General features: G+C 70.8%; 52 protein-coding genes (2 of these 52 cut by a window edge). 37 read left to right on the plus strand and 15 right to left on the minus strand.

The window, feature by feature from the left end; translation table 11 throughout:
- Positions 1–115: the end of an NAD-dependent succinate-semialdehyde dehydrogenase gene (locus tag CK206_RS16675; RefSeq protein WP_067716599.1), read on the plus strand. The gene continues 1,244 nt to the left of window position 1, outside the view; 115 of the gene's 1,359 nt are visible here — the last part of the coding sequence; the start codon falls outside the window, past its left edge; the stop codon is at positions 113–115.
- 84 nt (positions 116–199) lie between these two features.
- Here the strand turns inward: CK206_RS16675 and CK206_RS16680 are convergent, their stop codons facing one another.
- Together CK206_RS16680 and CK206_RS16685 are read right to left on the minus strand one after the other, a co-directional pair.
- Positions 200–1,021, minus strand: coding sequence for a CoA ester lyase (locus tag CK206_RS16680; protein WP_082923926.1), 822 nt, complete (start codon positions 1,019–1,021; stop codon positions 200–202).
- A 109-nt stretch (positions 1,022–1,130) separates the two neighbouring features.
- Entirely contained in the window at positions 1,131–1,526 is a 396-nt protein-coding gene (locus CK206_RS16685) for a VOC family protein (protein WP_069390275.1), read from the minus strand.
- A gap of 134 nt (positions 1,527–1,660) precedes the next feature.
- On the opposite strand from CK206_RS16685, the gene CK206_RS16690 reads away from it, so the two are divergent.
- Positions 1,661–2,653, plus strand: a complete 993-nt coding sequence (locus tag CK206_RS16690) for an ATP-binding cassette domain-containing protein (RefSeq protein WP_069390276.1) — start codon at positions 1,661–1,663, stop codon at positions 2,651–2,653.
- The gene (locus CK206_RS16695) at positions 2,650–3,516 is read left to right on the plus strand and encodes an ABC transporter permease (RefSeq protein ID WP_069390277.1); all 867 of its coding nucleotides are present in this window, start codon (positions 2,650–2,652) and stop codon (positions 3,514–3,516) included. The genes CK206_RS16690 and CK206_RS16695 overlap by 4 nt, the downstream gene beginning before the upstream one ends.
- A gap of 51 nt (positions 3,517–3,567) precedes the next feature.
- Here CK206_RS16695 and CK206_RS16700 read toward each other — a convergent pair whose 3' ends face one another.
- Together CK206_RS16700 and mftR are read right to left on the minus strand one after the other, a co-directional pair.
- Positions 3,568–4,080, minus strand: coding sequence for a hotdog fold domain-containing protein (locus tag CK206_RS16700; RefSeq protein WP_096907072.1), 513 nt, complete (start codon positions 4,078–4,080; stop codon positions 3,568–3,570).
- Between the two features lie 26 nt (positions 4,081–4,106).
- Positions 4,107–4,745: a mycofactocin system transcriptional regulator gene (gene mftR / locus CK206_RS16705; RefSeq protein ID WP_067716583.1), complete on the minus strand. Its 639-nt coding sequence runs from the start codon at positions 4,743–4,745 to the stop codon at positions 4,107–4,109.
- A gap of 113 nt (positions 4,746–4,858) precedes the next feature.
- Between mftR and mftA the strand changes: the two genes are divergently transcribed.
- From mftA to CK206_RS16775, 14 genes are all read left to right on the plus strand, one after another.
- Positions 4,859–4,945, plus strand: coding sequence for a mycofactocin precursor MftA (gene mftA, locus CK206_RS19730; RefSeq protein WP_067716580.1), 87 nt, complete (start codon positions 4,859–4,861; stop codon positions 4,943–4,945).
- Between the two features lies 1 nt (position 4,946).
- Positions 4,947–5,273, plus strand: a complete 327-nt coding sequence (gene mftB / locus CK206_RS16715) for a mycofactocin biosynthesis chaperone MftB (RefSeq protein ID WP_067716578.1) — start codon at positions 4,947–4,949, stop codon at positions 5,271–5,273.
- Positions 5,270–6,499, plus strand: coding sequence for a mycofactocin radical SAM maturase (mftC, locus tag CK206_RS16720; RefSeq protein WP_067716575.1), 1,230 nt, complete (start codon positions 5,270–5,272; stop codon positions 6,497–6,499). The genes mftB and mftC overlap by 4 nt, the downstream gene beginning before the upstream one ends.
- A gap of 83 nt (positions 6,500–6,582) precedes the next feature.
- Positions 6,583–7,806 (plus strand): pre-mycofactocin synthase MftD, encoded by a 1,224-nt coding sequence (mftD, locus tag CK206_RS16725; RefSeq protein ID WP_067716572.1) that lies wholly within the window; start codon positions 6,583–6,585, stop codon positions 7,804–7,806.
- Between the two features lie 35 nt (positions 7,807–7,841).
- Positions 7,842–8,657 carry a mycofactocin-coupled SDR family oxidoreductase gene (locus CK206_RS16730; protein ID WP_096907074.1) on the plus strand — a complete coding sequence of 272 codons (816 nt, stop codon included), beginning with the start codon at positions 7,842–7,844 and terminating at the stop codon, positions 8,655–8,657.
- A gap of 6 nt (positions 8,658–8,663) precedes the next feature.
- Complete coding sequence (gene mftE, locus CK206_RS16735) at positions 8,664–9,353, plus strand: mycofactocin biosynthesis peptidyl-dipeptidase MftE (RefSeq protein ID WP_007633256.1); 690 nt, start codon at positions 8,664–8,666, stop codon at positions 9,351–9,353.
- On the plus strand, positions 9,350–10,837 hold the full coding sequence (gene mftF, locus CK206_RS16740) for a mycofactocin biosynthesis glycosyltransferase MftF (protein ID WP_096907075.1): 1,488 nt from the start codon (positions 9,350–9,352) through the stop codon (positions 10,835–10,837). The genes mftE and mftF overlap by 4 nt, the downstream gene beginning before the upstream one ends.
- Positions 10,834–12,105 carry a mycofactocin system GMC family oxidoreductase MftG gene (gene mftG, locus CK206_RS16745; RefSeq protein ID WP_269529482.1) on the plus strand — a complete coding sequence of 424 codons (1,272 nt, stop codon included), beginning with the start codon at positions 10,834–10,836 and terminating at the stop codon, positions 12,103–12,105. The genes mftF and mftG overlap by 4 nt, the downstream gene beginning before the upstream one ends.
- Positions 12,106–12,162: 57 nt before the next feature.
- Positions 12,163–13,092: an alpha/beta fold hydrolase gene (locus CK206_RS16750; protein WP_050797185.1), complete on the plus strand. Its 930-nt coding sequence runs from the start codon at positions 12,163–12,165 to the stop codon at positions 13,090–13,092.
- Positions 13,093–13,273: 181 nt separating this feature from the next.
- Positions 13,274–13,657, plus strand: coding sequence for a thioredoxin (gene trxA / locus CK206_RS16755; protein WP_007631129.1), 384 nt, complete (start codon positions 13,274–13,276; stop codon positions 13,655–13,657).
- 159 nt (positions 13,658–13,816) lie between these two features.
- Entirely contained in the window at positions 13,817–14,938 is a 1,122-nt protein-coding gene (locus CK206_RS16760) for an NDMA-dependent alcohol dehydrogenase (RefSeq protein ID WP_007631130.1), read from the plus strand.
- Positions 14,939–15,081: 143 nt separating this feature from the next.
- Positions 15,082–15,408, plus strand: a complete 327-nt coding sequence (locus tag CK206_RS16765) for a metal-sensitive transcriptional regulator (RefSeq protein ID WP_235027768.1) — start codon at positions 15,082–15,084, stop codon at positions 15,406–15,408.
- Between the two features lie 88 nt (positions 15,409–15,496).
- The gene (locus tag CK206_RS16770; protein WP_007631133.1) at positions 15,497–15,883 is read left to right on the plus strand and encodes a DUF302 domain-containing protein; all 387 of its coding nucleotides are present in this window, start codon (positions 15,497–15,499) and stop codon (positions 15,881–15,883) included.
- 13 nt (positions 15,884–15,896) lie between these two features.
- Complete coding sequence (locus tag CK206_RS16775) at positions 15,897–16,535, plus strand: DUF1707 domain-containing protein (protein WP_067716564.1); 639 nt, start codon at positions 15,897–15,899, stop codon at positions 16,533–16,535.
- Here the strand turns inward: CK206_RS16775 and CK206_RS16780 are convergent.
- Genes CK206_RS16780 through CK206_RS16790 form a run of 3 tightly spaced genes read right to left on the minus strand, consistent with a single transcriptional unit; the run spans position 16,532 to position 18,643 of the window.
- The gene (locus CK206_RS16780; protein WP_096907076.1) at positions 16,532–17,047 is read right to left on the minus strand and encodes a dihydrofolate reductase; all 516 of its coding nucleotides are present in this window, start codon (positions 17,045–17,047) and stop codon (positions 16,532–16,534) included. The genes CK206_RS16775 and CK206_RS16780 overlap by 4 nt on opposite strands.
- Before the next feature lie 17 nt (positions 17,048–17,064).
- Entirely contained in the window at positions 17,065–17,865 is an 801-nt protein-coding gene (locus CK206_RS16785; protein ID WP_067716561.1) for a thymidylate synthase, read from the minus strand.
- A 28-nt stretch (positions 17,866–17,893) separates the two neighbouring features.
- Positions 17,894–18,643, minus strand: a complete 750-nt coding sequence (locus CK206_RS16790; protein WP_096907528.1) for a 3'(2'),5'-bisphosphate nucleotidase CysQ — start codon at positions 18,641–18,643, stop codon at positions 17,894–17,896.
- Positions 18,644–18,709: 66 nt separating this feature from the next.
- On the opposite strand from CK206_RS16790, the gene CK206_RS16795 reads away from it, so the two are divergent.
- The 4 genes from CK206_RS16795 (at position 18,710) to CK206_RS16810 (ending at position 26,097) form a co-directional block, all read left to right on the plus strand.
- Positions 18,710–23,476 carry an ATP-dependent helicase gene (locus CK206_RS16795; RefSeq protein WP_096907077.1) on the plus strand — a complete coding sequence of 1,589 codons (4,767 nt, stop codon included), beginning with the start codon at positions 18,710–18,712 and terminating at the stop codon, positions 23,474–23,476.
- 78 nt (positions 23,477–23,554) lie between these two features.
- On the plus strand, positions 23,555–24,466 hold the full coding sequence (locus CK206_RS16800; RefSeq protein ID WP_096907078.1) for a cation diffusion facilitator family transporter: 912 nt from the start codon (positions 23,555–23,557) through the stop codon (positions 24,464–24,466).
- Positions 24,467–24,469: 3 nt separating this feature from the next.
- On the plus strand, positions 24,470–25,345 hold the full coding sequence (locus tag CK206_RS16805) for a DNA-formamidopyrimidine glycosylase family protein (protein WP_096907079.1): 876 nt from the start codon (positions 24,470–24,472) through the stop codon (positions 25,343–25,345).
- Entirely contained in the window at positions 25,342–26,097 is a 756-nt protein-coding gene (locus tag CK206_RS16810) for an SDR family oxidoreductase (RefSeq protein ID WP_096907080.1), read from the plus strand. Before CK206_RS16805 ends, CK206_RS16810 begins: the two co-directional genes overlap by 4 nt.
- Before the next feature lie 69 nt (positions 26,098–26,166).
- Here the strand turns inward: CK206_RS16810 and CK206_RS16815 are convergent, their stop codons facing one another.
- The 3 genes from CK206_RS16815 to pgi all read right to left on the minus strand — a co-directional run bounded on the left by CK206_RS16815 (position 26,167) and on the right by pgi (position 30,579).
- A complete protein-coding gene (locus tag CK206_RS16815; RefSeq protein WP_096907081.1) occupies positions 26,167–28,089 on the minus strand; it encodes an HNH endonuclease signature motif containing protein in 1,923 nt (640 codons plus the stop codon).
- A gap of 136 nt (positions 28,090–28,225) precedes the next feature.
- Complete coding sequence (locus CK206_RS16820) at positions 28,226–28,816, minus strand: dihydrofolate reductase family protein (RefSeq protein ID WP_096907082.1); 591 nt, start codon at positions 28,814–28,816, stop codon at positions 28,226–28,228.
- Between the two features lie 104 nt (positions 28,817–28,920).
- Positions 28,921–30,579 carry a glucose-6-phosphate isomerase gene (gene pgi, locus CK206_RS16825; protein WP_069388782.1) on the minus strand — a complete coding sequence of 553 codons (1,659 nt, stop codon included), beginning with the start codon at positions 30,577–30,579 and terminating at the stop codon, positions 28,921–28,923.
- Between the two features lie 51 nt (positions 30,580–30,630).
- Here pgi and CK206_RS16830 point away from each other — a divergent pair, with 51 nt between their 5' ends.
- The gene (locus CK206_RS16830; protein WP_096907083.1) at positions 30,631–31,302 is read left to right on the plus strand and encodes a DUF5701 family protein; all 672 of its coding nucleotides are present in this window, start codon (positions 30,631–30,633) and stop codon (positions 31,300–31,302) included.
- Positions 31,303–31,326: 24 nt separating this feature from the next.
- Here the strand turns inward: CK206_RS16830 and CK206_RS16835 are convergent, their stop codons facing one another.
- Complete coding sequence (locus CK206_RS16835) at positions 31,327–31,608, minus strand: chorismate mutase (RefSeq protein WP_069388780.1); 282 nt, start codon at positions 31,606–31,608, stop codon at positions 31,327–31,329.
- A gap of 46 nt (positions 31,609–31,654) precedes the next feature.
- Between CK206_RS16835 and CK206_RS16840 the strand changes: the two genes are divergently transcribed.
- Positions 31,655–33,091, plus strand: a complete 1,437-nt coding sequence (locus tag CK206_RS16840; protein WP_096907084.1) for a sodium:alanine symporter family protein — start codon at positions 31,655–31,657, stop codon at positions 33,089–33,091.
- A gap of 39 nt (positions 33,092–33,130) precedes the next feature.
- Positions 33,131–35,629: a UvrD-helicase domain-containing protein gene (locus CK206_RS16845; protein WP_096907085.1), complete on the plus strand. Its 2,499-nt coding sequence runs from the start codon at positions 33,131–33,133 to the stop codon at positions 35,627–35,629.
- A 76-nt stretch (positions 35,630–35,705) separates the two neighbouring features.
- On the opposite strand, the gene CK206_RS16850 is transcribed toward CK206_RS16845, so the two are convergent.
- Positions 35,706–36,554 (minus strand): M23 family metallopeptidase, encoded by an 849-nt coding sequence (locus tag CK206_RS16850; RefSeq protein ID WP_227022049.1) that lies wholly within the window; start codon positions 36,552–36,554, stop codon positions 35,706–35,708.
- 318 nt (positions 36,555–36,872) lie between these two features.
- On the opposite strand from CK206_RS16850, the gene sucC reads away from it, so the two are divergent.
- The 6 genes from sucC (at position 36,873) to CK206_RS16880 (ending at position 43,740) form a co-directional block, all read left to right on the plus strand.
- Entirely contained in the window at positions 36,873–38,039 is a 1,167-nt protein-coding gene (gene sucC, locus CK206_RS16855) for an ADP-forming succinate--CoA ligase subunit beta (RefSeq protein WP_067717323.1), read from the plus strand.
- A gap of 22 nt (positions 38,040–38,061) precedes the next feature.
- Positions 38,062–38,964, plus strand: coding sequence for a succinate--CoA ligase subunit alpha (gene sucD / locus CK206_RS16860; RefSeq protein WP_067717326.1), 903 nt, complete (start codon positions 38,062–38,064; stop codon positions 38,962–38,964).
- 127 nt (positions 38,965–39,091) lie between these two features.
- Positions 39,092–40,777 (plus strand): DUF6350 family protein, encoded by a 1,686-nt coding sequence (locus CK206_RS16865; protein ID WP_067717329.1) that lies wholly within the window; start codon positions 39,092–39,094, stop codon positions 40,775–40,777.
- A gap of 148 nt (positions 40,778–40,925) precedes the next feature.
- A complete protein-coding gene (gene purN / locus CK206_RS16870; protein ID WP_067717350.1) occupies positions 40,926–41,507 on the plus strand; it encodes a phosphoribosylglycinamide formyltransferase in 582 nt (193 codons plus the stop codon).
- A complete protein-coding gene (gene purH, locus CK206_RS16875; RefSeq protein WP_096907086.1) occupies positions 41,504–43,084 on the plus strand; it encodes a bifunctional phosphoribosylaminoimidazolecarboxamide formyltransferase/IMP cyclohydrolase in 1,581 nt (526 codons plus the stop codon). The genes purN and purH overlap by 4 nt, the downstream gene beginning before the upstream one ends.
- A gap of 26 nt (positions 43,085–43,110) precedes the next feature.
- Complete coding sequence (locus tag CK206_RS16880) at positions 43,111–43,740, plus strand: TetR/AcrR family transcriptional regulator (RefSeq protein WP_096907087.1); 630 nt, start codon at positions 43,111–43,113, stop codon at positions 43,738–43,740.
- A gap of 23 nt (positions 43,741–43,763) precedes the next feature.
- Here the strand turns inward: CK206_RS16880 and CK206_RS16885 are convergent, their stop codons facing one another.
- Entirely contained in the window at positions 43,764–47,381 is a 3,618-nt protein-coding gene (locus CK206_RS16885; protein WP_096907088.1) for an indolepyruvate ferredoxin oxidoreductase family protein, read from the minus strand.
- 167 nt (positions 47,382–47,548) lie between these two features.
- On the opposite strand from CK206_RS16885, the gene CK206_RS16890 reads away from it, so the two are divergent.
- Positions 47,549–48,016 (plus strand): Lrp/AsnC family transcriptional regulator, encoded by a 468-nt coding sequence (locus tag CK206_RS16890; protein WP_067717341.1) that lies wholly within the window; start codon positions 47,549–47,551, stop codon positions 48,014–48,016.
- Positions 48,017–48,019: 3 nt separating this feature from the next.
- Here the strand turns inward: CK206_RS16890 and CK206_RS16895 are convergent, their stop codons facing one another.
- Entirely contained in the window at positions 48,020–49,510 is a 1,491-nt protein-coding gene (locus tag CK206_RS16895; RefSeq protein WP_096907089.1) for an amidase, read from the minus strand.
- Positions 49,511–49,651: 141 nt separating this feature from the next.
- Here CK206_RS16895 and CK206_RS16900 point away from each other — a divergent pair, with 141 nt between their 5' ends.
- Complete coding sequence (locus tag CK206_RS16900; RefSeq protein WP_096907090.1) at positions 49,652–50,329, plus strand: hypothetical protein; 678 nt, start codon at positions 49,652–49,654, stop codon at positions 50,327–50,329.
- Between the two features lie 28 nt (positions 50,330–50,357).
- Here the strand turns inward: CK206_RS16900 and CK206_RS16905 are convergent, their stop codons facing one another.
- Entirely contained in the window at positions 50,358–50,648 is a 291-nt protein-coding gene (locus CK206_RS16905) for a DUF1540 domain-containing protein (protein WP_067713210.1), read from the minus strand.
- 356 nt (positions 50,649–51,004) lie between these two features.
- Between CK206_RS16905 and CK206_RS16910 the strand changes: the two genes are divergently transcribed.
- The 5 genes in view from CK206_RS16910 to CK206_RS16930 are tightly spaced (at most 8 nt apart) and all read left to right on the plus strand, a layout consistent with a single transcriptional unit that may run on beyond the window.
- Entirely contained in the window at positions 51,005–52,579 is a 1,575-nt protein-coding gene (locus CK206_RS16910; protein WP_096907091.1) for a carboxyl transferase domain-containing protein, read from the plus strand.
- A gap of 8 nt (positions 52,580–52,587) precedes the next feature.
- Positions 52,588–54,675 carry a biotin carboxylase N-terminal domain-containing protein gene (locus CK206_RS16915; protein ID WP_096907092.1) on the plus strand — a complete coding sequence of 696 codons (2,088 nt, stop codon included), beginning with the start codon at positions 52,588–52,590 and terminating at the stop codon, positions 54,673–54,675.
- Entirely contained in the window at positions 54,668–55,825 is a 1,158-nt protein-coding gene (locus CK206_RS16920) for an acyl-CoA dehydrogenase family protein (RefSeq protein ID WP_096907093.1), read from the plus strand. The genes CK206_RS16915 and CK206_RS16920 overlap by 8 nt, the downstream gene beginning before the upstream one ends.
- Positions 55,826–55,828: 3 nt before the next feature.
- On the plus strand, positions 55,829–56,344 hold the full coding sequence (locus CK206_RS16925; protein WP_096907094.1) for a MaoC family dehydratase: 516 nt from the start codon (positions 55,829–55,831) through the stop codon (positions 56,342–56,344).
- Positions 56,341–56,625: the start of a CoA ester lyase gene (locus CK206_RS16930; RefSeq protein ID WP_096907095.1), read on the plus strand. It continues 582 nt past the right edge of the window; only the first 285 of its 867 coding nucleotides appear in the window; the start codon lies at positions 56,341–56,343; its stop codon lies beyond the right edge, outside the window. Before CK206_RS16925 ends, CK206_RS16930 begins: the two co-directional genes overlap by 4 nt.

Raw genomic sequence — 56,625 nt, forward strand, 5'->3', positions numbered from 1 at the left:
CACGACGATGCCCGGCCTGCCGTTCGGCGGCGTCAAGCGTTCGGGCTACGGCCGCGAGCTCGGCCGCTGGGGACTGACCGAGTTCGCCAACGTCCGGCTCCAGCGGGTGCACTGACCCGGCAACACGCCCACCCCGCGAACGACGACAGGGCCCCGGCTGCACAACGCAGCCGGGGCCCTGTTCGCGCGCGAGGTCGCGTCAGCGAGCCCCGGCGTACGCCTGCGCGAGTCGCGCGATCTTCTGGGCCCGGGCCAGGCGCGGCAGGTCGGCGCCGTCGCGGGCGCGCTCACCGCCGGGACCGAGCTCATCGATCACGGACTCGGCCCACGAGACGTCGGCCGCGGAGGGGGAGAGAACCTCGTTGATGTAGGGCGCCTGGTCCACGCGGAGGCACAGCTTGCCGGTCATGCCCATCTCGACCGCGTGCTCGGCGGCGTCCTTGAGGACCTGCGTGTCATTGGAGATGGTCGGCCCGTCGATGGGCGGGGCCACGCGCGCGATCCGGCTGGCCACCACGAACTGCGAGCGCGTGTACGCCAGTGCGATCTGCGACGACCCGATGCCCGTGTCGCGACGGAAGTCACCGACGCCGAACGCCAGCCGCACCACCTGCTCGGACTTGGCGATCTCGGCGGCCTGGGCGAGACCGTCGGCCGACTCCACCAGCGCGACGATCGGGGTGTTCTCGGCCAGACGCGCGGCAGTGAGGGAGACGTGCTCGGCGTTCTCGGTCTTGGCCAGCATCACGCCGTCCAGCCCGGGGCAGTGCCCGAGCGCCATGAGGTCCTTCTCCCATTCGGGGGACCGGACGTCGTTGATGCGGATCCACGCGTGGTTCCCGGCCTCGAGCCACTGACGGACCTCACGACGGGCCCGTTCCTTCTCGGACTGCCGACACCCGTCTTCCACGTCGAGGACCACCACGTCCATCTCCGAGTTGACGGCGGCGTCGAAGCGCTCAGACTTGTCCGCGGGCAGCAGCAGCCACGAACGGGCGATGGTCGGTGGGATGGTCGACATGGGGCTCATGGGTTCCGGTCATCCTTTGGTCGTGAGGCGGCGACGATCGCGCTGGCAACCTCCCCACGATACGCCGGGCGCCCCCGGCGGGCGCATGCGGGAACGACTCTCACATCGCGGGTGCGGTGACCAGCTGGATCAGGTTGCCGCAGGTGTCGTCGAGGACCAGTGCCCACACCGGGCCCATCTCGGTGGGGGGTTGCACGATCCGGGCGCCCCGCTCCTTCAGTTCGTCGTGGGCCCGGTGGATGTCGTCCACCTCGAACTGCGCGGCCGGGATGCCGTCGGCGTGCAGGGCGGTGGCGTACGCGCGCGCCGCCGGGTGCTGGTCGGGCTCGAGCAGCAGCTGCGTGCCACCCGGGTCGCCCGGGTCCACCACCGTCAGCCAGCGGAAGTCCCCGGCCGGGAGATCGTGCTTGATCACGAAGCCCAGGACCTCTGTGTAGAAGGCCAGTGCGCGGGTCTGGTCGTCGACGTGGACGGAGGTCACTGTGATGCGCGGCATACTCCCCACGGTAGGTCGGCAGGCGTCCGTCGGCATCCGCTCCGGGGCCCGCCGGAGCCCATTGCTGACAGGAACTGTCCGCAAAGCGAGCGGTGAGTGTTGACTCGGACGCGGGCGGGGGACACCCTTTCTAGGTGAGCACCCGATCCTCCTCCGCGCCTGCGATAGAAGCAGAGCACCTCGTGAAGCGCTTCGGTGATTTCACCGCCGTGGACGACATCTCGTTCACGGTCCCCACCGGAACCGTCCTCGGGCTGCTCGGCCCCAACGGCTCCGGCAAGACGACCACCATCCGGATGATGACCACGCTGAGCCCGCCGACCTCGGGAACCGCCCGGGTCGCCGGGCACGATGTGCTGCGTGAGCCGGCGCAGGTCCGCAAGGCGATGGGGCTGACGGCCCAGTCGGCGACGGTGGACGAGTTGCTCACCGGGCGCGAGAACCTCCGCCTCATCGGCGACCTCTACGGCCTGCCCAAGAGGGCGGTCAAGGCGCGCGCGGACGAACTGCTCGAGAAGTTCTCCCTGGCCGACGCCGCCACCAGGGTCGCGAAGAGCTACTCCGGCGGAATGCGGCGTCGGCTCGACCTCGCGGCGAGCCTCGTCGCCGCCCCGCCCGTGTTGTTCCTGGACGAGCCGACCACGGGGCTCGACCCGCGGTCGCGCAATGAACTATGGGACGTCCTGCGGGGCCTCGTGCGGGACGGCACGACGTTGCTGCTGACCACGCAGTACCTCGACGAGGCCGACCAGCTGGCCGACCGGGTGATCGTCATCGACCACGGCAGCGTCATCGCCGACGGGACGCCGTTGCAGCTCAAGGACCGTTCGGGCGCGGCGAGCCTGGTGGTCACGGTGTCCCGACCGGACGACGTGGACGAGGCCGCCCGCGTCCTGGCGGGGCGCATCGAGGATCTGCACGTCGACCGGGACGCGCGCCGTCTCACCGCGCCGTCGGAGGGGGTCTCGGCCCTGGCCGCGATCGCGGCGGACTTCACCGAGGCGGGTATCGAGCTCGACGACATCGGCCTGCAACGGCCGAGCCTCGACGACGTCTTCCTCTCCCTCACGGGCCGCAAAGCGGAGGACCCGCAGACCGACACCACCGATCAGGAGACCCGGGTATGAGCACCGTCGCCGACCCCGCCACCACGTCCCCCGAGCGGGAGCACTTCTCCGTCCCGGTCCGTCCCGACGGGCCCTCGTTCGGCCGGCAGATCTCCGCGCTGGTGCGCCGCAACCTCTTCCACATCAGGCGCCAGCCGGAGAACCTCGCCGACGTCACCATCCAGCCGGTGATGTTCGTCCTGCTGTTCGCGTTCGTCTTCGGCGGTGCGATCGCCGTGGCGGGCAGCGGGGACTACCGGGAGTGGCTGCTGCCGGGGATCATGGCGCAGACCATGGCGTTCTCGTCGTTCGTCGTGGCCTCCGGGCTGTGCAACGACCTCAACAAGGGGATCATCGACCGCTTCCGGACGCTGCCCATCCAGCGATCGTCGATCCTCATCGCGCGCAGTGCGTCCAGCCTCATCCACTCCTCGATCGGCGTGGTCGTCATGTCGCTGACGGGCCTCATCGTGGGGTGGAGGATCCGCAGCGGGCTCCTCGACGCGCTGCTGGGGTACCTCATCCTGCTGGGCTTCGGCTTCGTCATGATCTGGATCGGCATCGTCGTGGGCTCGAGGCTCAAGACGATCGAGGCGGTGAACGGCGTCATGTTCACCACGACGTTCCCCATCACGTTCGTCGCCAACACCTTCGCCCCGCCGGAGTCGATGCCCGTGTGGTTGCGGGCGATCGCGGAGTGGAACCCGCTCTCCTCGGTCGTGCAGGCGATGCGTGAGCTCTGGGGGAACGCTCCGGCGGTCGGTCCGGACGCCGCCCTGCCGTTGCAGCACCCGGTGCTGGCGTCACTGTTGTGGATCGTCGGCCTGACGGTGGTGATCGCCCCGATAGCGATCAAGGCCTTCGACGCCCGCACCCGCGATTAGCGCGCCGGTCAGCCCGCCGACGAGCCCGCCGACGGGAGAGCCGGTACCGTCTCAGCGCTTCTTCCCGGGCGAGACGCGGATGGTGATCGAGCCGGTGATGGGCTCGACCCCGGCGTCGTCGACGAACGTCAGCGGGACCTCGACGTCCTGTCCGCTGGTGAAAGTCGAGAAGTCCGGCATGTCCGTCCACTCGGCGGTGACGGTCATGCCGCCGGTCGACATGGCGGGGTAGCGCACGTTCATCCCGACGGGGATCCATCGGTGGGTGGTGGGAACCGTGGCCTCGGCGAGCATGCCCATGGCCATCTCGGCGAGGTTGCACGCCGCGATCACGTGGAAGGTGCCGATGTGGTTGCGGTTGCCCCACCAGCCGGGTCCGCGGACGACGCAGCGGCCCGGTCGGAGTTCGACGACGTGCGGGTACGCCGTGCGGAAGTACGGGGCCTTGAGGCTCACCGCCGCGCTGAACAGGCGGGAGCCGAACGGGAGCCGGGTGGCGGTCTTCCACAGCCGGTAGGTGGAGGTGTCGGCGTGGTGGGTGGGGGAGGTGTCGGAGTCGGTCACGACGACGAGGTTACCCGCCGGTAAGTTCAGCGCGGTCGCCCACTGGGCTCGAACGCGTCCTCTCGGGCGAGGATCTGTGTCCCGTGACGCAGGAGCTCGTGGAGGCGATCCTGGTCGGCTCCGGGCTCGGCCACCCACAGGCGGTAGGCCGACAGCCCGATCCCCAGCGCGGCGTGCGCGGTCGCGGCGGGCACGAGATCGTCCACCGCCTGGCCGAGCCTGGCGGCGACGAACCCGGCCACGGCCCGGCGCCAGTCGGCGTACACGAGGGTCGAGTGCGCCTGCAGTTCGTCCACGCCGAGCAGGAGGCGCATCCGTAGTCGGTGCGCCTCCGTCTGCTCGCGGGGGAACGTGTTGAACGCGATGAGTGCGTCGGCGAGGGCGTCGCGCAGTGGCGTCTGCTCGGGCACGTCGGCGAGGTACTCCAGCATGAGGTCGATCTGCTCGTCGAACTCGCCCCAGGCGATGGCGGCCTTGCCGGGGAAATAGCGGAACAGCGTGCGGCGGGAGATGTGCGCGGCCTCGGCGATCTGGTCGACGCTGGTCGCGTCGTAGCCCTGCCGGGCGAACAGGTCGAGGGCCACGTCGACGATGGAGGCGCGCGTGGTCGACGGCCGACGTCCCGGGGGCCGTGTCCCGGTTCCGGGCAGTTCCGGCATTCCCATGACACGAGAGCCTAGATGAGTGACCCTTGCCACTGGCACTAAGTGCCAATATGATGCAGATCTCACCGGAAACCGGTGGGATGTCGCCGGAGTGCCAGACGAGAGGACACGTCATGGAGAACACGCAGAACACCGAGGTCGTGCTGGAGGAGGCCCTCATCGAGGAGGTCTCCATCGACGGCATGTGTGGGGTCTACTGAGATGACCTCCGCAGCAGCGCCGGCCGACGCCGAGCAGTCAGCCGCCCCGGCGGAATTCGACCTCGACGCCGGCTGGCGCCTGCACCCCGGGGTGGCGCTCCGGCCCGAGCCGTTCGGGGCACTGCTCTACCACTTCCACACCCGCAAGCTCAGCTTCCTCAAGTCGCCGACTATCGTCGAGGTGGTCCGCACCCTCGCCGACCACCCCACTGCGCGCGCCGCCTGTGCCGCCGCCGGGGTGTCGATCGATGATCCGGCGACAGCGCGGCTGTACCTGCACGCGCTCGGCCAGCTCGCCGCCTCGCGCATGATCGAGGAGACCTCATGACCAGCATGCTCGACCGTCCCGTCCCGGCGCCCGTCGGCCGCCTCGTCGACCAGTTCGAGCGCGGGCTCGACGCGCCGATCTGCCTGACCTGGGAACTCACCTACGCCTGCAACCTCGCCTGCGTGCACTGCCTGAGCTCCTCCGGTCGCCGTGACCCGCGCGAGCTCAGCACCGAGCAGTGCAAGGCGATCATCGACGAGCTGCAGAAGATGCAGGTCTTCTACGTCAACATCGGCGGAGGCGAGCCCACGGTCCGCTCCGATTTCTGGGAGCTGGTCGACTACGCCACCAGCCACCAGGTGGGCGTGAAGTTCTCCACCAACGGTGTCCGTATCGACGAGAAGGTCGCCAGGCGCCTGGCCGCGAGCGACTACGTGGACGTCCAGATCTCCATCGACGGTGCGACCGCGGAGGTCAACGACGCGGTCCGCGGCCCGGGGTCCTTCGACATGGCCTGCCGTGCGCTGCAGAACCTCAAGGACGCCGGCTTCACCGACGCCAAGATCTCGGTGGTGGTGACGCGCGAGAACGTCACCCAGCTGGACGAGTTCAAGGCGCTGGCCGACAAGTACGACGCGACCCTGCGCATCACCCGCCTGCGCCCGTCGGGCCGCGGCGCCGACGTGTGGGACGACCTGCACCCGCTGCCCGAGCAGCAGAGGGACCTGTACGACTGGCTGGTCGCGAACGGCTCCGACGTGCTCACGGGTGACAGCTTCTTCCACCTCTCGGCGTTCGGTGAAGGCCAGGGCTCGCTTCCCGGGCTCAACCTGTGCGGTGCCGGCCGTGTGGTGTGCCTGATCGACCCGATCGGCGACGTCTACGCCTGTCCGTTCGCCATCCACGAGGAGTTCCTCGCCGGCAACGTCGTCGCCGACGGCGGGTTCGAGACGGTGTGGCAGACCTCGGAGTTGTTCCGTGAGCTGCGCGAGCCGCAGTCGGCCGGGGCGTGTGCGTCCTGCGACTTCTATGACAGTTGCCGGGGTGGCTGCATGGCGGCCAAGTTCTTCACCGGGCTGCCGATGGACGGCCCGGACCCCGAGTGCGTCCAGGGGTACGGAGAGGGACTGCTCGCGGCTGAGCGCAGCATCCCCGACCCGTCGCAGGACCACACCCGGCCCATGGGACTCGCGGCGCGTAAGCAGCCCACCGGCCCGGTGCCGCTGACCCTCGTCACGACACCACCGCGCCGGCCCACCAGCCTGTGCGACGAGTCCCCGATCTGAAACCGGCCCGCCCGGACGAACCCCGCTGGCCCGGACCAACCCCGCAAGACCGGACGAACCCCCTAGAAGGAGCACCCACCACCGTGTCCCGCCTGTCGAAGATCGCCGAGGCCAACCCCTGGCGCCAGAACCCGTGGTTCGAGTCGGTCGCGGAGGCCCAGCGCCGCGCGAAGAAGAAGCTGCCCAAGAGCGTGTACATGGCGCTCGTCGGCGGAAGCGAAGCGGGGGTGACCATCCGCGACAACATGGACGCCTTCACCGAGCTCGAGCCCAAGCCCCACGTGATCGGCGCCAAGCAGGACCGCGAGATGGCCACCACGGTGATGGGCCAGCCCATCAGCCTGCCGGTGATGATCTCGCCGACCGGCGTCCAGGCCGTCACGCCGGACGGCGAGGTGGACGTGGCCCGCGCCGCGGCCGCCCGCGGCACGGCGATGGGACTGAGCTCGTTCGCGTCCAAGCCGATTGAGGAGGTCATCGCGGCCAACCCGCAGACCTTCTTCCAGGTGTACTGGCTCGGCGGCAAGGAGAAGGTGCTGGAGCGGCTGGAGCGCGCCAAGGCCGCCGGGGCGGCGGGCGTCATCCTCACCACCGACTGGTCGTTCTCGATGGGCCGTGACTGGGGCAGCCCGGCCATCCCGGAGAAGCTCGACGCCAGGGCCATGATCACCCTCGCCCCGCAGATCGCCGTGCGTCCCCGCTGGGCCGCCGAATGGGCCCGCGACGTGGTGGTCAACAAGCGGTTCCCCGATCTGACGACCCCCAACCTGGTGGGCAAGGGCGAGATGGGCCCGACGTTCTTCGGTGCCTACGGCGAGTGGATGGGCACCCCGCCGGCCACGTGGGAGGACATCGCCTGGGTCGTGGAGAACTACGACGGACCGGTCATGCTCAAGGGCATCACCCGGGTCGACGACGCCAAGCGGGCCGTCGACGCCGGGGTCACCGCGATCTCCGTCTCCAACCACGGCGGCAACAACCTCGACGCCACCCCGGCGTCCATCCGGTGCCTCGCGCCGATCGCCGACGAGGTGGGCGATCAGGTAGAGGTCCTGCTCGACGGCGGCATCCGTCGCGGTTCGGACGTGGCCAAGGCACTCGCGCTCGGTGCCCGGGCCGTGATGATCGGTCGCGCGTACCTGTGGGGGCTCGGGGCCAACGGCCAGGCGGGAGTGGAGAACGTCCTCGACATCATGCGTTCCGGACTCGACTCGAGCCTCATCGGGCTGAGCAAGTCCTCGATCTCCGAGCTGAACCGCGACGACTACGTCATCCCCGACGACTTCATGCGCCGTCTCGGCGTCTGACCCACCACCACGGAAGAGAAGGACACCCCCCTGTAATGGGAGATTTCGACGGCAAGGTCGTCTACATCACCGGTGTGGCCCGCGGCCAGGGCCGCAAGCACGCGATCCGCTTCGCGCGCGAGGGTGCCAGGATCATCGGCCTGGACCTGTGTGACTCGCCGTCCGAGTACGTGAAGTACCGGGCCGCCACCGAGGACGACCTGGCCACCACCATCGAGCGCGTGGAGGCCGAGGGAGGGGAGATCCTCGCCGAGGTCGGTGACGTCCGCGACCTGGCGTTCCAGCAGGCCCTCGTGGCCCGCGGCGTGGAGCGCTTCGGTGGCCGCCTGGACGTGGTGATCGCCAACGCGGGCATCTGCAACTGGGGCAAGGTCTGGGAGCTCGACGAGCAGCAGTGGCAGGACACCCTCGACATCAACCTCACGGGGTACTGGAAGACGCTGCGTGCGGCGATCCCGCACATGCTCTCCGCCGGTAACGGCGGGTCGATCATCCTGGTGAGCTCGGTGGCCGGTCTCAAGGCCATGCCGGTGCAGTCGCCCTACTCGGCGTCCAAGTACGGCGTGGTGGGCCTGGCCCAGACCGCGGCGAAGGAGCTCGGCGAGCGCGGTATCCGGGTCAACACGATCCACCCCTACGGTGTCCAGACGCCGATGGGCGCGGAGGACCCCGACGCGCTCGAGGTGTTCAACACCATGCCGCAGTTCCTGCCGCACTTCACGCCGATCCTGGGGATGGGCATGGCCACCACCGACGACATCTCGGACTCGGTGATGTTCCTCGCCTCGGACGCCTCGCGGACCATCACCGCCTCGACCTTCACCGTCGACATGGGCGCGATCAAGGTCTGACCCGACGTGACGGGCGCGATCGGCGCGACCGGCCGGGCCGGTGCGGGAGTGCTCGCGGTGCTGCCTCTCGGGGCGACCGAGCAACACGGCCCGCACCTGCCGCCGGAGACGGACACCCTCCTGGCCACCGCGACCGCCCGCGCCCTCGCCCCCGGTGACGTCCGTGTGCTCCCCGGCCTCGCCTACGGTGCGAGCGGGGAGCACCAGGCGTTCGACGGGACCGTGTCGATCGGCACCGAGGCCCTCGCCGGGACGATCATCGAGCTCGGCCGGTCGGTGAGCGCCTGGGCGGACCGGCTCGTCGTGGTCAACGGGCACGGCGGCAACGTCGACGCACTGCGCCTCGCGGTACCCCGACTCCGCTACGAGGGCCGCGACGCCGCCTGGCTGCCCTGCCGCACGAGCGAGGACCCCACGGACACCCACGCCGGTCACGCCGAGACCTCGCTCCTGCTGCATCTGCACCCCGACCTCGTGCGGGTCGACCTCGCCGCGCCCGGATGTGTCGAACCGTTGCCGCGGATCCTGCCCGCCCTCCGCGAGGGTGGCGTCGCGGCGGTGAGCCCGAACGGGGTGCTGGGCGACCCCACCACCGCCTCCGCCGACGAGGGCCGGCGCCTGTGGGAGGCGCTGCTCGACGACGCCCGCGGCCGCCTCGGACGCTGGCGGCCGGGGGAGGACGGGATGCTGCGATGAGCGAGGTCCCCCACGTTCTGCTCGACCGTCGTACCCGGGTATTGCGCCGTGGCGACGTCGTGCGGGTGCTGGGTGGCGACCCGGTCACCCTGATCACGCCGTCGCCGGCCGTGTCGGCTCTCCTGGACGGCGGCGAGACGGTCGCCACCGACACCCCCGCGGGTGCGGCCCTCGCGCGTGCCCTCACGGACCGGGGGATGGCCCACCCCGCCGGCACCGCGACGGGCACCCGTCCGCTGGCGGCCGTCGCGGTGGTGGTCCCCGTCCGTGACGACGCCGCCGGGGTCGCCGCGCTCTCGAAGGCGCTCGCGCCGGAACTCGCCCGCGGACTGCACCTCGTCGTCGTCGACGACGGCTCCACGCCGCCCCTGACCACCTCCGCCTCCCTGACCACCCCCGCCACCCCGGCCACCTCCGTCACCCCGGCCGCCACCACAATCCTGCGCCACGACGAGTCGAGGGGACCCGCCGCCGCCCGCAACGCGGGCACCGCCGCGGCCGTCGGGGCCGGGGCGCAGGTGGTGGTCTACCTCGACGCCGATGTGATCCCGCTGCCCGGGTGGCTCGACGTCCTGCTCGCCCGCCTCGACGACCCCCGGGTCGCCGCGGTCGCGCCCCGCATCGTGGCCGCCGAACCGGGGCGGTTCTGGGTACGCGGGTACGAGACGGCCCGCTCCGCGTTGGACATGGGGCCCGAGCCTGCGAGGGTCCGACCCCGCACACGGGTGGCGTACGTCCCCAGCGCGGCGCTCGCGGTACGACCCGACCGGTTGCCGCCCCCTCCCGAGGGCGGGGGAATCGGCCCGTTCGACGAACGCATGCGCGTCGCCGAGGACGTGGACCTGTGCTGGCGCACCGATGCCGCGGGGAGCCATCTGCGCTACGAGCCGGCCGCCAGGGTGGCGCACCGGCATCGCACGTCGCTCGGCGCGGTGGTGGCGCGGCGCGCGTTCTACGGGCGTGGAGCGGCGCCGCTCGCCGACCGCCACGGGGCCGCCGTGGCGCCCGCGGTGGCCGCACCGTGGTCCCTCGCCGTGGCGATCGGGGTGTGGAGCGCCACGCCGGTGGGGTCGCTGGTCGCGGCCGGTGCGATCGGGAGAGCGTGGTGGCGGACCCGCGGCCTCACCGGGGACGGTCGCGCGGCCGCCGGGTTGGTCACCCGGGGAGCCGGGGCGTCGGTCCGTCAGCTACCGCAGGCACTACTACGCCCGTATTGGCCGGTCACGGCGGCCGCGCTCGCCGCCACCGCCCGGTCCCGTTCCCACGCGGCTCGCGGCCTGCGCCAGCGTCTCCTCGCCGCGGCGGTGGCCGAGGGTCTGTGGCACTGGTGGACCGCCCGGGAACCCGGACGGCTGCCGATCGACGAGCCCCTCGGGCACGTCCTGCTCCATCGCCTCGACGACCTGGCCTACGGTGTCGGCGTGTGGCGGTCGGCGTGGGCCGCGCGCTCGCTCGACGCACTGCGACCGGACGTCACGCGGTGAGCGGCGCCGCGCGGGCCGACGTGGTGGTGGTCGGCGCGGGCCCGGCCGGCTGCGTGATGGGCCGCCGCCTCGCCGAGGCCGGTGCCGACGTCCTCCTGGTGGAGTCCGGCACCGCGAGCGCCTCGCCGCGCGCGGGCCTGCTCGACGTGGGTCCGGGGTCGCAGGTCGTCGCCCGTCATCGCGCCACACTCGGCGAGGCGAGACTCGACCTGCCCCGCGGCCGCACCCTCGGCGGGTCCGGAGCGGTCAACGGGGGGTACTGCGCCCCGGCGCGACCGGCGGACCTCGCGGAGTGGGGTCCGGACTGGCCGCGGCGGTACGCGGTGGGACTGGCCCGCGCCGCCGAGCGCCTCCGACCCGGGCTGGCGCCGATGGGTCCGGTCGCCGCGCGGGTGGCCGCCGCGTTCCCCGGCCGCGTGTCCGCGATCGGCCAGGCGCGCCGGGGCCCTCGGCGGGTGACCGCGTTCGACGCCTGGGACCCGTCCGGCGCGGGGGCCCGGGTGCGCACCGGGGCGCAGGTCCGGTCGCTCCGGTGGGAGGGCGGGCGCGTCGCCGGACGGTGTGACGGCGTGGTGCTCGACGACGACGAGGAGATCGGTGCCGGACAGGTGGTGCTGTGTGCGGGGGCGATCGGGACGGCCGCCCTGCTGACGGGGTCCGGGATCGGACCGTCCACCGGACACCCGGTCGGCCTCGGGGTGCAGGAGCATCCGGAGCTGCTGTTGGACCTTCCCGCGGACGTCCTGTCGGGCCGGGACCCGTACCCGCGTCCCGGCCCGGACGCGCCCGGGGGGCTGCCACCCCTGCTCTCCCATGTCGTCCGGCTGCAGCTGTCCGCGGCGGCCGAGGTCGAGATCCGTCCCTATGCCGTCCCCCTGCACCACGTCATCCCCGGCCTGGTGCCGGCGCCGCGCCGGATCGGGGTCGCCCTGATGACCCCGGTCGGTCGTGGCCGGATCGGTGACGACGGGACCGTGCACCTGGCCGACGATCCGCACGACGCGGCCGTCCTCGCCGAGGCCGCCGCGAGGGTGGCGGAGCGGATGGGCCTGGACGGGGACGTCACGGTCTCGACCTCGCAGCACCTGTCCGGCACCGCGCGGATCGGGGAGGTGCTCGACGACTCCGGACGTGTCCTGGGGGTGCCGGGACTGCGGGTCGCCGATGCGTCGGCGCTGCCCTCGCTGCCGCGGTGCGGCCCCTACTACACGGTCCTCGCGGTGGCCGAGGACCTCGCTACGCGGGTGATCGCCGAGCGGGCGTGGTAGAACGGCACGAGAACACGTTCCACCGATGGGGTGGGCGGCATCCCGGGAGGCCCGTACATGTCGAGTACCGAGACGATCTGCGAACCGCGGCAGTTCACGGTGGAACGCGACGGCGGTGTCACGCTGGTCGGCGAGGTGTGGGATCCGGTGGATCCGGCGGGCGACTCGCTCGACCCGGTCGAGGAGATCCTCATGCTGCACGGGGGTGCCCAGACCCGCCACGCGTGGAGCCGCGCCGCCCGCCGGCTGTCGGGGGAGGGGTACAGGGTCACCGCGATGGACGCCCGTGGTCACGGGGACAGCGACTGGGATCCGGAGGGTGACTACGACATCCACCGGCTGGCCGCGGACCTCGAGGCGATCGTCGCCGAGCGGTTCCCCTCCCGGCGTCCGGTGATCGTCGGCGCGTCCCTCGGCGGGATGACCGCGATGCTCTCGCTGGGCACCGGCAAGGACGTCGCCCGTGCGCTCGTCCTGGTGGACGTCACCCCGAAGCTTGAGGCAAAGGGTGTCGAGCGGGTCGGGGAGTTCATGCGCTCCGGGTTTAACGGGTTCGCCAGTCTCGAGGAGGCCGCCGACGCGATCGCCGCCTACCAGCCGCAGCGCAAGCGACCGCCTAATCCCGAGGGCCTGCGCAAGAACCTCCGGCTGCGCGAGGACGGACGGTGGCACTGGCACTGGGACCCCCGCTTCGCCGGTTGCGCCTCGGCCGACAACGCGGAACTCGGCAACGCCTTTTTCGAGGAGCTCGTCCCGCACATCACGCAACCGACCCTGCTCATCCGGGGCTCGGCGTCGGACATCGTCAGTGACGAGTCGGTGCGGCACCTGCGGGGGCTGCTCCCGCACGCGTACACGATGGAGGTGCCCGACGCCGGGCACATGGTCGCGGGCGACGACAACGCGGTCTTCCTCGACCAGCTCGAGAAGTTCCTCGCCGAGGTCCTCGACTCGCCGCCCCGCCGGGAGACGTCCCGGGAGGCGTGAGGCCAGGGGGGAGCTGGGAATAACCCGCCTCCGGCGACGTTGTCACTGACTACGCGCGGCATTCATACCCCCAGAGGTATGGATTGTCGCGGAAGGTCGTCGCCGGCGCGGGCTGTCCGTAGGCTGGCGGCGTAACGAGACGGGACGAGAGCCGCCCCGTCCGCGCTAGGAGGGCATTCGTATGAGCACCGTCGACATCACGACCGCCGAGTTCGAGAAGACCGTCACCGAGAACGACATCGTCCTGGTGGACTTCTGGGCCGAGTGGTGTGGCCCGTGCAAGGCGTTCGGTCCGGTCTACGAGAAGGTCTCGGGCAAGAACCCCGAGCTGACCTTCGCCAAGGTGGATACCGACGCCGAGCAGCAGCTCGGAGCGATGCTGCAGATCCAGTCCATCCCGACGCTCATGGCGTTCCGCGAGGGCATCGCGGTGTTCCGCCACTCGGGTGCCATCCCGGAGCAGGCTCTGGACGACCTGGTCGAGCAGATCAAGGGGCTCGACATGGACGAGGTCCGCAAGGCCGTCGAGGAGGCGCAGGCGCAGCAGGGTGACGCGCAGCCCTGATCGGCGGGTCGATCCACTCTCCTGACGGGACGACGGCGGCGGCGGGGTCCCGCCGGAACACGTTCCGGTAACCACCCCACAGGGTTCACCTATGGGGCTAACGTTGCTAGAACACGTTCCAGTGACGGGCTTCGCCCCGTCGCGCCCGGAGGGAGTTCAATGAAGACCAAGGCCGCCATCGTCCGAGAGCTCGGCAAGCCGTTCGAGATCGTCGAGGCCGAGCTCGACGGACCCAACTTCGGCGAGGTGCTCGTCAAGTGGAAGGTCGCCGGCCTCTGCCACTCGGACCTGCACATCACCAGCGGCGACCTGCCGGGTCGCCTGCCGATCGTCGGCGGTCACGAGGGTGCGGGCGTCGTCGAGGCGGTCGGTGACGGCGTCACCCACGTTCAGCCCGGCGACCACGTGGTGGGGTCGTTCATCCCTGCCTGTGGCAAGTGTTCGGCCTGCGCGCGCGGGATGACCAACCTCTGCGACGGTGGCCTCAACGGCACCATCGGTGAGATGGCCGACGGCCGCTACCCGTTCGCACTGGACAACGGCGAGACCGCCGGTGCCATGTGCACCCTGGGTACGTTCTCGCAGTACACCGTGGCCAACATGAACTCGGTGGTCAAGGTCCAGGACTGGATACCCTTCGAGGTCGCGGCCCTGGTGGGTTGTGGCGTCACCACCGGCTGGGGTTCCGCCGTCTACTCCGCCGACGTCCGGGCCGGCGACACCGTCGTAGTGTTCGGCATCGGTGGCATCGGCATCAACGCCATCCAGGGCGCCAAGCACGCGGGCGCCCGGTTCATCCTCGCCATCGACACCGACGAGTCGAAGCTGGCCAAGGCCAAGGAGTTCGGCGCCACCCACGTCTACACGGACGTCGACGAGGCCAAGGCCGAGCTGCCGGGCCTGACCTGGGGCACGATGGCGGAGAAGGCCATCATCACCATCGGCGTGGCCGACGCGAAGGTCACCGCCGACGCGACCGACATGGTCGGTAAGCGCGGCGTCGTCGTGCTCACCTCGATGGGCGGCCTCGACAACCAGTCGATCTCCCTGCCCGGCCTGTTCGTCTCGCAGTACGAGAAGGTCATCAAGGGCTCGCTCTTCGGCTCCGCCAACGCCTTCCACGACATCCCCAACATCCTGCGTCTGTGGGACGAGAAGCAGCTCAAGCTGGACGAGCTCATCACGCACCGCTTCACCCTCGACCAGGTCAACGAGGGCTACGAGATCATGGAGCGCGGCGGCGAGGGCATGGTCCGCGGGATCATCGTCCACGACGACTGACCGTCAGCTGGGCCGACAGTAACCGGCACTCGCGGAAATATACCCCCGCGGGTACACTGGAGTCATCCGGTGGACCCACGGGGGTCTCGCGTCAGTCCACCTTCACCGTCCGAGACCATCAGTGACCCACGAGAGGCACGACGATGTCAGAAACCGAGCGGGCAGTGTCCGACAAAGCAGTGTCCGACAAAGCAGTGTCCGCAAAAGCTGTGTCCGAGCCCAGGCAGCAGGTCCTCAACAGGTTGCGCCGCGCGCGCGGCCAGCTCAACGCGGTGATCGACATGGTCGAGCAGGAACGCTCGTGCAAGGAGATCGTCACCCAACTCGCGGCGGTGTCCAAGGCGCTGGACCGTGCGGGGTTCAAGATCATCAGCGAGAACATCCAGGAGTGCATCACCCGCGACGGCGAACCCGGCGCGGACGGGGTGGACCTGCCCGAGCTCGAGAAGCTGTTCCTCTCGCTCGCCTGACCACCGCCCGGCGCCGTGGCAGGCTGGGGGACGACACCGGAGACCAGAACCGACAAGACCAGCACCGACGACACCGGAGGTAGTCGACATGGACATCGGAATCGGCACGTTCACCGAGATGGAGTTCGACGAGGCGGTGGAGGCGACCCGTGCTGCGCTCGCCGACCGCGGGTTCGGGATCCTCCACGAGATCGACCTCACGGCCACCCTGAAGAACAAGATCGACAAAGACATCGAGCGTGTCCTCATCCTCGGCGCCTGCAATCCCGGGTTCGCGGGGAAGGCGTTCGACGTGAGCAAGGACGTCGCCCTGATGATCCCGTGCAATGTGGTGATCCGCGAGTCCGGCGGCGGCTGCGTGATCGAGGCCCAGAACCCGGATCTCCTCTCGCAGGTCATCTCCGGTGGCCTGCAGGACCTCGCCGACGAACTGACCACCGACATGCGCTCGATGATGAAGGACCTCACGCGCTGAGTAACCTGGGGGCATGAACCCGGAGCAGGACAACGACCCACGGACCCTGGCCCAGCGGCGCCTCGAGGCGATGGTGGGGCGAGGTGAGTTGTCGCTCGCCGAGTTCTCGGACCGAGCGGCCAAGATCTGGGCCGCGACCTGCCCCGCGGAACTCGAGGTGGCGCTGAGCGGTCTCCCCGCCGACCGGCCCGGCCCGGCACAGCACGCCCGACCGGCGCCGGTCGGCCCGGTGCATTCCGCGCCGCCGGCCACCCGTCCCGGCAGCGCGATCACCGTGGACGAGAGCCAGAAGAGGACCTCCGTCTTCGACACCCTCAAGCGCGAGGGCCGCTGGATGCTGCCGGACGACTACCGACTGACGTCGTGGCTGGGTGAGATCTACCTCGACGCCCGAGAGGCCGTCGTCGACCGCCCGCGCACCCACCTCCAACTGGATCTGTGGGGCGCCAACGCCAAGATCCTTCTCCCGCCCGGGGTCTCGGTGTCGATCACCGGCAACCGGACCATGAGCGAGCTGAGGATCGACGAGGGGCGCTACGACGTCCACGGCGGTCCCCACCTGGACATCGAGATCAACGGGTTCATGGCGGGCGCGAAGATCAAGATCCTCGCCGCGGGGGAGAAGATCCCCAAGACCTGGAAGTGGTTCTAGGAGATTCTCCGGCGACGCCACACGGTGTGCCGGTGCCGCACCTCGTCGTCGTACCCCTCGACCCGACTCCGTGGGTCGGTGATCCATTCGCCGACCTCGGCCAGTTCCCAGGCGTCGTCCAGTTCGGGCGCCAGCACAACGCCCGGCGCCTCGGCGTCGATCTCGGTCACCAGACACTCGTCCGCGGCGGACAGCGCCGCGGCGTAGATCTGGCCGCCGCCCATCACCGCGGCCTCCGGGCCTGCGAGTTCCAGGGCGCGCTCCACGGACCCGGCGCGTTCGGCGCCGTCGGCCGACCAGTCGGCGTCCCGCGTGCACACGACGTTGCGACGGCCGGGCAGGGGGCGGAACCGCTCCGGGATCGAGTCCCACGTCGCGCGGCCCATCACCACGGGACGCCCGACGGTGGCCTGCTTGAAGAACGCGAGGTCCTCGGGGATGTGCCACGGCATGTCTCGGCCGTCACCGATCACCCCGCCGCGGGCCTGCGCCCACACCATCCGCACGGTCACCGCAGCCGTCCGCCGGATCAGACCGCGACCGGGGCCTTGATGCCCGGGTGGTGCTCGTAGCCGACGACCTCGAAATCCTCGAAGGTGTAGTCGAAGATCGACGGGGCGCGGTTCAGCCGCAGCTCGGGGTAGGGGTACGGCTCCCGCGAGAGCTGTGTGCGGACCTGCTCGACGTGGTTGTCGTAGATGTGACAGTCGCCGCCGGTCCAGATGAACTCACCCACTTCGAGACCCACCTGCTGCGCCATCATGTGGGTGAGCAGGGAATAGGAGGCGATGTTGAACGGCACGCCCAGGAAGAGGTCGGCGCTGCGCTGGTACAGCTGGCAGCTGAGCTTGCCGTCGGCCACGTAGAACTGGAACAGCAGGTGGCAGGGCGGCAGGGCCATCTCCGACAACTCGCTGACGTTCCACGCGGAGACGATGTTGCGCCGCGAGTCCGGGTCGGTCCTCAGCAACTCGACGGCCGCGGCGATCTGGTCGATGTGGGCGCCGTCGGGGGTCGGCCACGAGCGCCACTGCACCCCGTACACGGGCCCCAGTTCACCGTCGGCGTCCGCCCACTCGTCCCAGATCGTCACACCGTTCTCGCGCAACCACCCGACGTTGGAGTCGCCACGCAGGAACCACAGCAGCTCGTACGCCACGGACTTGAAGTGCACGCGCTTGGTGGTGATCAGCGGAAACCCCTGCGCCAGGTCGTAGCGCAGCTGGTGGCCGAACAGGCTCCGCGTGCCCGTGCCGGTGCGGTCCGCCTTGGGGGCGCCCTGCTCCAGGACCAACCGCAGCAGGTCCTCGTACGGGGTGGGGACGGTCATGGGGCTCAAGTCTACTCAAGCGGCCCGGTCACGCGGTCCAGACCGGGTGCCCCGCCGTCACGGCGAGTACCTTCTCGGCGAGCTCGGGTCGGCACACGAGGATGTCCGGGGAGTAGGTGTCGGACTTGTTGAACTCGAGGGGCGACCCGTCGATCCGGGAGGCGCGCAGCCCGGCGGCGAGCGCCACGCCGACGGGCGCCGCCTGGTCCCACTCGTTCTGTCCACCGGCGTGGAGGTAGACATCGGCGTCACCGAGCAGGACGGAGAGCATCTTGGCGCCGGCCGACCCCATCGGCCGCACGTGCAACCCGAGCTCGTCGGCGACCTCGTGGATCCCGGCGGGCGGGTTGTTGCGACTGATCACCATGGCCCCCGAACTCGGGCCGTCGACGTAGTCGACCTGGTCCGACCGGAACACCCGGCCCGCGTCGGGGAGCCCGACGGCGGCGACGGTGGGCCGGCCGTCGACGACGAGCGCGACGTGCACCGACCAGTCCGACCGGCCGGTGGAGAACTCCTTGGTGCCGTCGATCACGTCGATGATCCACACCCGTGACTTGGCGAGGCGGCTGCGATCGTCGGCGACCCCCTCCGAGAGGATCCCGTCGTCCGGTCGGTGCACGGCGAGCACCTCGTCGGTCCAGTCCTCGGCGACGTCGTTGGCCACGCGCGCGAGCGAACGTCCGTGCAGCAGGCCGCCCGCGCGGGTGCCGCGGACGATGTCCCCGATGCCGGTGGCGAGGTGGGAAGCCAGGTCGTGGTCGTCGAGATCGCGCATGAGCACACTCTACGGAGCCCCGTGCGTGTCACGGCGTGTGTCGTAGCCGTACGACATCATGAGTTCATGTCCGTCGCCCTGGACCGGTTCCACCCGGCCACCGCCTCCTGGTTCCGTGGTGCGTTCGGCGCGCCCACCGCCGCGCAGTCCGGCGCGTGGGCGGCCCTCGCGGGCGGCGCCCACACCCTGGTCGTCGCGCCGACGGGCTCGGGCAAGACGCTGTCGGCGTTCCTCGCCGCGCTCGACGGACTGCTCCTGGGGCCGGCCGAACCCGACCCGGGCAGTGCCGCCGGGAGTGCCCGCGCGTCCGGCCCCGGCACCCGTGTCCTCTACATCTCCCCCCTCAAGGCGCTGGCCGTGGACGTCGAGCGCAATCTCCGGGCGCCACTCGCGGGGATCGCCCGGGAGGCCGCGGCGCTGGGCACGGAGACGCCGGAGGTGACCGTGGGGATCCGGACCGGTGACACCCCGCCGGACGAGCGACGCCGCCAGCGGGCCAGGCCACCGCACATCCTGGTCACCACGCCCGAGTCATTGTTCCTGCTGCTGACCTCGGCCGCCCGCGAGACCCTGACGGACGTGGACACGGTCATCATCGACGAGATCCACGCGGTCGCCGGCAGCAAGCGCGGCGCGCACCTCGCGCTGAGCCTCGAGCGTCTGGACGAGCTGCTCGACGCGCCCGCGCAGCGGGTGGGGTTGTCGGCGACGGTCCGGCCGCACTCCGAGGTGGCCCGCTTCCTGGCGGGTGAGCGCCCGGTCACCGTGGTGGCGCCGCGGTCGGACAAGAGCTTCGAGCTGTCCGTCCGGGTCCCGGTGGAGGACATGACCGACCTGTCCTCGGCCGCCCCGGATGTCTCCGCGCCACCGGGCACGCCGGGGCAGGGGTCGATCTGGCCGCACGTCGAGCGGCAGGTGGTGGACCTGGTCACCGCGCACCGCTCGACGATCGTCTTCGTCAACTCCCGTCGCCTGGCCGAACGGCTCACCGCCCGCCTCAACGAGATCTACGCCGAGGACACCGACCCCGGGTCCCTGCCCGAGCCCCCGGCCCGACCGCCAGCGCAGGTGATGGTGCCCTCGGAGGTCACGCGGGGCGCACCGCCGGAGTTGGCGATGGCGCACCACGGGTCGGTGTCCAAGGAGCGCCGGGCGCTCATCGAGGACGCGTTGAAGTCGGGCCGGCTCCGGGCGGTGGTGGCCACCTCGTCCCTCGAGTTGGGCATCGACATGGGGTCGGTGGACCTGGTGGTGCAGGTCGAGTCACCGCCGTCGGTGGCGTCGGGGCTGCAGCGCGTCGGCCGTGCCGGTCACCAGGTCGGTGAGGTCTCCCGGGCGGTGGTGTTCCCCAAGCACCGTGCGGACCTGGTCCACAGCGCGGTGACCGTGGAGCGGATGCTCGCCGGTGCGATCGAGGAGTTGTCGGTTGTCGCCAACCCTCTCGACGTCCTGGCCCAGCAGACGGTGGCGGCGTGTGCGCTGGAGCCGATCGACGTGGAGGAGTGGTTCTCGGCCGTCCGGCGCACGGCCCCGTACCAGGGGCTGCCGCGGTCGGCGTTCGAGGCCACGCTCGACATGCTCGCCGGTAAGTACCCGTCGGCGGACTTCGCGGAATTGCGGCCACGGTTGGTCTGGGACCGCGACGCGGGGACGCTCACCGGCCGCCCCGGCGCCCAGCGGCTGGCCGTCACCTCGGGCGGCACGATCCCGGACCGCGGACTGTTCGGCGTGTTCATGGTGGGGGAGAAGGCCACCCGTGTCGGGGAGCTGGACGAGGAGATGGTCTACGAGTCCCGCGTCGGTGACGTGTTCGCGCTCGGGGCCTCGAGCTGGCGCGTCGAGGAGATCACCCATGACCGGGTGCTGGTCACCCCCGCGCCCGGCGGCACCGGTCGGCTGCCGTTCTGGCTCGGTGACGACCAGGGTCGGCCCGCCGAGCTCGGCCGCGCGCTGGGCGGCTTCCTGCGGGAGGTCGCGGGCGGCACGGACGCGGAGGCCACCGCCCGGCTGGACGCCGCCGGCCTCGATGCCAACTCCGCCACCAATCTCCGGCGCTTCCTGTCCGAACAGCGCGAGGCCACCGGTCATGTACCCAGCGACACCACGCTCGTCGTGGAGCGTTTCCGCGACGAGGTCGGCGACTGGCGGGTGGTTCTCCACTCGCCGTTCGGGGCGCGGGTGCACTGGCCGTGGGCGGAGGCCGTGCGCGCCCGGCTCGCCGCCGCGCACGGATTCGACGCGGTGCCGGTGGTGTCCGACGACGGCATCATCCTCCGGGTACCGGACATGGGGGACGACGGCGAGGTGGGCGCACGCCCGGGAGCCGAGACGTTCGCCATCGGGGCCGAGGAGGCGGTGGACCTGGTCACCCGGCACGTGGGCGGGTCCGCACTGTTCGCCTCCCGCTTCCGTGAGTGTTCGGCGCGCGCCCTGCTGTTCCCCCGGCTCGACCCCGGCCGGCGGGCGCCGTTGTGGCAGCAGCGGCAGAAGTCGGCGCAGCTGCTCGACGTCGCCCGCCGCTACCCGGACTTCCCGATGATCCTCGAGGCGGTGCGCGAGTGTCTGCAGGACGTCTACGACGTCCCGGCGCTCGAGCGGATCCTGACCGAGATCGAGTCGCGCACCGTGCGGATCGTCGAGGTGGACACACCCAGTGCCTCGCCGTTCGCGCAGTCGCTGCTGTTCGACTACGTCGGGGCGTTCCTCTATGAGGGCGACTCGCCGTTGGCGGAGAAGCGGGCGGCGGCGCTCGCGATCGACCCGTCGCTGCTCGGGCAGCTCCTCGGTCGCGTCGAGTTGCGCGAGCTGCTCGACATCGAGGTCCTGGACTCGATCGAACGGCGGCTGCAGCACCTCGAGCCCGATCGCGCCGCCCGCGACGCCGAGGCCGTGGTCGATCTCCTGCGCCTGCTGGGCCCGCTCACGGCCGAGGAGGTCGCGGCCCGGTCCACCGACCCCGACGCCGCCCCCGCATGGCTCGCCTCCCTGGCCGAGGCGTGGCGCGTGGTCACCGTCGAGCATTCCGGCCGGACGTGGTTGGCCGGCGTCGAAGACGTGTCCAGGCTCCGCGATGGACTGGGTGTCCCGCCGCCGCCCGGGGTGCCGTCGGCGTTCCTCGGCGATGTCACCGACCCGCTCGGTGAGCTCATCCGGCGCTATGCGCGCACCCACGGCCCGTTCACCGTCGACGCGGTCGCCGAGCGTTTCGGGCTCGGGGTGGCCGTCGCCCGCGGCGTTCTCGATCGACTCACGTCTTCCGGGGCGCTGCTGGCCGGCGAGTTCCGTCCGGGCGCGACGGGCCCCGAGTGGTGCGACGCCGAGGTCCTGCGGCACATCCGCCGCCGCTCGCTGGCCGCACTGCGATCGCAGATCGAACCGGTCTCGCACTCCGCGCTGGGCCGCTTCCTGCCCGGCTGGCAGAGCCTCGGCACCGGAGCGGGTGCGGGCACAGGGCCCGGCGCCGAGTCAGGCGTGGACGGGGTGCTCGCCGTGGTCGAGCAGCTCGACGGACTCGCGGTGCCCGCCTCCGCTCTCGAACCGCTGATCCTGGCACCCCGGGTGCGGGACTACTCACCGACGATGCTCGACGAACTCCTGGCCGGGGGAGAGGTCATCTGGAGCGGGCGTGGTCGGGCGGGCTCACGCGACGGCTGGGTCTCCCTGCACCCAGCCGATTCGGCCGGTGCGACCCTGCCCCTCGATCGACCGAAGCCGGAGGGGCCGGTCCACCTCGCCGTCGTCGAGTCCCTGCGCGGCGGCGCCCTGTTCTTCCGCGACATCGTCGCCAAGGTGAAAGACGCGGCCGCCCCCGCGCCTACAGACCCTGCACCTACAGACCCTGCGAACACAGACCCTGCGACTACAGACCCCGTGCTCACCATCACCGAGGCCGCGGTCCGTGACGCACTGTGGGATCTGGTGTGGGACGGAGCGGTCACCAATGACACCTTCGCGCCGCTGCGCGCGGTGCTGGCCGGCGGCGGATCCTCGGGGTCGGGGACCGCGCATCGTTCGCCCAGGTCCTCCGCCCGACCGCGCCGTGCCCGGCTGGGCAGGACGACCATGGCCCAACTGAACGACTCCGTCGCCGCGGGTACGAGGACGCCGCCCCTGCTCGCCGGCCGCTGGTCGCTGGTGCCGGAGCCGGTCACCGACGCGACGCTGCGGGCCCACGCCTGGGCCGAGACTCTGCTACTGCGTCATGGTGTGGTCACGCGGGGCGCGGTGGAGGCCGAGGAGATCCCCGGCGGGTTCGCGGCCGTGTACAAGGTACTGGCGCAGATGGAGGACTCGGGCCGCTGTCGGCGCGGGTATTTCGTCGACGGCCTCGGTGCCGCCCAGTTCGCCGCCGGCAACACCATCGATCGGCTGCGGACCTTCGACGACACCGCCGACGACGCCCACTGGCCATCCGGTGCGGACGAGCCCGCCGTTCGGGTCCTCGCCGCGACCGACCCCGCCAACCCCTACGGGGCCGCCCTGCCCTGGCCCGCCGCACGCACCCGCAGCGACGGGGACATGGGCGGCGAGGGGACGGGGAACGGGTCCGGACACCGCCCCGGTCGCAAGGCGGGAGCTCTGGTGGTGCTGGTCGACGGAGTGTGTGTGCTGTTCGTCGAACGCGGCGGGCGAACCGTCCTGGTCCTCGACGACCGCGCCGGTGCCGTCCCGGCCGCTGCGACGGCGCTCGCCGGAACCGTGAAGTCCGGCGCGGTCGGCGCGCTCACCGTCACCACCCTCGGTGGCGAGCCCGTCCACACCTCGTCCCATGCCGCGGCGTTCGAGGCCGCCGGCTTCGGCATCACTCCCAAGGGGCTGCGGATCCGCCGCTGAACATCCACATCTTGAGTCGGCCGCGGCGAATAGTTAGAGTATGCGCATTAGTGCATGTGTTGGAAGGGGTGTTGTCGAATGGGTGCGGGCCATTCCCATGGTCGTCCCTCCGGCCACGCCGGTGGGCGATACCGGGCGCGCCTCGGGGGTGCGTTCGCCCTGACGGCGGCGTTCTTCGGGGTCGAACTGGTCGCCGGCCTGGTCTCCGGCTCCCTCGCCCTCCTCTCCGACGCCGGCCACATGGGCGCGGACGTGGTGGCACTCGGCGCGGCCCTCCTGGCCACGGTGGTCGCCACCCGGCCCGACGCATCAGGCCGCCGGACGTTCGGCCACTACCGCGTGGAGATCTTCGCCTCCGGCCTGGCGGTGCTCATCATGCTCGGCATGGGCGTGTACGTGCTGATCGAAGCTGTCGGTCGGCTCGGCTCCGACTCCTCCGTCGCCGCCGGGACGATGCTCGTCGTCGGCGCGCTCGGGCTCGTGGTCAACGTCATCTCCCTGCTGTTGTTGCGCAGCGGGTCCGGCGAAAGCCTGGCAGTGCGTGGCGCGTACCTCGAGGTGCTCGCCGATGCGGCAGGCTCCGTCGGGGTGATCGTGGCGGCGCTGCTCATGCGGGCGACCGGGTCGACGGTGTGGGATCTGGTGGTCGCGGTGGCGATCGCCGTGTTCATCGTGGTGCGGGCGGTGGCGCTCGGACGGCAGGTGGTCGCCGTCCTCGCCCAGCACGCGCCCGCCGGCGTCGATCCGGTGGAGGTGGAGGCCCAGCTCGGAGCCCTGCGTGACGTCGAGGAGGTCCATGACCTGCACCTGTGGACACTGACCTCGGGAATGGACGTGGGTACCGTGCACCTGGTGGTCGACTCGGTCGCAGATCACTCAGAGGTGCTCGGCGAGGCTCGGCGCGTCCTCCTGGAGGAGCACGGGATCGAGCACGTGACGGTGCAGATCGAGACCGCCGGGGTCGTCGGTTGCCGCGAACTGGGGTGGTGAACCGTGCCCGAGGGTGATTCGGTGCACCGGGCTGCGGCGCGGGTCCGCGAGGCCCTCGCCGGCCGCACCCTGGACAGGAGCGAGCTCCGTGTACCGAGATTCGCCGCCGTCGATCTCGCGGGCAGGTCGGTGGTGACGGCCCGGTCCCGGGGGAAGCACCTCTTCGTCGTCGTCGGCCCCGACGATGAGGGCCGTGACCCCGTCACCCTCCACATCCACCTCAAGATGGAGGGCCGCATCCACGTCCTGCGTGCGGGGGACCGGTGGCGGTTCCCCGCGCACACCGTCCGGCTGCTCCTGCGTGCCGGTGACGTCGAGGTGGTGGGCACGGAACTCGGACTGCTCCGCGCACTGACCCCCGCCGAGGCCGACCGCGCCGTCAGCCACCTCGGGCCCGATCTCCTCAGCGCGAATTGGGACCCGGTGACGAGCACAGACGAGGTCGTGCGGAGGATCAGCGAGCGACCCACTCGTACGATCGGCGAGGCGTTGCTCGACCAGCGCAATCTGGCCGGGATCGGGACCGTCTACCGGGCGGAGCTGTGTTTCCTGCGCGGGGTGGACCCGCGGGATCCGGTCGAGGTCGTGCCGGACCTCCGTGCGATGGTCACACTGGCGCGGCGGATGCTGGTGGCCAACGCCGACCGCACAGTCCGGGTGACGACCGGCGACACCCGGCGCGGGCGCGAGCTGTGGGTGTACGGCCGCGACGGCAAGCCGTGCCGCCGGTGCGGGACCGAGGTGGAGACGTTCCGTCTCGGAGGACTCGCGGACCCGGACGAACCGAGCGACTCCCTGGATCGCATCGCCTACCGTTGCCCGTCCTGCCAGCCGCGTCGTGCCACACTGGGCGCATCGCCAACGGAGGAGAACTCGTGACCGACCGCAAAACGATTCTGATCACCGGTGCCAGCTCTGGCCTCGGGGAGGGAATGGCCCGCCGCTGGGCCGCGCAGGAGAAGAACCTCGCGCTGTGCGCGCGGCGCCTGGACCGCCTGGAGGAGCTCCGAGCCGAACTGCTGGCGGCGAATCCCTCGATCACGGTGGCGGTCCGCGAGCTCGATGTGGCTGACGGTGACGCGGTGGAGCGGGTGTTCGGCGAGCTGGACGCCGAGCTCGGCGGCATCGACCGGTTCGTACTCAACGCCGGGCTGGGCAAGGGCGCCTCGATCGGCACGGGGAAGGCGCACGCCAACCGGGAGACCGCGATGGTGAACGTGGTGGGCACGCTGAACCAGGCAGAGGCGGCGATGGAGCGGCTCTTCACTCGAGGTGAGGGGCACCTGGTGTTCATCTCGTCCGTGAGCTCGTTGCGCGGCATGCCGAAGGCGCAGAACACCTACGGCGCGACCAAGGCGTTCGTCTCGGCCCTGGCGCAGGGCCTGTACGCCGAGCTCGACAGTGCCGGTAGCCGGATCAAGGTGACGGACATTCTCCCGGGGTATATCCGCACGGACATCAACCGGTCGGTGAAGACCGCGTTGATGACCGAGTTCGACGAGGGCGTCGACGCGCTGGTCAAGACGATCGACGCCGAGCCCACCCGCGCGCTGGTTCCCGCCAAGCCGTGGAAGGCGATCGGCCCGCTGCTGACGCTCCTGCCCGAGAAGGTCAGCCGCCGCTTCGTCTGACCCACTGGTGGCCCCACCCGGGCCCCGACGAGGGCCGCGCCGGTCATGCCCGGCGCGGCCCTCGTGGTGTCAGAAGGGTGGTGGGTCGATGAGTTCGTCGAGGCGTTCGTGGAGTAGGGCGCGGATGCCTTTTTCGATGTCGCTGTGGTGGGGTTTGTTGCGGGCCCACCAGCGGCTGGCGCTCTCGGGGGTGGCGCTGGCGGGAGTGGCTTTCTCGGGCGTGGTGTCGGTGGCCGCGCTGGTGGTGGCGGCGGCGCCGGCGGCGTCCGTGCCTGTGCCGTTCCCGGTGGCCTTGCCGTTCCCGGAGGTGCCCGTCCCGGTGCCGGGGGCGGGTGGGGCGGGGTCGTAGGTGCGGGCGCGTTCGGCCTTGCGGCGTTCGGTGTTGCGGCGTTCGGTGCGGTGGCGGGAGGCGCGGCGGGACCAGAACGTCGGCTCGGCGTCGGCCTTCTCGTCGCCGGTGGGGTCGGGGCTGCGGCGTTGCTGCCGGGTCCACGCCTCGGTTTCGGCGTGGGCCTGTTCGCGCCGGTACTTGGCAAGTGGGCCGGAGGGTCGGGTGAGCATGGTCGAGCCGTCCGGGGTGCGCACGGTCAGGGTGCCGTCGGGCTGCAGTTCGTAGATCCAGTCCGAGAAGGTCTTGAACCGGTGATGACGCCGGCACATCGCGGCCAGGTTGGCCTCGATGGTGTGCCCGCCCCGACGGGGGTCGGCGTGATCAAACGGCACCACATGATCCAGATCACAGGCCTCGGCCGGGATCGCGCAGCCGGGGTGGCGGCAGGTGCCATCGCGCAGCCGGATCCGGCGGGCCAACTGGGCGCTGGGCCGGTATTTCAGGGCGGCCCGGGAGTCGTCGGCGGCCCCGATGCGCGGGTCGATGGGCTCGAAGGTGGCCCCGTCGCTGGTGGCGAGCATGTCGAGCAGGGCCTGCAGGGCGGCCTGGCCGGTGCGGGTGAACTCCACCCGGGCGCCGCCGGCGTCGCGGGCGGTGTTGCCGGTGGCGATGACGGTGACCTTCGGCCGCAACGCCACCCCGGCACCAGGCGCGCCGGGCTGACCGGGCCGACCGGCGCGACCAGCGGCGCCAGCTAGGCCGGCGTCGCCGCACACCAGGGACATCAGGGCGTCGGCGCGCCGCTCGGCGATCGAGTAGTCCTCGACCTCGCCAGCGGCCGCGCGATCGCCCGCGTTGGCGGTGTCGGCGTTGGCGGTGTCGGCTTGGGTGCTGGCGGCGGCTTGGGCGTCGGCGTACTTGTGGTCTTTCACGCGCTGGTCGAGGGCCTCGGCCAGGACGGCGGCTTCCTCGGTGGCCAGGATCGCCGACACGCTCGACATGCCATCGACGCCCTTGTGGAACCGCACCCCGCGGGTGCGGGCCGCCTCCTGGCGGCGCAGGCGGATCCCGTCGGCGTCGTAGCGGGCGATGATCGCATCGACGTTGCCGCGGATGGCTTTCTCACCAAGGCGCACCCCGCCCTCGATCGCGGCGAGATACTCCTCGACGACCCGCCGCTGCACCGCCTCGAGCACATCGACGTGGACGGTGGCCATCTGCGAGGCCAGTATCTTCGCGGCCTGCAGATCCAGCCGCCCCTGCGCCATCGCGGACAGGATCTCCGGATACCGCAAGTGCAGATCGACAGCGAAAGTGATCATCCGTTCGGCCCGGCCCGTCGAGATCGCCATCGCCGACACCACGTACCCGGCCGCGACATCGATCGGATCGAGCACCGCATGACCGGGCCGACACTCACCGCTGCCCGCCCCGGACTCCTCCCGGCGTTGGCATTCGACAAATAGCTCGTAGCAGGCCACGAACCGGCGCGCCGCCGCGCGATTCTCGCCCATCCACCCCTCACGCGCCGCCGCCCGCAGCTCCGACAGTGAAGAGGGCGAGGCGGAAGACGAGGAGGCGCCGGCCGCACTGCCGCCCGGCGACGACGAACCACCGGACGGGAACGAGCCGCCGGACGAACGGTCTGCGTTACCGCCCATGTGCCCCACCCCCTGACCGTGCGCCGCCTACCCGGTGTCGAATCTGTGTTCTATAATACGCACACACATTCGACTAGGCAAGGGTTTTCCCCCGGCGCACCGGGGGAGCACCGGGGGCGCACCGGGGGTCGAGCAGCTAGGCCGAATCGCGTGGTTCCGGGCCGACGACGTCGAAGAGCATGGCGGTGAACTGCCCGTCGGTGTCGACTTGACGACGGTGGAGGCGGAGCCGACGGGGCAGCAGGGGTCGGCCGGAGCCGAGGACGACCGCGCACTGATGGATCCACACCCGGTCGAGCAGACCGAGGTCGGCGAACTGCCCGGCGAGGTCGCCGCCGCCGACCACCCAGACGTCCCGCCCCTCCGCGGCCTCGACGAGGCGGGGGTGCAGGTCGGCGATATCGCCGGCGAAGTATTCCACGCCGTCGACGGGGTCGAGGTCCCGGTGGGTGACGACCCAGGTGGGCTGGGAGTACGGCCAGACGAACGGCTGGCCGTCCTTGGTGAGATCCCGGCGGACCCACTCGAAGGTGTTCGCACCGCAGACGATCGAGCCGACGCCGGCGAAGAACCGGTCGAAGTGGAGCTCGGGCACCGACTCGTCATCGGCCCCGGCAGTCGACCCCGGCGCGGCGCCTCCGGGAGTGGCGAACAGCCAGGAGAGGCTTTCGTCGTCGTCGGCGATGTACCCGTCGAGGCTCGTCGCGGTGCAGTAAATCGTGGCCATGCTCAAGAATCGCACGGTGGCGCGCCCCGCGCGAGGGGGACGGCGCACCCCGCTGAGCGGGCCGGGCGCACGAGCCGGCGCGGGAGACGGCGCCGGTGCGGGCGTCAGCGCCGGCCGCGTGCCTCGCGGTAGATCTCGACCAGGGAGTCCGTGGAGGAATCGAAGGTGGGGCCCGGGTGGGTGTCGGCGGTGAGGGCGCCCAGCAACTCGCCGGCCTGGGCCTTGCCCAGCTCGACGCCCCACTGATCGAACGCGTTGATGCCGAGGATCGCGGCCTGGGTGAACACGATGTGTTCGTACAGTGCGATGAGCTGGCCGAGGACACCCGGCGAGAGCGACGGCGCGAGGATCGTGGTGGACGGCCGGTTCCCGGGCATGACCTTGTGGGGCGCGAGAGTCGGGTCGACGCCGTCGGCGAGGACCTCCTCCTCGGTCTTGCCGAACGCCAGGACCCGCGACTGCGCGAACAGGTTGGCCATGAGCAGGTCGTGCATGGACACCGCGTCCGACCCATCGGTGGGGTGGGCGTCCAGGTCCGTGCCCGGGCGGGCGATCCCGATGAAATCGACGGGAACCAGCTGGGTGCCCTGGTGGAGGAGCTGGAAGAACGCGTGCTGGCCGTTGGTGCCGGGCTCGCCCCAGTAGACCTCGCCGGTGGGGTAGGTGACATCGGAGCCGTCGAGCCGGACCGACTTGCCGAGCGACTCCATGGTCAGCTGCTGCAGGTAGGCCGGGAACCGTCGGAGGTCCTGGGTGTAGGGGATCACGGCCTTGGACTGCGACCCGAGGAAGCACGTGTACCAGATCCCCAGCAGCGCCATGAGGACCGGTGCGTTGTGCTCGGGCGCCTCGGTGGCGAAGTGCTCATCCATCGTGTGGAAGCCCTCGAGCAGTTCGATGAACGCCGGTGGCCCCACCGTGATCATCACCGACAGCCCGATGGCGGAGGAGACGGAATATCGTCCACCGACCCAGTCCCAGAACTCGAACATGTTGTCCGCCGCGATGCCGAAGTCGGCGACCTTCTCGGCGGCGGTGGAGACGGCGACGAAGTGCGAGGCGATCGCGTCCTCGGAGCCGAGGGCCTCCACGAAGTGCCGGCGCGCCGCGTGCGCGTTGGCCATGGTCTCCTGGGTGGTGAACGTCTTGGAGGCGACCACCACCAAGGTCGTTGCCGGGTTGATCTCCGCGAGGGTGGCCGAGAGGTCGGCGGGGTCGACGTTGGAGACGTACCTGGCGCTGATGCCGGCCGTCCGGAACTGCCGCAGGGCGCTGTCGACCATCACCGGGCCAAGGTCGGAGCCCCCGATGCCGATGTTGAGCACCGTGTCGATCCGCTCGCCCGTGTGTCCGGTCCACTCGCCGGAGCGGACGCGGTCGGAGAAGTCGGCCATGCGTGTGAGTACCGCGTGGACGTCGGCCACCACGTTCCGGTCGTCGACGACGAGTTCGGCATCGGGCGGAAGACGGAGCGCAGTGTGGAGAACCGCGCGATCCTCGGTCGTGTTGATGCGGTCGCCCCGGAACATCGCGGCCCGCTGCGCCGGCAGCCGGGCGGCGTGGGCGAGTTCGAGCAGGGCGGACAGGATCTCGTCGGTGACCAGATGTTTGGACAGGTCCACGTGCAGATCGCCCGCGGTGACCGACATCCGGCGGCCGCGGTCCGGGTCGGCGTCGAACAGCTCCCGCAGAGACACCTCGCCGATCGACGGAACCAGGTTCTCCACCGCTGTCCACTGCTTCGTCGTGCTGATGTCGGTCATGGCTTCGAGGCTAACCGGGAATAACGGCGGGCCGCGGGCCGTTCCAGCGATGTGACCCCCGGAGTTCCGCCCGAAGCCCCCATCGCCCGCCAGGTCGAGCGCCTCGTCGAGCTCGGGGTGCCCGAGCTCGCCGGAATCACGGCCGATCAACTGCGGGCCCACGCCCGCGCACTGCCTGCCGGACCCGGCGACAGCGAAGGCGGTGGCGGGTCCGTGCTGGCCGTCCACCCGTCCCTGGTGCCCACCGCGCGACTGGCCACCCTCATGCGCCGCCACGGTAAGGCGGGCTTCGTCGTCGTCGACATGACCGACCTGGCCGAGTTCGTGCCCACCGACGACGTCCACGTCCCGGACGCCCCGTTATACCTGGTGGGGGACGTGACACGCGACGACGACATGCTGGACTGGACGCCCACCGACGCACACACCGAGATGGGCGCCCGGGGTCGTACCCCGCTCACCGTCTCCGAGGGGATCAGCTGGCTGCTTCAGCGCCCCGACCTACTGGAGCCCGGGAAGTGCTTCATGTGCATCGGCTCACGCAAACCCAAGAAGGGCGGCGGGCTGGACTCGCTGACGCCCGCACTGTGGATCAGTGGCGGGACCGGCCGCGATGGCAAAGCGAACAAGGGCGCACCCAAGGTGGGGTGGTGCTGGGCGAACAATCACCACACCTGGCTGGGCTTCGCGTCCACGGCGGGCAGGGTCGGGCCGGAAGAGTAGCCGGGGCCCTGGTTGTCAGTACAGCTAGTAGCCCAGGCGGCCCCGGCCGAGACGCAGCAGCATGCCGGCGAGGGTCTGCCCTTCCTCGCCGAGCGAGGAGAACCGCTCGTAGACCTTGAGCTCCCGGGTGTGGACGAGCTTCGTGCCGCCCGACTTCATGCGGGTGCGGCCGATGCGCTTGGAGATCTCGCTGCGGCGGACGATCGCATCGAGGATCTCGGCGTCCAGGCGGTCGATCTCCAATCGCAGTTCCTGGATTTCGGACTCTGACAGCGGGTCGTCGGTGCCGGCGGGATCGATGCTCATGACCGAATTATCCCACTGCGCCCCGAACCGGACGAATGACCGTCTAATGTTTCCGCCCGTGGAAGATATCAACACGTTTCTCGCCGACATCGGATCGGTGATCTGGGGACCGTTCGTCCTCATCCCGCTGCTGCTGGGCACCGGCCTGTTCCTGACGATCCGGCTGCGGATGCTGCAGTTCCGCAAGCTGGTCCCCGCCCTCAGGCTGGGGCTGCTGAAACGGAAGGACGACGGCGGCGAGGGTGACATCTCGCAGTACCAGGCGTTGACCACCGCCCTGGCCGCGACCGTCGGCGTGGGCAACATCGTCGGTGTCGCCACGGCCATCGCGCTGGGCGGACCGGGTGCCCTCTTCTGGATGTGGATCACCGCGCTCGTCGGCATGGCGTCCAAGTACTCCGAGGCGTTCCTCGGGGTGCGCTTCCGCGTCACCGACGCCCGCGGCGAGCAGTCCGGCGGCCCGCAGTACTACCTGCACCGGGGGTTCGCGGAACTCTTCGGGCGCACCGGCGGCAGGATCGGCCTCGTCCTGTCCATCGTGTTCGCGGTGTTCGCCGTGCTGGCCAGCTTCGGCATCGGCAACATGACGCAGGGCAACGCGGTGGCCACCCAGCTGGACAACTCGTTCGGCGTCCCGCACGTCACCACCGGCATCGTGATGTTCGTCCTCACCGGTGCGGTCCTCCTCGGCGGTATCAAAGCGATCGGCCGCGTCACCGCCGGGTTCGTGCCGCTGATGATCGTGCTCTACCTCGTCGGCGGGACCGTCGTGCTCGTGGTCAACGCCGGCCAGATCCCGTCGGCGTTCGGCCAGATCTTCTCGGACGCGTTCACCGGCACCTCGGCGGTCGGCGGCTTCGTCGGCTCGGCGATCCTCTACGCCATCCAGATGGGTGTCGCCCGCGGCATCTTCTCCAACGAGTCCGGCATGGGATCCGCCGCCATCGCGGCGGCGGCCGCCAAGACCACGCACCCCACCCGGCAGGGCCTGGTGTCGATGACCCAGACGTTCATCGACACCATCATCGTCGTGACGTTCACCGGTCTGGTGCTGGTGACCACGGGTGTGTGGCAGGAGGGCAGCGACAGCGCCGGGACGATGACCGCAGACGCCTTCGGCTCCGCGATCCCCGAGGGCGACAAGCTGGTGGCGGTGTCCATCGCGTTCTTCGCCTTCTCCACCATCCTCGGCTGGTCGTACTACGGCGAGCGCTGCATGGAACGGCTCGTGGGCGCGCGCGGCGTCATCCCGTACCGCATGGTGTTCACCTGCGTGGTGTTCGTGGGGGCGGTCACCGAGCTCGAGGTGGTGTGGAATTTCGCCGACGTCATGAACGGCCTCATGGCCATCCCCAACCTCATCGGCCTCCTGGTCCTCTCCGGCCTCATCGTCCGCGAGACGCGCCACTACCTGGACAACGACCCCGGCCTGACCGCCACGGCGTCCCAGGTGAAGGAGTTCACGGGGGCCGGTCAGCGCTGATCCCGGGGTGTCGGACCGAGTGGGTAGATTGGACCCACGATGACCGACACCGCACACGCTTCCGCCCGACCGACCACGCCCCACTCGCCCCTCCTGGACGGGCTCAACCCACAGCAGGCCGCCGCGGTCACACACCGCGGCGGCCCGTTGTTGATCGTGGCCGGCGCGGGCTCGGGCAAGACCAGCGTGCTCACGCGGCGGATCGCGTACCTGCTGGCCGAGGGTGGCGCGCACCCGGGGCAGATCCTGGCCATCACGTTCACCAACAAGGCCGCCGCCGAGATGCGCGAGAGGGTCGCCACACTGGTCGGCCCGCACGCCGAGCGGATGTGGGTGGCGACGTTCCACTCGATCTGTGTGCGGATCCTTCGCGCCCAGTCCGCGCTGCTCGGGACGCGGAACTCGAACTTCACGATCTACGACTCGGACGACTCCCGGCGGCTGCTGGGGATGATCGCCAAGGAGCAGCAGCTCGAGGTCAAGAAGTTCACCCCCCGGATGCTGGCCACGGCCATCTCCAACCACAAGAACGAGTTGCGCGAGCCGTCCGAGGCGATGGACCGGGCGATGGAGGACTCCGACCGCACCGGGCAGACCGTCGCGGCCGTCTACACGGAGTACCAGTCGAGGTTGCAGGCGGCCAACGCCTTCGATTTCGACGATCTGATCGGGGAGACGGTCGCGCTGCTGCGTGCCCACCCCGAGGTCTCGGCGTACTACCGGCGGCGGTTCCGTCACGTCATGGTGGACGAGTACCAGGACACCAACCACGCCCAGTACGTCCTGGTGCGCACGCTCGTCGGCGGGGCGGCCGGGAACGACGACGACGAGGTGGGCGTCCCCCCGGCCGAACTCTGCGTTGTCGGTGACGCCGACCAGTCGATCTACGCGTTCCGCGGGGCCACGATCAGGAACATCGAGGACTTCGAGCACGACTACCCCGATGCACGTTCCATCCTGTTGGAGCAGAACTACCGTTCCACGCAGACCATCCTCACGGCCGCCAACGCCGTGATCTCGCGCAACCCGGGCCGCCGGGAGAAGAACCTGTGGACTTCCGAGGGCGCGGGTGAGCTGTTGGTCGGCTACGTGGCGGACAACGAGCACGACGAGGCGAGGTTCATCGCCGGGGAGATCGACAGGTTGGTCGACTCGGGTGAGGCCTCCTACTCCGACATGGCCGTGTTCTACCGGACCAACAACTCCTCCCGCGTGGTCGAGGACGTGTTCGTCCGACTGGGCCTGCCCTACAAGGTCGTGGGCGGCACCCGGTTCTACGAGCGCAAGGAGGTGCGCGACATCGTCGCCTACCTCAAGGTGCTGGGTAACCCGGACGACACCGTGGCGCTGCGCCGGATCCTCAACACCCCCCGACGAGGGATCGGGGATCGTGCCGAGGCGTGCGTAGTGGTCCACGCCGAGCAGCGGGGGATCGGGTTCGGCCGCGCGTTGCGGGACGCGGCCGAGGGAAAGGTGGCGCTGCTGCCGACGAGGTCCGTCAAGGCGATCGCCGGGTTCGTGCAGATGCTCGACGACCTGCGGGGGCGGCTGGACGGCAGCGGTCACGCCGCCGGGGAGGACTCGGCGCCCGATGTCGGGGCACTGGTGGAGGCCGTGCTGGAGAGCACCGGCTACCGCGCCGAGCTGGAGGCGTCCAACGATCCGCAGGACGCCGCCCGGTTGGACAACCTCAACGAGCTCGTCGGCGTGGGCCGGGAGTTCTCCTCGGAGGCCGCACTGCAGCGCTCCGCGCGGGAGCAGGGCTTCGGGATCGAGGACGCCGGGGAGGCCGCGGGTGCGGTGCCCGACCAGACGGATGCCGACCTCGACGAGGGTTTGGCGGAGCCCGGGTCGCTGGCGGCGTTCCTCGAACGGGTCTCGTTGGTCGCCGACGCCGACCAGATCCCGGACGAGGATCAGGGGCAGGTCACTCTGATGACCCTGCACACCGCCAAGGGGCTGGAGTTCCCGGTGGTGTTCCTCATCGGCATGGAGGACGGACTCTTCCCGCACATGCGGGCGCTGGGGGACCCGGCGGAGCTGTCCGAGGAGCGCAGGCTCGCCTACGTGGGGATCACGCGCGCCCGCAAGCGCCTATACCTGACCCGCGCGATGATGCGCTCGTCCTGGGGGCAACCCATGACCAATCCCGGATCGCGGTTCCTCGAGGAGATCCCCACCGAGGCGATCGAATGGCAGCGCGAGGAGCCGGCCGGTGGTGGCGGATTCGGGGATGACGACTCGTATGTCCCGCGCCGCCGCTTCGGAGGCGGTTCGGGCGGGTACGGTTCGGGCGGGTACGGCTCAGGTGGAGCCGGGTCCGCGAGTGGACGGTCGTCCGGGATCCCCCGCGCGAAGGCGTCCGCCCCCGCCCTCGAGCTGGCGCCGGGGGACCGGGTCACCCATGACAAGTACGGACTCGGCAAGGTGCTGTCCTGCGACGGCAGTGGGCCGCGGGCCACTGCGACGATCGACTTCGGTGCGTCGGGCAAGGTCCGGCTGATGCTCATCGGGGGCGTCCCCATGCAGAAGCTCTAGAGCAGAGGCGTCATGGCGCCGCCGGGGCCGGGCCTCTCGAACTATCGAGTGGGCCCGGCCGGAACAGGTCGAACTGTCAGCTACCGAAGGCGGAGGCGACGCTGCCCGCGAGCACGTCGAGACCGTGCTCGGCCAGCCAGATGACGGGATCGACGTGCTGCTGGCCGTCGTTGACGAGCACCTCGAAGTGCAGGTGGGTGCCGGTCGAGAAACCGAGGTTGCCCATACCGGCGATCTTCTGACCGGCGTAGACGCGCTGGCCCTTCTGGACGTCGACGGTCTCCATGTGGCCGTAGACCGTCATGGTGCCGTCGTCGGACATGATCCGAACCCAGTTGCCGTAGCCCTGGGCGGGGCCCGCGTCGACCACGACGCCGTCCGTGGCAGCCAGGATGGGCGTGCCGTTGACGTTGGCGATGTCGATGCCCGAGTGCATCACGCCCCACCGCATCGCGTAGGGGGAGGTGAACGCGCCGATCGCGGGGATGACGACCTTCGGCCGTCGCGCCTGCTCCTCGGCGATCTCGCGCTGGGCGTTGATCTCGGTGCCCGCGTACAGCATCGTCGAGCTGATGTCATCGGTGGACGAGCCGTCGGCAGCGGCCGGCAGGACGACCGGCGCCGGGGCCGAGGGCGTCGCCGGCGCCGAGGTCGACGGTGCACCGGGCGCGGAGGTGGCGGGGGCGGGCTCCCCGTTGGCGAGCAGGGCGATGTCCCCGGCCTCGGCCGAGTGGGTGCTCGTGTCGCTCATGGCGGAGCCGGCCGAAGCCGCGGTCACCGCGGCGCCGGCCGCGACGGCCAGGACGGCTGCGCGACCGCGCAGTGCGTGCGGCGGCGCGGGCATCCGGTGACGGCCGACCCGGTGCGCACCGACAGGGGGGATGACGACGGGAGTCGCGGCTTCCTCGAATTGCGACTTCTGCACCGTGTCGTTTCCCCTCTGCGTTCGCGCCGTGATCTTTTCGTGATGAACGTCGTCCAACGTAACGGATCGGCAACGGTGCCGCAAGGTTGTCGGCGGCGCGTGGGGGAGGGGTGCGTCACACCGGTGCGACTCGTGGTGCCCGAGGGGCTCCGGGGTGCGCATGTGTGGGGTGTGACGGTTCGGACTGCCGTCCGGTGTGATCCACTACACACAGCTACCCCCAGTGTGCGACGGGGGACACACCACGCGCCTAGGATGAGGCAGGACTCGGCTTTCGACAGGGCCGGGCGAATCTACCCACGTCAAGATGGTGAGCTGATGGATCTCTTTGAATACCAGGCAAAGGCTCTTTTCGCGAAGCATGACGTGCCCACCACCCCGGGGCGCGTCGCGGACACCGCGGAAGAGGCCGAGAAGGTTGCGGCCGAGATCGGCAAGCCTGTCGTCGTCAAGGCGCAGGTCAAGGTCGGAGGCCGTGGCAAGGCCGGCGGCGTGAAGCTGGCGGAGGATGCCAAGGAGGCCCGCGCCCGGGCCGAGGACATCCTGGGCCTGGACATCAAGGGCCACATCGTCAAGAACCTGCTGGTCGCCGAGGCCAGCGACATCGCGGAGGAGTACTACATCTCCTTCCTGGTCGATCGGTCGAACCGCAATTACCTGGCCATGTGCTCGGTCGAGGGCGGCGTCGAGATCGAGCAGGTCGCCGAGGAGTCCCCGGACCGCCTCGCCCGGATCAACATCGACCCCACGGTCGGTGTCGACGAGGCCAAGGCCCGCGAGATCGCGAAGGCCGGCCACCTGCCGGAGGAGGTGCTGGACGCCGCTGCGGTGACCATCGCCAAGCTGTACGACGTCTTCATCAAGGAGGACGCCACGCTGGTCGAGGTGAACCCGCTCGTCCGTACGCCGAATGACGAGATCCTCGCCCTCGACGGCAAGGTCACCCTGGACGAGAACGCCGAGTTCCGTCACAAGGAGACCTTCGCCGACTTCGCCGACGCGGGCACCACGGATCCGCTCGAGCAGAAGGCCGCGGAGAACGACCTCAACTACGTCAAGCTGGACGGACAGGTCGGCATCATCGGCAACGGCGCCGGTCTGGTCATGTCGACTCTCGACGTCGTCGCCTACGCGGGCGAGAACCACGGCGGCGTCAAGCCCGCCAACTTCCTCGACATCGGCGGCGGTGCCTCTGCCGAGGTCATGGCCAACGGTCTCGACGTCATCCTCAATGACGAGCAGGTCAAGAGCGTGTTCGTCAACGTCTTCGGCGGCATCACCGCGTGTGACGCGGTCGCGAACGGCATCGTCAAGGCCCTGGAGATCCTGGGCGACGAGGCCAACAAGCCCCTCGTGGTCCGGCTCGACGGCAACAACGTCGAGGAGGGTCGCAAGATCCTCGCCGAGGCGAACCACCCGCTCGTGACCCTGGCCGACAACATGGACTCCGGCGCCGACAAGGCCGCCGAGCTGGCCGCCAAGTAAGAAGCTAAAGGACCTTACACACATGTCGATTTTCCTCAACAAGGACAACAAGGTCATCGTCCAGGGCATCACCGGCGGCGAGGGCAGCAAGCACACCGCCCGCATGCTCGCGGCCGGTACCCAGATCGTCGGCGGCGTCAACGCCCGCAAGGCCGGCACGACGGTGTCCCACAAGGACGCCGACGGTAACGACGTCGAGCTGCCCGTGTTCGGTTCCGTGAAGGAGGCCATGGAGGCCACCGGCGCCGACACGACGATTCTGTTCGTCCCGCCGCCGTTCACCAAGGACGCGATCATTGAGGCCGTGGACGCGGAGATCGGGCTCGCCGTGGTCATCACCGAGGGCGCCCCGGTGCTGGACACCGCCACCGCGTGGAACTACAACGTCGCCAAGGGCGGCAAGACCCGCATCATCGGCCCCAACTGCCCGGGCATCATCACGCCGGGCGAGTCGCTGGTCGGTATCACCCCGGCCAACATCGCGGGCAAGGGGCCGGTCGGTCTGGTGTCCAAGTCGGGCACCCTGACCTACCAGATGATGTACGAGCTGGCCGACTACGGTTTCTCGACCGCCATCGGCATCGGTGGCGACCCGATCGTCGGCACCACGCACATCGACTGCATCGAGGCCTTCGAGAACGACCCGGAGACCAAGGTCATCGTCATGATCGGCGAGATCGGCGGCGACGCCGAGGAGCGCGCGGCCGATTACATCAAGGCCAACGTCACCAAGCCGGTCGTCGGCTACGTGGCCGGCTTCACCGCCCCCGAGGGCAAGACGATGGGCCATGCCGGCGCCATCGTCTCCGGCTCCGCGGGCACCGCGCAGGCCAAGAAGGAGGCCCTCGAGGCCGCGGGCGTCAAGGTCGGCAAGACGCCGTCCGAGACCGCGCAGCTGGCCAAGGATCTTCTCGACGCCATGTGATCCGCCCGCGGTGGCCCTCCCGGCCACCGCGAGTGAGCAGGCCCCAGCGACCCCCGTCATCCCCGGATGGCGGGGGTCGCGGCGTGCCGGGGGTGCCCCGCGCCGGCGGGTATCTACGGTTGTCAGAGTGAGTCCCCCACGCGTCATCCGGCCCGCTGCGAGACGGTCGCCCGCGGGTGCCCGCTCGTTGTTGTGGACGGCGGCCGCCGCGGCGCTGCCCGTCATCGTCTCCGTACTGGTGCTGGCGGCGCTCACCCTGGCGGTTCTGCTGTTCACCGCCGACGGATTCGACTCGCTGTTCGCGGTGGTCGCGGTGGAGTGGCTGGTGGTCAACCGGGTGCCGCTGACCGTGGACCGGGTCGAGCTGGGGTTCCTGCCGTTGTTGCCCGCGCTGATCTATGTGGCGGTCCTGGCCCGGCAGACCCGTGCGGTGCTGGCGGACGTCGAGCAGCCGGGCCCGCGCGAGGCGGGGGCGGCGATGGCCGGTGTGACGCTGGCGGGGCTGCTGTTGACCGGGCTGGCGACGCTGCTGGTCGGGTCGGCCGCCTCGGATTTCGCGGTGCGCGAGTCGGCCCTGCCGACGGCGTTGCTGTGGACCGCAGGTGTGGGGATCGTGGGTTCGGGGCTGGGGGTGTGGCTGTACTTCCGTCGCGACCTGCGCGAGATACTGCCGCTGTGGGTGCGCGGGGGGATCCACCTGGGCGCCGCGTTCGTCGCCGCGACGTGGGCCGTCGCGACACTGCTGGTGCTGGTCGGACTGGTGATGGCGTGGGAGCCGGTGGGGTCGGTCCTGGAGATCGGCAAGGGCGTCGTGGGCGCGGCCGCGCTCGCGGGCATCTCGGTGGCGTACCTGCCCAATGTGGTGATGACGGGGGCCGCGCTCATGGTCGGCGGGGAGGCGCACCTGGGCGAGGCCTCGTACAGCGTGTTCGCGGTGTCCCGGGGGCCGATGCCTGAGGTGCCGTTGGCGGCCGTCCTGCCCACCACCAACCCGCACTGGGTCGTGCAGGGCCTGTTGCTCGTGACGGTGTTCGTGGCGGCCGGGCTCGCGAGGTCGGTCGCGCACTGGTTCCGCACAACCGGCGACGCCGTCAAGGCGACGTGGCTGGCCGCGGGGATCGTGGCCCTGGTGATCGCGGTGAGCCCGGTCATCGCGGGCGGTCGGCTGGGGATGCTCGGCATGGTCGGGACGGGCTCGCTCATCGCGGCGTCGATGGCCCTGGTGCTGTTCGGCATCATCGGGTCGGCGACGATCGCCTTGTCGTTGGCGGGCCTGACTCGGCGCCGCGAGCGGGCCGAGAGCGAACTCGAGCGGCGTCGTCGCCGCGCCGGGACCGCCCCGGTGGTCGAGGACCCGGTCGAGGACCCGGCGGAGTATCCGGTCGAGGACCCGACCGGGAGCGGGGTGGGCGAGGTCGGCGAGGCCAGCACGTCCGGTGTCGAGGACGCTGGTGTCGAGGACGCCGGGGTCGACAGCGCCGGGGTCGACGACGAGGTCGCCGCTTCCGACACCGCCGCGGAAGCCGAGGTGGACGCGCAGCCAGACCTCGACCCGGCTGCCGACGAGGACGCCACGGTTGCCGGGGGTCCGCCATCTCCGGCGGTGGTCGAGGACCCACGGCCGGCGGAGGAGCAGCCCGCGGAGGGTCAGCCCGCCGAGGATCAGTCCGAGGAGGTCCGGGTCGACGAGGGCGAGTCCGAGGACACCCGGCGTGGGGACGCGGTGGCCGACGATGCCGAACCCGGCGATGCACAGTCCGACTCCGACGATCCGACCGGTCTGCCTGCCGAGGGCAGAGGGGCGGCCGACTAGACTCCCAGCCGTGGCCCGCGCTCCCGGTGGGTCTGAGGATCGACGGGTAGGAGAGCCGGACGTGGTCGGTAGCGAGACCCCCAGCGCCTCTCCACCCGGCGCCGGCTCCCCTGATGCCGACCCTGCCGGTGCCCGTCGCGTCGTGGTGATGGCGTCCGGTTCCGGGACCCTCGCGCAGAGCGTGCTCGACGCCGCCGACGCCCCCGGCTGCCCGTACCGCATCGTCGCGCTGGTCTCCGACCGCGACTGCGAGGCCGTCGCCAGGGCCGGCCGCGCCGACCTCCCGACGGCCGTCGTCCGGCCCGGCGACCACGCCGACCGCGCCGACTGGGACCGCGCCCTCGCCGACGTGGTGAGCGGGTTCGATCCCGACTGGGTGGTCTCGGCGGGCTTCATGCGCATCCTCGGCGCCGCGTTCCTCGGACGGTTCGACGGTCGCGTGCTCAACACCCACCCGGCGTTGCTGCCGTCGTTCCCCGGCGCCCATGCGGTGCGCGACGCGCTCGCCTACGGGGTGACCGTCACCGGCAGCACCGTCCACCTGGTCGACGCCGGCGTCGACACCGGACCCGTGATCGCCCAGCGTGCCGTCGACGTCCACCCGGACGACACCGAGGCCACCCTCCATGAACGCATCAAAGTCGTCGAGCGCGAGATGCTCGTCGACGTCCTCGCGGCCGCCGCCCGTGGCCGACTCCACATCGAAGGTCGAAAGGTGCACCTAACGTGACCGATTCCCGCAGGCCCGTCCGCCGCGCACTCATCAGCGTCTACGACAAGACCGGGCTCACCGAGCTCGCCCGGGGGCTCGCCGACGCCGGGGTCGAGATCGTCTCCACCGGCTCGACCGCGCAGCGTATCGCCGACGCCGGGGTCGCCGTGACGCCCGTCGACGCGCTGACCGGGTTCCCGGAATGCCTCGAAGGCCGCGTCAAGACCCTGCATCCGCGGGTTCACGCCGGCATCCTCGCAGACACCCGCAAGCCCGAGCACCTCGAGCAGATCGCCGACCTCGGTGTGCAGCCGTTCGAGCTCGTCGTCGTCAACCTCTATCCCTTCACCGACACCGTCGCCTCCGGCGCCGATTACGACGCCTGCGTCGAGCAGATCGACATCGGCGGACCGTCGATGGTCCGCGCGGCCGCGAAGAACCACCCGTCGGTGGCTGTGCTCGTCGACCCCGCCGGATACGGCGAGGCGCTCGAGGCCGTCGCGGCCGGTGGCTTCACCCTCGAGAAGCGCCGCAGCCTGGCCGCCGCCGCGTTCCGCCACACCGGGGCCTACGACGTCGCCGTGGCCACGTGGATGACCGCACAGACCGCGGACGGCGCGGGCGACGGGGCAGCGGGCGGCTCCGGCGAGTTCCCGGTCTGGCAGGGGCAGAGCCTCGACCTCGCCGCGACCCTGCGCTACGGCGAGAACCCGCACCAGAGCGCCGCTCTCTACACCGACGCGGCCGCCGCGCCCGGCCTCGCCCAGGCCACCCAGGTGCACGGCAAGGAGATGAGCTACAACAACTACGTCGACGGCGACGCCGCGTGGCGCTCCGCCTTCGATCACGCCGAGCCGTGCGTGGCGATCATCAAGCACGCCAACCCGTGCGGCATCGCGATCGACGCCGACATCGCGGCCGCCCACCGCGCCGCGCACGAGTGCGACCCCGTCAGCGCGTTCGGTGGCGTGATCGCGGCCAACCGCGAGGTCACGGTGGAGATGGCCGAGCAGGTCGCCGAGATCTTCACCGAGGTGATCATCGCCCCGTCCTACGCGGACGGTGCCGTGGAGATCCTGCAGCGCAAGAAGAACATCCGCATCCTCTCCGCGCAGGCGCCCGCCGAGGGCGAGTTCGAGCGCAAGCAGATCTCCGGCGGCGTGCTGGTCCAGCAACGTGACTCACTCGACGCGGACGGCGACGTGGTCGCCGGCTGGACCAAGGCGTGCGGCGACGACGCCGACGAGCAGACCCTGCGCGACCTGCTGTTCGCGTGGCGCGCGTGCCGCGCGGTGAAGTCCAACGCCATCCTGCTCGCGCAGTCCGGGGCCACCGTGGGCGTGGGCATGGGCCAGGTCAACCGCGTCGACTCCGCCCGGCTCGCCGTGCAGCGCGCGGGGGAGCGGGTCACCGGGTCGGTCGCCGCGTCGGACGCGTTCTTCCCCTTCGCGGACGGTCTCGAGGTGCTCGCCGAGGCGGGCGTGCGCGCCGTGGTCCAGCCCGGCGGGTCCGTGCGGGACGCCGAGGTGATCGAGGCCGCGGAGAAGGCGGGGATCACCATGTACTTCACCGGCGCCCGGCACTTCTTCCACTGAGACGGCGCTTCTGAGATGGCACTGAGATGACGGAGACCGGGGCCGGGGGCAGCGGCGTGGGCGAGCGGCAGGACGCCGCGGCCCCGCTGACCCCGCGCGCCCGGGCCAAGGCCCGGCGCCGCGACGAGATCCTCGTGGCCGCCGCCCGCCTCATGGCCCGGCGCGGATTCCACGCCGTGCGGCTGGACGACATCGGTGCCGAGGTCGGGATCTCCGGGCCGGGCATGTACCGGTACTTCACCTCCAAGGAGGACGTACTGGCCGAGATGCTGCTCGACATCTCCCGGCGCCTGCGGGACGGCGGGCGGGCGGCGGTCGAGCGGGCCGGCGAGCCGGCGGACGTGCTCGATGCCCTGCTCGGGGTGCACGTGGACTTCGTCGCCACGGAGCCCGATCTCATCAGCGTGCAGTTCCGTGACCTCGGTTCCCTGCCGGCCGCTCCCCGGCACGAGGTGCGCACCCTGCAGCGGGAGTACGCGCAGTTGTGGGTGGACGCCCTCGTGCGGGTGCGTCCGGAGCTCTCGTCGATCGAGGCGCGGGCCCACGTCCACGCGGTGTTCGGGCTCCTCAACTCGAGCCCCCGGCTGCCGGCCATGGCCGAGGCCGACCTTCGGCGCGTGCTCACGGCGATGGCCTCGGCTGCGCTGCGGTCCTGAGCGCCTGCCCGGGTGTGTGCCGATCAGGTCAGGGCGGACCGGAGGCGGGCCATCTCCTCCCGGTAGCGCTCGACGTTCGCGAGCTTGACGTGCTCGTAGCCGCGGACCATGTCCGGCAGCTCCGCGAGCGCCACCGCGGTCGCCCGCCAGGTGGCGTCCTTGCCCACCGGGCCCGCGCGCCGCAACTCCGAGGCCAGGTCGGCGACGAGATCCCGGTACCCGGCCAGCAGCTCACGCTCGACGCGGCGGACCTCCGCGTAGCCGAAGAGGTCCATCCGCGTGCCGCGCAGTCGCTTCATCCGGGCCAACGCCTTCATCGCCGGCATGGCCCGCGGGCCGATCGAGATCTTCTTCTTCATTCCCATCGCGCGCAGCACCGGGGGATGCAACTTCAGTCTGGCCACCGCCCCTTCGCCCCAGTCCTCGTCGAGCTGCGTCGCGAACTGTGGATCCACGGCCAGGCGGGCGACCTCGTACTCGTCCTTGTAGGCCATCACCTTGAACAGGTTGCGGGCCACGGCGAGGCTGAGCTGCTCGGAGGTCGGCCCGGCCGGGTCGCCGTCCTCGGGGGACCCGGCGGCGCGGACCTCCTCTACGCGCCGGACATAGTCGGCCGCGTACGCCTCGTCCTGGTAGCCGATCAGTTCGTCGACCCGGAGCGCGACCACGTCGCGGAGCTCGTCGGAGGCGTCGGCGTCGAGGTGGGTCAGCAATCGCTCCGCCGCGGGGGAGGGCACGTGCCGGCCCGCCGTGGCCGTTCCGGCCGGGCGGTGCAACCCGGCCGCCAACGCCGCCAGGGCGTTCGGCTCGGCGACCGCCTGCCGGCCGCGACGGAAGGCCTGCAGGTTAGCGTCGACGGCCACCCCGTTGAGCTCGATCGCCCGCTCGATCGACTGCGCCGAGATCGGCAGGGCCCCGCTCTGGTACGCCGCCCCGACCATGAGCATGTTGGCGGTCTGGGTGGACCCGAAGAGCTGCTCGGTGAGCGCCCCCGGGTCGAGGTACAGCCCGCGCGAGGTGGTCGGGTCGATGATCGCCTGGATGTCCGAGGTGGTCGGGTAGTGCTCGGAGGTGTCGATCACCATCTTCCCGGTGGGTATCTGAGTGGTGGACACCACCGCCGTGGTGCGATCGGGAGCGGCCACCTTCAGGTGGGTGCTGTCCGCGCCGACCAGGCCGTCACAGCACAGGTAGAGGTCGCAGTCGCCGGCCCCGATCTTCGGGGGCTGTTCGGTCGGCGTGCGGGTCACGCGGACGTCAGAGACCACCGCGCCGCCCTTCTGGGCGAGCCCGGTCATGTCCAGGGTGCGCGCCGAGTGGCCGTCGAGGACGGCCGCGGTGGCGAGGATCGCCGAGACGGTGACGATGCCGGTGCCGCCGATCCCGGTCAGCCGCAGGGAGAAACCGCGGTCGGGCGCGACCCCGGCGCGGGCCGGTTCCGGGATCGCGTCGGCCGCCAGGGCAGGTGCGGACGCCACCCGCCGGGACTTCTCACCGGGGACGACGGTGACGAACGCGGGGCAGTCACCCTCCAGGCACGAGAAGTCGAAGTTGCAGGTGGACTGGTCGATCTGCGTCTTCCGGCCGAACTCGGTCTCCACCGGATGGACCGACAGGCAGTTGGACTTCCGGCCGCAGTCCCCGCATCCCTCGCAGATGCGCTCGTTGATCACCACCCGCGCGTCCGGCGTGGGGAAGGTGCCACGCTTGCGGTGGCGGCGCTTCTCGGCCGCGCAGTACTGGTCGTGCACGAGAACCGTGACCCCCGGAAAGGCCGCGAGTTCCCGCTGCACCTCGAGGGTGTCCACCCGGTCGCGGACCTCCACGCCCCTCGGCAGGCCCCGGGACCGGGTCGCCCTGACGTCGTCGGTGGTGACGACGATCCTCGCGACCTTCTCGGCCTGCAGGAGCCGGAGGATCTCGGGCAGGGTCATCTCGCCGACCGGGTCCTGCCCGCCGGTCATCGCCACCGTCCCGTTGTAGAGGAGCTTGTAGGTGATGTTGTCGCCGGAGGCCACGGCGGCCCGGAGCGCCAGGGAGGCCGAGTGCATGAAGGTGCCGTCGCCGACGTTCTGCACCATGTGCTGCTCGGTGAGGAACGGCGCCATCCCGGTCCACTGGATCCCCTCGCCGCCCATCTGGGTGACTCCGGTGACGTGGCCGACCTGCTCCTCGTCCATCATGAGCACCATCGCGTGACAGCCGATGCCCCCGCCGACGAGCGTGCCGTCGGCGACCTTGGTCGAGCTGTTGTGGGGGCACCCCGAGCAGAAGTACGGGGTGCGGCTCGTGGCGAGCGGCAGCGCGATCCGGGAGCGTCCGCGTCCCGGGCCGTCGAGCCAGGCCCGAGCCGATTCGATTCCGTGGACCGGGCCGAGACGCTGCGCCAGGCCGCGGGTGACGGAATCGACGTCGAGCTCGCCGAACCGGCTGAACAGGGTGGACCCGTCCTCGTGCGCCTTGCCGACCACGTTCGCCACCCCGGGCTTGCGGAACTGGATGTCCCGGATCATGGTCTCGATGAAGTCGCGCTTCTCCTCCACCACGATCACCTCGTCGAGACCGGACATGAACTCGTCGAGGATCGTGCGCTCCAGGGGGTAGATCATGCCCAGCTTGAGGATGCGGATCCCGCGGCGGCCCAGCTCGTCGTCGCCGATCCCGAGGCGGCGCAGTGACTCGCGGACGTCCAGGTAGGTCTTCCCGGCCGCGACGACGCCGATCCGGTCGTCGGGGGTCGACTGCACGATCCGGTTGAGACGGTTGAGGCGGGCGTACTCCAGCGCGCGGGGAAGGCGGATGGTGAGCTGGTTCTGCTCGAGCTCCATGAGGCTGGCCCCCAGGAGCCGACCGGACGGCACGTGCGGGCTCGTCCCGAGGTCGCCGTACACGGGCAGGATCCGGTCGGGATCGACGAGGGCGGTCGCCGAGGCGTCCGCGACGTGCGCCGAGATCTTCATCGCGGACCACAGGCCGGAGACCCGGGACAGGATCGCGGCGTGGACGCCGAAGTCCAGGACGTCCTGCGGGTCCGCGGGGTAGAGCGTCGGCATGTACAGGTCCGCGAGTGCCAACTCGGACGCGCACGGCACGGTGGAGGACTTGGCGCCCGGATCGTCGCCGACCAGCACCACCGCGCCGCCGTTCGGATCGGTGCCTATCAGGTTGGCGTGCCGCAACGCGTCGGTGGCACGGTCCAGGCCGGGCGCCTTGCCGTACCAGTACCCCACGACCCCCTGGAGAGCGGCGCCGCCGGTGTTGGCGGTGGAGCGCAGGGTGCCCGTGCGCCGGGCGAGCTGGGACCCCATCACCGCCGTGGCGCCCGCCTCCTCGTTGAGGGCGGGGCGGTGCACGATGTCGAACGGCCCGAGGAACTCGCGACGCCTGGCCAGTTCGAGGTCGTACCCCGCGAGCGGCGATCCCTCGTAACCGCTGACCAGGCTCGCGGTGAGCAGATTCTGCCTGCGGTCGAGCCGTGCCCGGTCGCGGACCGTCCGGACCAGTGCCTGGATCCCGGAGAGGAAGACCGTGCCGCTCTCGCGCGTGTAGCGATCGGAGAGGGAGAACGATCCGGCGTCCGCTTGCCCGGTCCGCGGCAGGTCGTCATGCGTGCCGTCCGTGGAGTGGAGGAGAGAGGTCATGATCAACACCTGGCCTTCGCGAGACGAACTATGTGCCCCCAGGCTAGGACGAACTGTGAGGCGCGTCACGCGGCCAGTCCGAGATCGAACAGTCTGCACATTCGGGGTCCCGTCTGTGCGTCATGACTGGACCATCTGTCCACCTCTTCGTCGTATACCGTGGACACATGGACCCTTCACCCAACCTGGACGACACCGACCGGCGGCTCCTTGACATCGTCCTGTCCGACCCGCGCGTCGGGGTCCGCGAGTTCTCGCGACGACTCGGGGTGGCCAGGGGCACCGCCCAGGCCCGGCTCGACAAGTTGGAGGCGCGCGGTGTGCTCGCCTCGTGGGCGCCGAGGCTCGACCCCGCCGCCCTCGGGTACCCGCTGGGCGCGCTCGTCCACATCCAGGTGGCGCAGGCCAGGCTCGACGAGACGTGTGCGGGGCTGGCGCAGGTGCGCGAGGTGCTCGAGGTGGTGAGCATCGCCGGCGAGTTCGACGTCGTCTGCCGGGTCGTCGCGCGGGACCACGCCCACCTCGAGGAGGTGTTCAGCGCCATCATCTCCACGCCCGGCGTCCTGCGCACCCGCACCGAGGTGATCCTGCGTCAGCGGGTCGGGCCGCGCGTCACCCAGCTGCTGGGGGAGTGAGCCTCACTCCCAGATCCGGGCGAACGGATGGGCGGCCTCGTACTCCGAGGCCAGCTCCAGCAAGAGCCGGTCCTGCCCCCTGCGGGCGGAGAAGTGCACGCCGACGGGCATCCCGTCCGGCGCGTGACCGGTGGGCAGCGAGACGGCCGGGGACCCCGCGATGTTCTGTAGCGGGGTGAAGGTGACCCAGTTGGAGACCCGCTCGAGGTGGGTCTCGAACGGCAGGTCCGCGTCCAGGTACCCGACCTCCGGGGTCTCGTGGGCGACCACCGGGTTGATGTACACGTCGATGTCGCCGAACCGGGCGTCGAACTGCCGCCGGGTCCTCGCCAACCGCAGTAGGTGCAGGGGAAGCGAGGCGATGTTCCGTCGGGCCATCCGAGCGAGCCCGACCGTGAAGGGGTCGAGCTCGGCGGGGTCGAAATCGGGGTCGAAGAGCCTGCGCCCGGACGATGACGTGCTCAGCGCGAGCAGCCCCCAGTAGGCGATGAAATCGTCCCGGAACCCCGTCGGGACGGGCGCCTCGGTCGGCACCACCTCGTGGCCCAGTCCGGCCAGCCGCACGGCGGTCTCGCGGAGGACCGCCAGGGTCGCGGCATCGGTCGCACCGCCCGCCGGGCTCTGCTCCACGAGTCCGATGCGCAGGCGCCGTGCCGGGGCGGGGGCGACGGGGCCCACCGGGGGGACGCCGACCGGGAGGTGGCTCGCCTCGAACGCGGTGAGGAACGTGGCGGTGTCCCGGACGGACCGGGAGACCACCGACTGCGACACGATGGGGATCGGCATGCCCCGGGAGAACTTCTCGTCGGTGTGCCTACCCCGGCTCGGCTTGAACCCGACCAGCCCGGTGACCGCCGCGGGTATCCGGATCGACCCCCCGCCGTCGTTGGCGTGCGCGATCGGCAACGCCCCCGCGGCCACGAGGGCCGCGGAACCACCCGAGGAGCCGCCACTGGTGCGGCCGGTGTTCCACGGGTTGCGGGTCACCAGGCCGCCCTGCCGTTCGGTTGCGGCGGTCCAGCCGAACGGGGGCATGGCGGTGATGCCCAACGGGATCAGGCCGGTGGCGCGGAACGCACGTGCGTAGTCACCGTCGTGGAGGGCGGGGGAGTCGGGAACGGCGGGGGAGCCGAGCCGCATCGGGGCGCCCTCGACCTGCACCGCGTCCTTGAAAGCCGACGGCACGCCGGCGAACGGCGAGGACAGGCGCGAGTCCGCGGTCCGGCGTGCGTGCTCGCGGGCCCTGTCGAAGGAGGTGAAGACCAGGGCGCCGAGCGCCGGATCCACCTGCTGGCATCGTTCGATGGCGGCCTCGACGAGCTCGGTCGGTGACACCTCGCCGCCGCGGACCCGCTCGGCGAGGGCGGTGGCGTCGTCGTACCCGAGTGCGTCGTCACGGAAGGCGTGGACCCGCGCGGTGTCGGGGTGGGGCCGGGCAGGGGCGGTGTCATCGGTTGTGGCATCGGTCGTGGCGTCGGTTGTGGCGTCGGTCACCCCCCCACTGTAGGGCGAGGGGGTGTGAAAATCGGTGGCCCTCTTGACAGGTTCCGCATCGTCGGGCACTTTAGGGGTACCTAAGTAAGGCGAGGGTCACCTAACGCATCGGCGGGCGGGGCCGGTCTCTGGAGGCAATCGATGGCAGCGCACCCGGTCGTGTCGGATCCGATCACCACCGGCGCGCGCCGTCTGCTCGACGGAGCCGGCATCGCTACGGTCGCCGTACGCGGGACCAAGAACCGGTCGGATGTCATGGTCTCCGCCGGCCATCGCTGGGTCGGGGAGGGGGCGATCATCGTCACCGGGACCCCGGCCCCCTGGTCCGCACTGATGGTCGCGCCGGGAGAGTCGGTCGAGGTGGTCGTCATGATCGACGAGTTCGCCCCGATCGTCGAGGCCAAGGTCCACGTCGCGAGCCTGTACGGCTTCGGCGTGGCGCGTGCGGCACGGCAGGGTGAGGGCTGGGTGGTCGAGATCGAGATCGAACTCGGCGACCTCGACATCCGCCGGCTGGGGCACGAGGGCACCGTCCACGCGGGCTGCCTGGACGCGGTGCCGTCGGATCCCCTGGCATGCGAGGCGCCCGGCCTCGCGGACGAGATCCGGGCGCGCTTCGGCTCTGACTTGGCCATGCTGGCCGGGTCCGCCGACCCGGCGCAGCCGCCGTATGTCCTGGGCGTCGATCCCGACGGCCTGCATCTGCTGACGGCGCTCGGTACCCACGCCGATGTCATCCACCTGCCGTTCCTGACCCGCGCGGAGTGCGTCAATGACGTCGTCCGTGAGATGGGTCAGTACGTGGCCCGCGCCAGCTAGCTTCCCGCGATGGCGCGGACCGGGCCGATCAGGCCGGGCTGTAGGTGAGGCAATCGGCGGTGTCGGCGCCGGAGCCGATCTCGACGGAGTCCGCCGAGCAGAGCAGGTCCTTGTTGTGGGTGCACTCCACCCGTTGGCAGGCGCCCACGTGTGCGCTGGCGGTGGGTAGTCCGCCGCGGACGTCCAGCGAGATGAAGGTGCCGCACTCGGCGTGATCCGGGGTTCCGGCGACGGTGATGGCGCCCGCGTTGCAGCTCTGCTCGCTGTTGAACGAGCACGCCGTGACGGTGCAGGCGCTGATTCCGGTGAGTGTGGCCATGATGATCGCTCCTCGTATGACGGTGGCGTGGTGTGCCCCAGAGTCAACACCGGATCCCCCCGGCTTGCAAGCAAGTTGAGGCTGTGCTAATTCAGGCCAGCCTAAGCTGGCTACCTGCGCGGATGGCGGGAATGTCGGCGTCCCCCGCGGTGTTCTCGGCCGGATCGGCTGCGCGACGACCGGGAGTTGCAGTCCCCCGTCGGGTCGCCGGCCGTGCGCGTCGTCGGGTCCGCGGGGTGGAGGAGCGCGGGTCCGGGTCCCCGGTGGGTGATCCCGAATCCGATCTGGACATTTGTGAGGCGCAGCACTATCGTCGATTTCAGTTAATCCGACTTAACTGAAAGGGAGCGGCACCGATGACTTCCGCGACCACCAATCGCCAGGCCCACGAGGAACTTCTCGCCGACCTCCGCGAGCGCCTCGAGCGGGCCGCGCTGGGCGGCGGTGAGAAGGCCCGTGCGCGCCACCTCGAGCGCGGCAAGCTGCTCGCCCGCCAGCGCGTGGACGTGCTGCTCGACCCGGGCAGCCCGTTCCTCGAGCTCTCGCCGCTCGCCGCGGAGGAGATGTACGGGGGCAAGGCCCCCGCCGCCGGCGTCGTCGCCGGGATCGGCCGGGTGTCGGGCCGCGAGTGCCTGATCATCGCCAACGACGCGACCGTCTCCGGCGGCACCTACTACCCGATGACGGTGAAGAAGCACCTGCGCGGTCAGGAGGTGGCGCTGGCCAACCACCTGCCGTGCATCTACCTCGTGGACTCCGGCGGCGCGATGCTGCTGCAGCAGGACGAGGTCTTCCCGGACCGCGACCACTTCGGCCGGATCTTCTACAACCAGGCGAACATGTCCGCCAAGGGCATCCCGCAGATCGCCGCGGTCATGGGGTCCTGCACCGCCGGTGGCGCGTACGTTCCCGCGATGAGCGACGAGGCCGTGATCGTCCGGAACCAGGGCACGATCTTCCTCGCCGGCCCGCCGCTGGTGAAGGCCGCGACGGGCGAGGAGGTCACCGCCGAGGAGCTCGGTGGCGGCGACCTGCACGCCAAGACCTCCGGTGTGGTGGACCACCTGGCGGACGACGACTACGACGCCCTCATGAAGGTCCGCCGGATCGTGGCGACCTGCCCGCCGGCGCCCGAGCCGGACTGGGAGGTGCTCGAGCCCCGCGAGCCCGTCCGCGCGCAGTCCGACCTGTACGACCTGGTGCCGGTCGACTCGCGCCAGCCCTACGACGTGCGCGACATCATCGGCACGATCGTCGACGGCGGCGAGTACACCGAGTTCAAGGAGAACTACGGCACCTCCATGGTGACCGCGTTCGCCCACATCCACGGGCATCCGGTCGGCATCATCGGCAACAACGGCGTCATCTTCTCCGAGTCCGCGCTTAAGGGCGCCCACTTCATCGAGCTGTGTGACCGCCGCAAGATCCCGCTGGTCTTCCTGCAGAACATCACCGGCTTCATGGTGGGCCGGCAGTACGAGGCGGGCGGCATCGCCAAGAACGGCGCCAAGATGGTCACCGCCGTGGCGTGCGCCCGGGTCCCCAAGTTCACCATCGTCGTGGGCGGGTCCTTCGGTGCCGGCAACTACTCCATGTGCGGCCGTGCCTATTCGCCGCGGTTCCTCTGGATGTGGCCCAATGCCAAGATCGCCGTGATGGGCGGGCCCCAGGCAGCCGACACCCTCGCGTCGGTCCGTGCCGCCCAGGTCACCAAGTCGGGCGGGGAGTGGACCGACGAGCAGCAGTCCGAGTTCACCGCGCCGATCCGTGAGCAGTTCGAGGAGCAGTCCACCGCGTACTACTCCACTGCCCGCCTGTGGGACGACGGGATCATCGACCCCGCAGACACCCGCACTGTCCTCGGTCTGGCCCTGGCGGCCGCGGCCAACGCCCCCCTCGAGCCGGTCAACAACGGCGTCTTCAGGATGTGAGCAGCTCCATGTCAGAACAACTGTCACAGAAACTCCACACCGTCCTGGTGGCCAACCGCGGGGAGATCGCGTGCCGCGTGATCCGTTCGCTGCGGGCAGCGGGTATCCGCTCGGTCGCCGTCTACTCGGACGCGGACGCCGACGCGCTGCACGTGCGCATGGCCGACGCCGCCGTCCGTCTCGGCCCGGCCCAGGCCTCGCAGTCGTACCTCGACATCGACAAGGTGATCGACGCGTGCCGCCAGACCGGGGCGCAGGCCGTGCACCCGGGTTACGGTTTCCTGTCCGAGAACTCGCGGTTCGCGCGGGCACTCGACGAGGCCGGCCTGATCTTCGTCGGACCGCCGGCCTCGGCGATCGAGACCATGGGCGACAAGATCACCGCCAAGGCGGCGGTGTCCGCACGTGACGTCCCCACCGTGCCCGGGATCTCGCGTCCGGGCCTGACCGACGACGAACTGATCGCCGGTGCCGCCGAGGTCGGCTACCCGGTCCTCGTCAAGCCCTCGGCCGGTGGTGGCGGCAAGGGGATGCGCCGCGTCACCGATCCCGCCGATCTGCCGGCGGCACTGGAGTCCTCGCGACGGGAGTCGGCAGGCGCCTTCGGCGACGACACCCTGTTCCTCGAGCGGTTCGTCGACACCCCGCGCCACATCGAGGTGCAGGTCCTGGCCGACACCCACGGCAACGTCATCCACCTGGGTGAGCGGGAGTGCTCACTGCAGCGCCGCCATCAGAAGGTCATCGAGGAGGCGCCCAGCGCACTGCTCGACGAGGTCACCCGTCAGCGCATCGGTCAGGCGGCGTGCGACGCCGCCCGGTCGGTGGGGTACGTGGGCGCGGGCACGGTGGAGTTCATCGTCTCCGCGCACGCCCCGGACGAGTTCTTCTTCATGGAGATGAACACCCGCCTGCAGGTCGAGCACCCGGTCACCGAGATGGTCACCGGTGTCGACCTGGTCGACTGGCAGGTCCGCATCGCCGCGGGCCAGGAGCTCACCCTGCGCCAGGAGGACATCACCCTCACCGGCCACGCGATCGAGGCCCGAGTCTATGCCGAGGACCCGGCCAAGGGCTTCCTGCCCACCGGCGGCACCGTGGTCGGGCTCGAGGAGCCCTCCGGCGACGGCATCCGCGTGGACTCCGGCCTCCGTGTGGGCACGGTCGTCGGCAGCGACTACGACCCGATGCTCGGCAAGGTCATCGCGCACGGCGCCGACCGCGCCGAGGCACTGGCCCGGCTCGACGCCGCGCTCGCCGGCACCCACGTGCTGGGTCTGCGCACGAACGTCGACTTCTGCCGGTTCCTGCTCTCGCGGCCGGAGGTCGTCTCCGGCGAGCTGGACACGGGCCTGCTCGACCGGTCCGTCGACGACTACACCGCGACGCCCGCCCCCGAGGGCGGACTGATCGCCGTGGCCATGCACCGCACCGAGGAGCGCTGGGCCCGGGTGCCCGCTGGGCGCCGCGGCCCGTGGGACGTTCCCAACGGGTGGCGGATCGGCGGGCGCGCCGAGGTGTGGACCCGCCTGGACGCCGGCGCCGGGTCCGACGCGGTCACCGTGGGACTGCGGGGGACCCCCGACGACGCCGAGGTGACCATCACCGACGCCACGATCGGATCCACCGAGGCGCCCGAGGTCTCCTCCCGACATCGTGCGCGGGTCGCCCGGGACGGCGCCTCCCTCCGGCTGACCGTCGACGGCACCCAGCAGCGCTGGACCGTCGTGCGCTCGGCGGACCCCAAGGCCGCCGACACCTTCTGGGTGGCCGGCGACGGCGGGACCTGGGACCTGCGGATGCTCCCGCTCATCGACTCCCGGATCCACGACGCCGGGATGTCGGACGGCCAGATCGTCAGCCCCATGCCCGGTTCGGTGATCGCGTGCTTCGTCGCCGACGGCGACGAGGTCACCGCCGGACAGAACATCCTGGCCGTCGAGGCCATGAAGATGGAACACGCACTGCCCGCGCCGATCGACGGTGTGGTCCGCGTGCACGTCACCACCGGCGAGCAGGTGCCCGCCGACCACCTGCTCGCGACCGTCGAGCCCCACCCCTCCACCGAGGAATCCGAAGGAGAAGGCAATGCCTGAGTTGGAAGAGCACTACGCCGACCTGAAGTCGACGGTCGCGGACTTCGCCGACAAGGTGGTCGCCCCGGCCTCGGCCGAGCACGATCGCAACCACACCTTCCCCTACGAGGTCGTCGCCCAGATGGGCGACATGGGCCTGTTCGGTCTGCCGTTCCCCGAGGAGTTCGGCGGGATGGGCGGCGACTACTTCGCCCTGTCGCTCGCCCTGGAGGAGCTCGGCCGCGTCGACCAGTCGACCGCCATGACCCTCGAGGCCGGCGTGGGCCTGGGCGCCATGCCCATCTACCACTTCGGCAACGACGAGCAGCGCGCCAAGTGGCTCCCCGACCTGGCCGCCGGCCGCACGCTCGCCGGCTTCGGCCTGACCGAGCCCGGCGCGGGCTCGGACGCCGGCGCCACCAAGACCACCGCGAAGCGTGACGGCGACGAGTGGGTGGTCAACGGCAACAAGCAGTTCATCACCAACTCCGGCACCGACATCACCTCGCTGGTCACCGTGACCGCGGTGACGGGAGAGCGGCGGGCCGCGGACGGTTCTGTGAAGAAGGCCATCTCGACGATCATCGTCCCGGCCGACACCCCCGGTTTCACCGCGGAGCCCGCGTACGACAAGGTCGGGTGGAACTCCTCCGACACCCACCCGCTGACCTTCGCCGACGCCCGGGTGCCGGCGGAGAACCTCCTCGGCGAGGAGGGGCGCGGCTACGCGAACTTCCTGTCGATCCTCGACGAGGGACGCGTCGCGATCGCCGCCGTGGCCACCGGTGCCGCGCAGGGTTGCGTCGACGAGTCCGTGAAGTACGCCCGTGAGCGCGAGTCCATGGGCCGCAAGATCGGCGAGTTCCAGGCCATCGCGTTCAAGATCGCCCGCATGGAGGCCCGAGCCCACACGGCGCGTTGCGCCTACTACGAGGCCGCGCGACTCATGCTGGCCGGCAAGGAGTTCAAGAAGGAGGCCGCCATCGCCAAGATGATCGCCTCCGAGGCGGCTATGGACAACGCCCGCGACGCCACCCAGATCCACGGTGGCTACGGCTTCATGAACGAGTACCCGGTGGCGCGGCACTACCGCGACTCCAAGATCCTCGAGATCGGCGAGGGCACCACCGAGGTGCAGCTCATGCTCATCGCGCGCGGTCTGGGGCTGTAGGCGATGACAGACCAGCGCAGAGAGGTCGTCCAGCGTGGCCTGTGGTTCGAGGAGTACGAGGTGGGGACCGCCTACCTCCACCGCCCCGGGCGCACGATGACCGAGACGGACAACGTCCTGTTCACCACGCTGACGATGAACACGCAGGCCCTGCACCTGGACGCGGCGTGGTCGGCCGAGCAGCCGGGCTTCGGCGGCGAGCGGCTCATGAACTCGATGCACACGCTGTCGACGCTCGTGGGACTGTCGGTCGCCCAGCTCACCCAGGGCACGATCGTGGCGAACCTCGGCTTCTCCGAGGTCAGCTTCCCCAAGCCGGTCCTGCACGGTGACACGCTGTACGCGGAGACCGTGTGCACCGACAAGCGCGAGTCGAAGTCGCGGCCGGGCGAGGGCATCGTGACCCTCGAGCACATCGGCCGCAACCAGCACGGCGACATCGTGGCCAAGGCGGTCCGCAAGACGCTCGTCCGCAAGCGGCCGACGGAGTCGGGCCCGGGCGAGGAGGCCACGGCATGACCCCCGCACCCGCCTGGATCCCGCCCGGCCCGGCACTGCTGTTCTGCCCGGCCGACCGGCCGGAGCGCTACGGCAAGGCGGCGGACCGCGCGGACGTCGTGATCGTCGACCTTGAGGACGCCGTCGCACCGGCGGACCGCCCCGCGGCCCGTGAGGCGCTGCGGGCCTCGACACTCGATCCGGACCGGACGATCGTGCGGGTCAACCCGACCGGCACCGACGACCACGCGGCTGACCTCGAGGCCCTGGCCGACACGGACTACCGCTGCGTGATGCTGGCC

It is taken from the genome of Dietzia sp. WMMA184, assembly GCF_002441635.1.
Taxonomy (GTDB): Bacteria; Actinomycetota; Actinomycetes; order Mycobacteriales; family Mycobacteriaceae; genus Dietzia; species Dietzia kunjamensis.

Excerpts from the sequence above, each read along its gene's own strand:
- CK206_RS16680 (WP_082923926.1), bottom strand. The coding sequence starts at position 1,021 with ATGTCGACCATCCCACCGACCATCGCCCGTTCGTGGCTGCTGCTGCCC.
- CK206_RS16685 (WP_069390275.1), bottom strand. The coding sequence starts at position 1,526 with ATGCCGCGCATCACAGTGACCTCCGTCCACGTCGACGACCAGACCCGC.
- CK206_RS16695 (WP_069390277.1), top strand. The coding sequence starts at position 2,650 with ATGAGCACCGTCGCCGACCCCGCCACCACGTCCCCCGAGCGGGAGCAC.
- mftR (WP_067716583.1), bottom strand. The coding sequence starts at position 4,745 with ATGGGAATGCCGGAACTGCCCGGAACCGGGACACGGCCCCCGGGACGT.
- mftA (WP_067716580.1), top strand. The coding sequence starts at position 4,859 with ATGGAGAACACGCAGAACACCGAGGTCGTGCTGGAGGAGGCCCTCATC.
- mftB (WP_067716578.1), top strand. The coding sequence starts at position 4,947 with ATGACCTCCGCAGCAGCGCCGGCCGACGCCGAGCAGTCAGCCGCCCCG.
- mftC (WP_067716575.1), top strand. The coding sequence starts at position 5,270 with ATGACCAGCATGCTCGACCGTCCCGTCCCGGCGCCCGTCGGCCGCCTC.
- CK206_RS16730 (WP_096907074.1), top strand. The coding sequence starts at position 7,842 with ATGGGAGATTTCGACGGCAAGGTCGTCTACATCACCGGTGTGGCCCGC.
- mftF (WP_096907075.1), top strand. The coding sequence starts at position 9,350 with ATGAGCGAGGTCCCCCACGTTCTGCTCGACCGTCGTACCCGGGTATTG.
- CK206_RS16750 (WP_050797185.1), top strand. The coding sequence starts at position 12,163 with ATGTCGAGTACCGAGACGATCTGCGAACCGCGGCAGTTCACGGTGGAA.
- trxA (WP_007631129.1), top strand. The coding sequence starts at position 13,274 with ATGAGCACCGTCGACATCACGACCGCCGAGTTCGAGAAGACCGTCACC.
- CK206_RS16760 (WP_007631130.1), top strand. The coding sequence starts at position 13,817 with ATGAAGACCAAGGCCGCCATCGTCCGAGAGCTCGGCAAGCCGTTCGAG.
- CK206_RS16765 (WP_235027768.1), top strand. The coding sequence starts at position 15,082 with ATGTCAGAAACCGAGCGGGCAGTGTCCGACAAAGCAGTGTCCGACAAA.
- CK206_RS16770 (WP_007631133.1), top strand. The coding sequence starts at position 15,497 with ATGGACATCGGAATCGGCACGTTCACCGAGATGGAGTTCGACGAGGCG.
- CK206_RS16775 (WP_067716564.1), top strand. The coding sequence starts at position 15,897 with ATGAACCCGGAGCAGGACAACGACCCACGGACCCTGGCCCAGCGGCGC.
- CK206_RS16785 (WP_067716561.1), bottom strand. The coding sequence starts at position 17,865 with ATGACCGTCCCCACCCCGTACGAGGACCTGCTGCGGTTGGTCCTGGAG.
- CK206_RS16790 (WP_096907528.1), bottom strand. The coding sequence starts at position 18,643 with ATGCGCGATCTCGACGACCACGACCTGGCTTCCCACCTCGCCACCGGC.
- CK206_RS16795 (WP_096907077.1), top strand. The coding sequence starts at position 18,710 with ATGTCCGTCGCCCTGGACCGGTTCCACCCGGCCACCGCCTCCTGGTTC.
- CK206_RS16800 (WP_096907078.1), top strand. The coding sequence starts at position 23,555 with ATGGGTGCGGGCCATTCCCATGGTCGTCCCTCCGGCCACGCCGGTGGG.
- CK206_RS16815 (WP_096907081.1), bottom strand. The coding sequence starts at position 28,089 with ATGGGCGGTAACGCAGACCGTTCGTCCGGCGGCTCGTTCCCGTCCGGT.
- CK206_RS16820 (WP_096907082.1), bottom strand. The coding sequence starts at position 28,816 with ATGGCCACGATTTACTGCACCGCGACGAGCCTCGACGGGTACATCGCC.
- pgi (WP_069388782.1), bottom strand. The coding sequence starts at position 30,579 with ATGACCGACATCAGCACGACGAAGCAGTGGACAGCGGTGGAGAACCTG.
- CK206_RS16835 (WP_069388780.1), bottom strand. The coding sequence starts at position 31,608 with ATGAGCATCGATCCCGCCGGCACCGACGACCCGCTGTCAGAGTCCGAA.
- CK206_RS16840 (WP_096907084.1), top strand. The coding sequence starts at position 31,655 with ATGTTTCCGCCCGTGGAAGATATCAACACGTTTCTCGCCGACATCGGA.
- CK206_RS16845 (WP_096907085.1), top strand. The coding sequence starts at position 33,131 with ATGACCGACACCGCACACGCTTCCGCCCGACCGACCACGCCCCACTCG.
- sucC (WP_067717323.1), top strand. The coding sequence starts at position 36,873 with ATGGATCTCTTTGAATACCAGGCAAAGGCTCTTTTCGCGAAGCATGAC.
- sucD (WP_067717326.1), top strand. The coding sequence starts at position 38,062 with ATGTCGATTTTCCTCAACAAGGACAACAAGGTCATCGTCCAGGGCATC.
- purN (WP_067717350.1), top strand. The coding sequence starts at position 40,926 with ATGGCGTCCGGTTCCGGGACCCTCGCGCAGAGCGTGCTCGACGCCGCC.
- CK206_RS16880 (WP_096907087.1), top strand. The coding sequence starts at position 43,111 with ATGACGGAGACCGGGGCCGGGGGCAGCGGCGTGGGCGAGCGGCAGGAC.
- CK206_RS16885 (WP_096907088.1), bottom strand. The coding sequence starts at position 47,381 with ATGACCTCTCTCCTCCACTCCACGGACGGCACGCATGACGACCTGCCG.
- CK206_RS16890 (WP_067717341.1), top strand. The coding sequence starts at position 47,549 with ATGGACCCTTCACCCAACCTGGACGACACCGACCGGCGGCTCCTTGAC.
- CK206_RS16900 (WP_096907090.1), top strand. The coding sequence starts at position 49,652 with ATGGCAGCGCACCCGGTCGTGTCGGATCCGATCACCACCGGCGCGCGC.
- CK206_RS16905 (WP_067713210.1), bottom strand. The coding sequence starts at position 50,648 with ATGGCCACACTCACCGGAATCAGCGCCTGCACCGTCACGGCGTGCTCG.
- CK206_RS16910 (WP_096907091.1), top strand. The coding sequence starts at position 51,005 with ATGACTTCCGCGACCACCAATCGCCAGGCCCACGAGGAACTTCTCGCC.
- CK206_RS16915 (WP_096907092.1), top strand. The coding sequence starts at position 52,588 with ATGTCAGAACAACTGTCACAGAAACTCCACACCGTCCTGGTGGCCAAC.
- CK206_RS16920 (WP_096907093.1), top strand. The coding sequence starts at position 54,668 with ATGCCTGAGTTGGAAGAGCACTACGCCGACCTGAAGTCGACGGTCGCG.
- CK206_RS16925 (WP_096907094.1), top strand. The coding sequence starts at position 55,829 with ATGACAGACCAGCGCAGAGAGGTCGTCCAGCGTGGCCTGTGGTTCGAG.